The sequence below is a fragment of the Curtobacterium flaccumfaciens genome (assembly GCF_004361695.1).
GTDB classification, from domain to species: Bacteria; Actinomycetota; Actinomycetes; order Actinomycetales; family Microbacteriaceae; genus Curtobacterium; species Curtobacterium flaccumfaciens_B.
This window is the reverse complement of sequence record NZ_SNVW01000001.1, coordinates 288358-342875: the sequence shown is the minus strand read 5'-3', so window position 1 is coordinate 342875 and position 54518 is coordinate 288358. Positions and strand designations below refer to the sequence as shown.

The window sequence follows — 54518 nt, the reverse complement described above, 5'->3', positions numbered from 1 at the left end:
GCCGGTCGTCCTGCAGCACCGGCAGCACGTAGTAGCCGAACACCCGCTTCGGCGCGGGCGTGTAGATCTCGATCCGGTAGTGGAAGCCGAACATCCGCTCGGCCCGGCGGCGGAACCACACGACGGGGTCGAACGGGCTGAGGACGGCGTCGGCCGACACCCGCCGGGGGACCCGGGCGTCGGCGTGCAGCCATGCCTGCTCACCCCAGCCCTCGACCCGCACCGGCAGGAGCTCACCCGCGGCGGTCAACTCGGTGATCGCCACCGCCGTGTCGTCGGAGCGCAGCCGGAAGTAGTCGGCGATGTCCGCACGCGTCCCGACCCCGAGCGCACGGGTGGCGTGCCGGACGAGGCGGAGCACCGCTGCCGGTCGTGCCGGGGCGGTCTCGAGGGTGCCGGCCGGCAGCACCTGTTCCGGCAGGGCGTAGACGCGCTCGAAGCCGGCGCGGCCCGCGGTCACGACGTCGCCCCAGCGGAACATCTGCTCGAGCCCGAGCTTGACGTCGCTCCAGCCCCACCACGGGCCGCGGCGGACGTTCGACTCGTGCTCGACGGCACTGGCGGGCATCGGTCCCTCGGCACGCAGCAGGGCCTGCAGCTCGCGCCGGACCCCCTCGGTGCGGGTGACCGAGTCGATCCGGGTCGGCCCGGCGTCGCGGGCGCGCAGGGCGTCCATCCGCCAGCGGAAGAGCGGGAGGTCGTCGCGGTCGATGAACGCGGCCTCGTGCGCCCAGTACTCGGTCCAGGGGCCGCGGGCCGACAGGGTGCGGCGGTCGAGGGTCGTCTTGTCGTACGCGCCGAGCCGGGCGAACAGCGGCAGGTAGTGGCTGCGCTCGAAGACGTTGACCGAGTCGATCTGCAGGAGCCCGAGCCGCGCGAACCCGGCCGTGAGCGCCCGCGTCGAGACGGCGTCGGTCGGTGCCTGCCCGAACCCCTGGGCGGCCAGTGCCACCCGGCGGGCCTCGGCGGCGGAGAGCGTGGTCCTGACCATGCCTCCGACGCTACCGATCCCCGCCGACACCGCGTACCCCGGAACGTATGCCGCATCTGGTACCTGTCAGGAGGCACATCGGTACACTCGCGGCATGGCATGGGGCAAGAAGCAGCAACCGACGCACCCCGACCCGGTGGTCGAGGACAGCGTCCCGACGGGTGTGCGCATCGCCGGAGCGTGGTCGTGGCGGATCCTCGTGGTCATCGGCGTCATCGCGGTCTTCATCTGGCTGATGTCGATCTTCAGCCAGATCCTCATCCCGTTCCTCGTCGGCATCGTGATCTCGGCGCTGCTCGTCCCGCTCTCGAACTGGATGCAGCGGCACCACGTCCCGAAGTGGGCGGCCGTCGTGATCAGCCTGCTCGGCGGTCTCGCGGCGCTCGGCGGCCTGATCTGGCTCGTCGTCGACCAGATCATCGCGTCGTACCCGTCGCTCCGTGACCGCACGGTCGACCAGTACGCCAACATCAAGGACCTCGTCCTCAACTCCGGCCTCGGCATCACCCAGGGCGACGTCAACGGCTGGCTCGACGACGGCACGAAGTGGCTGCAGGACAACTCGGCGTCGATCCTCTCCGGGGTCGCGAGTGCCGGATCCGGTGCCACGCACGTGTTCGAGGCGCTCTTCATCATCCTGTTCACGACGATCTTCCTGCTCATCGACGGCAAGAACGTCTGGCGCTGGACCGTGCGGCTCTTCCCGCGGAAGGCCCGCGCCGCCGTCGACGGGGCCGGGGTCGCCGGGTGGATCACCCTGACGAGCTTCATCCGCGTGCAGATCTTCGTGGCGTTCGTGGACGCGGTCGGCATCGGCCTCGGCGCCTGGATCGTCGGGCTCTTCTTCGGCGGCATGCCGCTCGTCATCCCGATCGCGGCCTTCGTGTTCCTCGGCGCGTTCATCCCGGTCGTCGGTGCGATCGTCACCGGGTTCCTCGCCGTGTTCGTCGCGCTCATCTTCAACGGGCCGCTCGCCGCCGTGCTCGTGCTCGGCGTCGTCCTGCTCGTGCAGCAGATCGAGGGGCACATCCTGCAGCCGCTCGTGATGGGCAACGCGGTCAAGGTGCACCCCCTCGCGGTGGTGCTCGGCGTCACCGCGGCCTCCGGGCTCGCGGGCATCGCCGGTGCGTTCTTCGCCGTGCCGCTGATCGCCACCCTGAACGCCATGGTCACGACGATCGCCTCCGGCCGCTGGCGGGGACTCGACTCCGACCACGTGCTCGAGGCGACCCCGAAGCACGGCCAGCACGGGCAGCTGCAGCTGATGCGGCGCCGTCGGCACAAGGTGGGCGACGACGTCCCGCCGCCCGGCACGAAGCCCGAACCGACGGCGGTCGACGGCACCGCCAGCACGAACTGAACGTCACGGAATCGTCAGGAGCCCCTCTGACCGACGATGATGGGATCGTGACCGACACCACTGCGACGCTGATCCCCACACTCGACGACATCGAGCGGGCGCGCGAGACGATCGCCGGGGTCGCACGCGTCACGCCGATGGAGACCTCGCAGTTCCTCGCCGAGGTGCTCGGCTCGCCCGTGCACCTCAAGTGCGAGAACCTGCAGCGGACCGGCGCGTACAAGGTCCGGGGCGCGTACAACCGCCTCGTCGCCCTGACGCCGGAGCAGCGTGCTGCCGGGGTCGTCGCCGCCAGCGCGGGCAACCACGCGCAGGGGGTCGCCCTCGCGGCCCGCGAGCTCGGCATCCCCGCGACGATCTTCACGCCCGTCGGGGTCGCCCTGCCGAAGCTGCAGGCCACGCGCCACTACGGTGCCGAGGTGGTGCTCCGCGGCCACTCGGTGGAAGAGGCCCTCAGCGCCGCGAAGGACTTCGCCCACCGCACCGGGGCCGTCTTCATCCCGCCGTTCGACCACCCCGCGGTGATCGCTGGCCAGGGCACGCTCGGCCTCGAGATCCTCGACCAGGTGCCGGACGCCGACACCGTCGTGGTGCCGATCGGCGGCGGTGGCGTCATCGCCGGCATCGCCCTCGCCGTGAAGGGCATGGCCGAGCGCCTCGGCCGGACCATCCGGGTCGTCGGGGTGCAGGCCGAGAACGCCGCGGCGTACCCGAGCTCGATCGAGGCCGGCGAGCCCGTCACCGTCACGACGAAGCCGACGATCGCCGACGGCATCGCGGTGGCCCGGCCCGGCGACCTGAACTTCCCGATCATCCGCGACCTGGTCGACCAGATCGTCACCGTCTCCGACGACGACGTCGCCCGTGCGCTGCTGGTGCTGCTCGAGCGCGCCAAGCTCGTCGTCGAGCCGGCGGGCGCCGTCGGCGTCGCGGCGATCATGTCCGGCGCCGTCCGCGACACCGGCCGCACCGTCGTGCTGCTGAGCGGCGGCAACATCGACCCGCTCATGATGGAGCGCGTGATCACCCGCGGCCTCGTCGCCGCGTCCCGCTACATCGGCATCCGGATCATGCTGCCGGACCGTCCGGGTCAGCTCGCGCGGGTCTCGCAGGTCATCTCGGACGCCGGCGCGAACGTCGTCGAGGTGCTGCACACTCGCCACGGCCAGGGGCTCGTCATCAACGAGGTCGCCCTCGACCTGTCGATCGAGGCGCGCGGCCCCGAGCACGCACAAGAGGTCATCCACCGCCTGCGCGAGGTGGGCTTCCGGCCGGAGCTGCTGGAGCACTGAGGGCCGGCCACAGACGGACAGGAGGCGCGGTGCCAGCTGGCACCGCGCCTCCTGTCCGTCTGCCGGTCGCCCCCAGGGCGCCCGACTACGGCTCGTAGCGCTCGACCTTCGTCACCTCGACGGCGATCTCCTTGCCGTTCGGTGCCGTGTACGTGGCCTTCTCGCCGGCGCGCAGGCCGACGATGGCCGCGCCCACCGGGCTGACCGGGCTGTAGACCGTCAGGTCCGAGCCGTCGGCCACGATCTCGCGGTTGCCGACGAGGAAGGTCGACTCGTCGCCGGCGATGACCGCCGTGACGACCGTGCCGGGCTCGACGGTGCCGTCGAAGTCCGCTTCGCCCACGGTGGCGTGCTTGAGCAGCTCGGTGAGCTGACGGATGCGGGCCTCGATCTTGCCCTGCTCGTCCTTCGCGGCGTGGTAGCCGCCGTTCTCCTTGAGGTCGCCCTCTTCACGAGCGGCCTCGATGCGGTTCGCGATCTCCTGACGAGCGGGGCCGGACAGCTGCGCCAGCTCCGCCGTGAGGCGGTCGTGGGCCTCTTGCGTCAGCCAGGTGACCTGCGTGTCGTTGCTCATCGTGCATCCCTTCAGCAAGGAACGAGACCGGCCGGTGTGGCCGGTCTCGTCCGCGAATCAGGGCAGTCTAGGGAACCCAGCAGTCGTGGATCAAGCCGGTGACGCCGCGGGACACCGTCTTCACAGCAGTGTTGAGGCTGCGGGTGCGCTGATCGGACGCCGGCACCGGGACCTCTTTCCAGCCGACGATCGTGTACGACTTGTCGAGGACCTGGACGGCGCACCTGGCGGTGGTGCCCGGGTCGACGGAGACCTGGCTGTGCACGACCGTCTCGTGGTCCGACACGACCTGGTACCCGATGTCGTCCGAGTCGAGGCCGTGGCTGGTCTGCCCGGGGCCCGCCCAGATCACCCAGACGAGGAACACCAGGGCGACGGCGGCCGCTGCCACGACGCCGATGAACCGCGTCCGACGGGCGCGGCCGGGCGTGCGGCCGTAGCGGTCGTCGAGCGTCGCCGTGGTGCTGGCGGACGGCTGAGGTGCCGATGGGTGCTGCGGTTCGGACAGTTCGGGGCTCCCGGGGTGATTATCCTGATCCCAGGGTAGTTCACGCGTCGCTGTGTGCTGCCCGCGTCCACCGCACGACCAGTGAGGAACCCCACGTGCCGTACCGCCTGATGGCCGTCCACGCCCACCCCGACGACGAGTCGAGCAAGGGGGCGGCGACGGCGGCGAAGTACGCGGCCGAGGGGAACCAGGTCCTGGTGGTCTCGTGCACCGGCGGCGAGGCCGGCGACATCCTCAACGAGCAGCTCGGCGAACCCGCCACCAGCCGCGCCCACCGCGACATGGCCGGGTACCGCCGCACCGAGATGGCCGCGGCGCAGGCGGCGCTCGGCATCGACCACGTCTGGCTCGGCTACCACGACTCCGGCCTGCCGGACGCCGAGAAGGGCGAGACCGTGCGCCCCGGCACGTTCTCGACGGTGCCGCTCGAGTACTCGACCGAGGCACTCGTGCGCGTGATCCGCCGGTTCCGCCCGCACGTGCTCGTCACGTACGACGAGAACGGCGGCTACCCGCACCCCGACCACATCCGCACGCACGAGGTCTCCGTCGCCGCCTGGCGCGACGCGGCGGACCCGACGAAGTACCCGGACGCCGGGCCGGCCTGGTCGGTCTCGAAGCTCTACTACGAGCGCACCATGAACCCCCGCCGGTTCCGGACGATCTTCGAGGCCCTGCAGGAACGCGACCCGGACAGCCCCGCGATCGAGCAGCTCCGCGAGTGGGTCGAACGGTTCGCCGACCGACCCGACCTCGCCACCACGCACGTCGACGTGCACGAGTACTTCGACGCCCGCGACGCCGCACTCCGCGCCCACGCCAGCCAGGTGCCGCCGGACAGCGCCTTCTTCTACTGGCCGAACGACCTCCTCGCGACGGTGTGGCCGACCGAGGACTACCAGCTCGTCGAGGCCCGCGTGCCCACCGAGCTCCCCGAGTCCGACCTGTTCGCGGGGATCCCAGTCGACAAGGACACCACCGAGTGAGCACCATCGCGGCGGCACTCGCCGCCACCCCCAGCCCGAGCCCGACCTCGACCGTCCCCGACGTCGACGTGACGCCCGGGGTCGCCGGCTTCATCGCGATCGCGGTCGTGGCGATCGTGACGATCCTGCTCGTCATCGACATGACCCGTCGCATCCGCCGGACCCGCTACCGCGCCGAGATCCGGGAGCGCCTGGAGGCCGAGGCGAACGGCACCGAGGTGGACGCCGACGGTGTCGCGACCGACGAGCCGGAGCGGCGCGCGGCCGAGGACGGCCGGGCCGACGTCGGCGACGACACCGAGCGCGGCTGACGCGACCCGGTGACGGCCTGGAGGCGCGTGGCGGGCCCGCCACGCGCCTCCAGGCCGTCGTCCGGTCGCGACCGGACCGCGCTCAGCGCACCGGGTGCAGCGCCACGATGAGGACACCCGCCCACTGCGCGGCGAAGGCCACGACCGTCAGGGCGTGGAAGACCTCGTGGAAGCCGAACAGCGTCGGCGACGGGTTCGGGCGCTTGAAGGCGTACACGAGGGCGCCGACGATGTACGCGACACCGCCGGACAGGATGAGGACCGTCATCGGGACGCTCGCGGCGAAGAACTGCGGCAGCAGCCCCAGCGCGGCGCAGCCGAGCACGAGGTAGATCGGCACGTACAGCCACCGCGGGGCGTTGATCCACAGCACCCGGAACGCGATGCCGAGCGCCGCTCCGGACCACATCACCCAGAGCACCACGACCATGAGCGTGTGCGGCAGGGCGCAGATCGCGACCGGCGTGTACGTGCCGGCGATGAGCAGCAGGATGTTCGTGTGGTCGATGCGCTTCAGCACGCGCTTGACCGTCGGACCCCACGGGAAGCGGTGGTACGTCGCCGAGACGCCGAACATCGCGAGCGACGTCGCCATGAACACCGCACTGCCGACCTTCGCCGCCGGGGAGCCGGCGAGGCTGATGAGCACGATGCCCATCGCGATGGCGAACGGGAAGGCCCCGAGGTGGATCCAGCCGCGCCACGCCGGGCGGGTCTCGGTGCTGTCGGCCGCTGCGCTGCCCGCCGCGGCGTCGTCGGCCGCGGTGCTCGCGGCCTCTTCGGTGAAGGGGACGTGGGGGAGCGTCCCGGTGTCGTGCTCGGCTTGCATGGTCCGACCGTATGGGTGGCAGCCGAGCAACAGCCGAACATCCGGTGACCAGCTCGCTCCCCAGGGGCGGTGCACTATGTTCGTCCCGTGAGCGGCAAGGTCGGGTGGGCAGGACGAGGGATCCTCTACCGCGCCTACCAGAGCCGCATCCGGCGCCAGATCGACGACGCGGCCAAGCCGAAGCACGTCGCCATGATCGTGGACGGCAACCGCCGCTGGGCGAAGCAGCTCGGGCTCGAGTCCGCCGCACACGGCCACCGCGCCGGCGCCGCGAAGATCCCCGAGTTCCTGACCTGGTGCGACGACCTCGGGATCGAGGTCGTGACGCTCTACCTGCTGTCCTCCGACAACCTCACCGGACGCGGCGGCGAAGAACTCGAGCAGCTCGTCGGCATCATCGCGGACCTGGCCGGCACGCTCGCCGACCACCGCGACTGGCGCGTCCAGCACGTCGGCGCGAACGAGGGTCTGCCGCCGGCGCTCGTCGCCGCGCTCGAGCAGGCCGAACAGCGGACGGCCGACCACACCGGGCTGCACGTCAACCTGGCGGTCGGGTACGGCGGCCGGCGGGAGATCGCGGACGCCATGCGGAGCATCGTGCGGGCGCACGGCGAGGGCGGTGGAACGCTCGACACCCTCGCCGAGGTCCTCACGCCGGAGCTCATCGGCGACCACCTCTACACGCAGGGGCAGCCCGACCCGGACCTGGTGATCCGGACCTCGGGGGAGCAGCGGCTGTCCGACTTCATGCTGTGGCAGAGCGCGCACAGCGAGTTCTACTTCGTCGAGGCGTTCTACCCGGACCTGCGCGAGGTCGACTTCCTCCGTGCGGTCCGTGACTTCGGGCTGCGGTCGCGGCGGTTCGGCGGCTGAGGTCGCGCGGCTGAGGCTGCGCGGCTGACGCTGCGCGGCTGACGATGCGCGGCTGGCGTGCGTCGTGCTGGCTCCGCGTTCGCTGCGCAGAACGGCCTGGGTTCGCCCGCCGTCGGCCATCCCAGTAGACTCACAGGGTTTTCGTCCCACGGAAGGTTGCACCTGTGAACATCGCCGAGTACGCCGCTGGCTTCGCCGAAGAGCCCGGCTACCTCGACCACGCCGCGTTCGGTCCGGTGCAGACCGCCGTCCTCGAGGAGCAGCGCGTGCTCGGGACGATCCAGGAGCACATGCGCTTCGGCGCCATGGAGACCCTCGACGAGCAGGACGCCCGGGTACGCACCGTCGCCGCCCGACTCGTCGGCCGCCGCGAGGACCAGGTCGTCTCGCAGACCGCCACCACGCCGGGGCTCCTGCACACCGCGTTCGGCCTGACCGGAGGCGTCCTCGTGTCCGCCGACGAGTACCCGTCGCTGCCGCTCGCGCTCGCCAGCGCCGCCTCGGCCACCGGCGGCCGCGTGCAGCCCGTCGTCATCGAGTCGGGAGCCGGCTGGATGACACCGTCCCTCATCGAGTCGCGCCTGACCGACGAGGTCACCGCCGTCGCCGTGTCCCTCGTCGACTGGCAGACCGGATACCTCGCCGACCTCGCCGCCATCCGCGAGGTCATCGGCGACCGCCTGCTCATCGTCGACGCCATCCAGGGCTTCGGCGTCGTGGACGCCCCCTACGAGATCGCCGACGTCGTCGCCACCGGCGGCCAGAAGTGGCTGCACGCCGGCTGGGGCACCGGCTTCACCGCGTTCAGCGACCGCGCGCTGAACCGGCTCCGCCCGGCGCTGTCCGGCCCGCACGGCACGACCGGCTGGCCGACCGGGGTACCCGCCGTCCGCACCGGTGCCGCCGGGTTCCAGATGACGCGCATCGACCCCGTCGCCCAGGCCCGGATGGCCGTGTCGCTCGACCGCCTGACCGCCGTCGGCGTGGCCGCCGTGCAGGAGCGGGTCACCGACCGCGTCGAGCGCGTGTTCGACATCGCCGACGAGTTCGGCCTCTCCGTGGAGTCCAGCCGTGACCCGCGCGAGCGTGCGGGCATCGTCGTCCTCCGTCCGCCGCAGGGGCGCCTGACCGCGCTGTCGGCGGCCTTCCACAACCACGGGGTCACCGCGACGACGCGGCTCGGGGTCGCGCGGGTGTCGGTGTTCGCCTCCACGACGGACGAGACGCTCGACATGTTCCGCGACGCCTGCCTGTCCTACGCCACGATGCAGTAGCGCTGGGCGCTGCGCTGCGCTGCGCGGTCGCGGTCGCGGTCGCGGTCGCGACAGCGACAGATGGCCGCGGGCCATCCGCGGGTTCCTGTCGCTTCGGCGACCGGCGGTGTGGACGGCGCCGTGACGGACGGGAGGCGCGGGGCGGGCTGGCACCGTGCCTCCAGGCCCGCAGGTGGGGCGTTTCGGGCGCGACGCGACTCGCGTGGCACGGTCGCGTTGTTCACGTGACCGTAACGCGCGGAACAGCGTGTCGCTGGCGCCGTGTCGGGGGTCGGACGTAGCTTTGCGACATCGGGCACCGCGCCCGATCGAAGCGGCCACAGTCGGTGCTTCGGGACCGCTCCAGTGGCCGCGTTCGAGGACATGGACCGGGCCGATCGCGGCCCGGGGATGGAGTGGTCGTGACCTCTCAGAACGTCTCTCGCGGAACCCAGCAGCACCCCACCGCGGACTCGTCCACATCGGTCGCCCAGCGCACGTACGTGCTCGACACCTCGGTGCTCCTCAGCGATCCGCGGGCACTGTTCCGCTTCGCGGAGCACGCGGTCGTCCTGCCCGTCGTGGTCGTCAGTGAACTGGAGTCCAAGCGCAACGACCCGGAGATCGGGTACTTCGCCCGGCAGGCCCTCCGGCTGCTCGACGAACTGCGGATCGAACACGAACGGCTCGACTTCCCGATCGCGATCGGCGACGGCGGCTCGTTCCGGGTCGAGCTGAACCACTCCAACCAGTCCGTCCTGCCCTCCGGGCTGCAGCTCGGTGACAACGACTCGCGGATCCTCGCGGTCGCCTCGAACCTCAAGAACGACGGACTCGACGTCGTCGTGGTCTCGAAGGACCTGCCGTTGCGGGTCAAGGCGTCCTCGATCGGCATGGCCGCCGAGGAGTACCGCGCCGAACTCGCGGTCGACAGCGGGTACACCGGTGTCGCCGACCTGCAGGTGTCCGGCGAGCAGATGTCCGACCTGTACGAGAAAGAGGAGATCCGGTCCGCCTCGCTCGAGGGCGTACCGGTCAACACCGGCGTCGTGATCCACTCGGAGCGCGGCTCGGCGCTCGGCCGCGTGATCCCCGGCGGCTCGGTGGCACTCGTCCGCGGCGACCGCGAGGTGTTCGGCCTCCGGGGCCGGTCCGCCGAGCAGCGGCTCGCGATCGACGCGCTGCTCGACCCGGAGATCGGCATCGTGTCCCTCGGCGGCAGCGCCGGCACGGGCAAGTCGGCGCTCGCGCTCTGCGCCGGACTCGAGGCCGTGCTCGAACGGCAGCAGCACAAGAAGATCATGGTGTTCCGGCCGCTCTACGCGGTCGGCGGCCAGGAGCTCGGCTACCTGCCCGGGGACGCATCCGAGAAGATGAACCCATGGGCGCAGGCCGTGTACGACACGCTCGGGGCTCTGGTGTCGGACAACGTCCTCGACGAGGTCGTCGAGCGCGGCATGCTCGAGGTGCTGCCGCTCACGCACATCCGGGGCCGCTCGCTGCACGACGCGTTCGTGATCGTGGACGAGGCCCAGTCGCTCGAACGGAACGTGCTCCTCACGATGCTGTCCCGCATCGGGCAGAACTCCCGCGTGGTGCTCACGCACGACGTCGCGCAGCGCGACAACCTCCGGGTGGGGCGGCACGACGGGGTCGCCTCGGTCATCGAGCGGCTCAAGGGGCACCCGCTGTTCGCGCACGTGACGCTGACCCGGTCCGAGCGGTCGGCGATCGCGGCGCTCGTGACCGAGATGCTGGACTCGCCGGACCTCGTGTAGCGGCGCGCGGGCGCCGGGCGCGCGGGCGCCGGGGCCGCGCGGGCGCCGGGGCCGCCGGGTGCGCTTCGCACAATCAAAAGCACCCCGAGCCGGGGGATCCTCGGGCTCGGGGTGCTTTTGGTTGTGCGACGGTGCAGGTCGCGGTCGCGGCTCAGTTCGGGTGCGTCATGCTCAGGACGTCGAGGGCACTGTCGAGCTGCTCCTCGGTGACCTCGCCGCGCTCGACGTGGCCGAGCGCGATCACTGCCTCGCGCACCGTGACGCCCTCGGCGACGGCGAACTTCGCGACCTTCGCGGCGGCCTCGTAGCCGATGACCCGGTTGAGCGGCGTCACGATCGACGGCGACGACTCGGCGAACGACCGGGCGCGGTCGAGGTTCGCCTCGAGCCCGTCGACGGTCTTGTCGGCGAGCACACGCGAGCTGTTCGCCAGCAGGCGGATCGACTCGAGGAGCGCCGTGCCCATCACCGGGATCGCGACGTTGAGCTCGAACGCTCCGGAGGCACCGGCCCACGCGATGGTGGCGTCGTTGCCGATCACCCGCGCGGCGACCATGAGCGTCGCCTCGGGGATGACCGGGTTGACCTTGCCGGGCATGATCGACGAACCCGGCTGCAGGTCCGGGATGTGCAGCTCGCCGAGCCCGGTGTTCGGGCCGGAGCCCATCCAGCGGAGGTCGTTGTTGATCTTCGTCAGGCTGACCGCGATGACCTTGAGCGCGCCGGACGCCTCGACGAGGGCGTCACGTGCGCCCTGCGCCTCGAAGTGGTCGAGCGCCTCGGTGATCGGCAGGCCGGTGTCCTCGGCGAGCTGGGCGATCACGCGCTGCGGGAACCCCTTCGGCGTGTTGATGCCCGTGCCGACGGCGGTGCCGCCGAGCGGGACCTCGGCCACGCGGGGGAGCGTCGCGTTGACGCGTTCGATCCCGAGACGGACCTGGCGCGCGTAGCCGCCGAACTCCTGCCCGAGCGTCACCGGAGTGGCGTCCATGAGGTGCGTGCGCCCGGACTTCACGGCGTCGGCCCACAGCGTCGCCTTCGCCTCGAGCGCTTCGGCCAGGTGCTCGAGCGCCGGCACGAGCGAGCGGATGAGTGCCTCGGTCACGGCGACGTGCACCGACGTCGGGAACACGTCGTTCGAGGACTGCGAGGCGTTCACGTGGTCGTTCGGGTGCACCGGCGTGCCGGCGATCTCGGTCGCCAGGGTCGCCAGGACCTCGTTCATGTTCATGTTCGACGAGGTACCGCTGCCGGTCTGGTAGACGTCGACGGGGAACTGGTCGTGGTGCTCACCGGCGATGATCACGTCGGCGGCCTTCGCGACGGCGTCCGCCAGGGCGGGGTCGACGATGCCGAGCTCCCCGTTGACGATCGCCGCAGCCCGCTTGATCCTGGCGAGGGCCACGATCTGCGCCGACTCGAGCCCGCTGCCCGAGATCGGGAAGTTCTCCACCGCGCGCTGCGTCTGCGCGCGGTAGAGCGCCGACTTCGGCACCCGGACCTCGCCCATCGTGTCGTGCTCGATGCGGTAGTCGCCGTCGGTCGCGGTGCTCGTGGTGGTGTCGGTCACGTCGTCGTGGTCCTTCCTGGGGTGCTCGCCGGCCGCGGTCGCGCCGGCTGGTGGGTGTCCCGGTGGCGGGGTGGCCGCCGGTGTCCGGGACGGTCGTCGTGTCGGCCGGTCAGGCCTGGCCCACGACGGTGTCGATGGCGACCTCGCCCGTGGTGAGGTCGTAGGTCGCGCCGACGACGGCCAATCTACCCTCGGCGATCGCGTCGGAGACCGCGCCGGAGCGCTCGATCACCTGGCGCAGCGTGGCCTCGAGGTGGGCGGCGCCGACGGCTTCCTGCGGGACCTCGGCGTCGGTGGCGCGGACGCGCTCGACGCTCGGGGCGATCGCGTCGACGAGGGCCTGCAGGTGCGGGGCCGGGACCGGCTCGCCGGAACGTGCGGCAGCCACTGCGCCGCAGCGGGTGTGGCGGAGCACCACGACGAGCGGGGTGCCGAGCGCGACCACGGCGAACTCGATCGAGCCGAGCACGACGTCGTCGACGATCTGGCCGGCGTTGCGGATGGCGAACAGGTCGCCGATGCCGGCGTCGAAGACGTGCTCGAACGGCACGCGGGAGTCGGAGCAGCCGAGGACGGTGGCGAACGGCGCCTGGGAGCCGGTCAGCTCGGTCCGGCGGTCGGGGTCGATGCGGCCGGTGCGGCGCTTGTCCGAGGCGAAGCGTGCGTTGCCCTCGACGAGGAGACGGAGTGCGTCGGACGGGGTGGAGGCGGCGCGGTCGGGCATGGGGCTCCTCGGGACTTCGGGTTCGGGGTAGGGCTGCTGCGGGTGCCGGTCAGTCGGCGAACTGCTTGCTGACCGCCGTCGCGACGGTGCGGAACGACGACCCGTTCGCGGTGCCGGACAGGACGACGGTGCTCGTGCCGAACGTCGAGACGAGGGAGTACGCCTGGTTGCCGGCGTCGTCGCCCTCGGCACGGCGGTCGTACACGGTCCACTTCGTGCCGGCGATGGTGCGGGTGCCGGTGGCGGCGTGCTGGTCGAGCTGGTTGGACACCCACGTGTCGTTCGCCTTGATGCCCTGCTGCAGCCCGATGTACTGCTTGTCGGGCGTGATGAGGCCGACGGTCCAGACGCTCACGCCGTCGCTGGTCTTGTCCTTGAAGTCGGCGCGGTTCGACGAGTAGCCGTCGGGCAGCACGGGGGCGGCGAGGGTCACGCCGGGCACCTTCGCCTGCGACGCGACCTGGCGGTAGTCCACCGCGCGGTCGACGACGGTGGTGTCGGGGCGGACGACGACGGCGACCAGGAACAGCACGATGCCGAGCGACGCGATGAGCGCAATGACGAGGTTGAACGCCGTCTGGTGCTGCCGCCGGGCGGTGCGAGCGGCGTCCTTCCGGGCCCAGGTCTCCTCAGCGGTCTCGGGGCGCCCGAGCTCGGCGACGATCGGGCGGCCGTCGGGGTCGGTCATCGGGCAGCGCCGTCCTCGGACTCGGAGGCGGCACGGGCGGCGTCGAGCCGGGCACGTGCGCCGACCAGCCACTCCTCGCACCGCGCGGCCAGGGACTCGCCCCGCTCCCACAGCGACAGGGAGCGTTCGAGCGTCGCGGAACCCTGCTCGAGCTCGGCGACGACGCGCACGAGTTCGTCGCGCGCGGCTTCGTAGCTCAGCGACCGGACGTCGGGCTGCTCGGGTTCCTGCTGGGATGACACCCCTCGATCCTACCGAGCGCCCACCGACCTGCGGGCCCGCCCGGGAACCTGTGCACAACCGGGTCCCGTCGTCGCGTGACCCGGGCCGCGTCAGACCCCGTCCGGCGGCCCGGGCCGGGTCAGACCCCGTCCGGCCCCGGCCCGTCCGGCTCGAGCGTGCCCGTCGCCGTCCCCGCGCCGAGCGTCACGTGCACCGGCGTCGCCCCGGCCAGGTCCTCCGCGCTGCGGACGACCCCGCCGTCCGTCGTCTGCACGATGGCGTACCCACGCCGCAGGGTGTCCCGCGGCGACAGCGACCGCAGCCGCGCGGTGAGGTTGCCGACGTCGGAGTGGGAGCGCTCGAGGCGCCGGTCGAGGAGCTCGCGGGCGCGGGACAGGTCCCGCGCGACTTCCTCGGCACGGGTGTCGACGAGCCACGCGGTCGAGGCGAGAGCGGGACGGGAGCGCAGTGCCGCGATCCGGTCCGCCTCGACCGAGAGCGTGTGCGACAGCCGCTGGCCGATGCGAGCACGCGCGGCCCGGACGTTCGCGAGTTCCTCGGCGACGTCGGGGACGACCCGCTTCGCCGCGTCGGTCGGGGTCGAGGCGCGGAGGTCCGCGACCTCGTCGAGGATCGGCCGGTCGGCCTCGTGTCCGATGGCCGAGACGATCGGCGTCGACGCGCCCGCCGCGGCACGGACGAGTCCCTCGTCGCTGAAGCCGAGGAGGTTCTGGAAGTCGCCGCCGCCGCGCGCGACGATGATGACGTCGACGTCCGGGTCGGCGTCGAGTTCGAGGATGGCGGCCGTGACCTCGCCGACGGTCCGTTCGCCCTGCACCGCCGTGTGGATCGTCCGGAACTCGACCTGCGGCCACCGGAGCTGGGCGTTCCGCTTGACGTCCTTCTCGGCGTCGGAGTCCTTGCCGGTGATCAGGCCGATGCGGTGCGGCAGGAACGGCAGGCGCTTCTTCCGGCCGGGGTCGAACAGCCCTTCTTCGCCGAGGGTCCGCCGGAGCCGTTCGAGTCGTTCGAGCAGGTCGCCGAGGCCGACGTGCTTCATCTCGACGACCTGCATCGTCAGCGAGCCGCCCTTGACCCAGTAGTTCGGCTTGACGGCGGCGACGACCCGGTCGCCCTGCTTGATGTCCGCTGGCACCCGGGAACGGACGCTCGACCAGATCGAGAACGACACCGTCGCGTCGACCTCGACGTCCTTGAGCTTGCCGTAGACGTTGCCGCCGGCGACGTTCCACTGGGTGATCTCGCCCTCGACCCAGGCCGTGCCGAGCCGGTCGATCCAGTCCCGCAGCTTCGCGCCGAGCAGCGCGACCGGCCACGGGTTGTCGGCCGTCGGTGGTCCCTGTTCGATCGCCATGTGCTCCTCCTGGTGGTGCGGTCCGATCCTGCCTCAAGCCGGCGACACCGGCCCGGATGCGCGGCCGGCCGGCGCCCGCACGCGCGCCCAGCCCGCGTGCGATCCGCTCACCTATCATCGGGGACGTGACGATCACCAACGGCCACACGGTCCCGCTCGCCCCGCCGCGGGTCCTCGCGGCGCGCGGACGACTGCGCGACGAACCGGTCGCCGGCACGAAGAAGGTCCTGCTCGCTGCCCCACGCGGGTACTGCGCCGGCGTGGACCGTGCCGTCGTCGCCGTCGAGAAGGCGCTCGAGCAGTACGGCGAGCCGGTGTACGTCCGCAAGCAGATCGTGCACAACGTCCACGTGGTGTCGACGCTCGAGCAGCGGGGTGCGGTCTTCGTCGACGACGTCGCCGAGGTCCCGCGCGGCTCCCACGTCGTCTTCAGCGCGCACGGCGTCTCGCCGGCCGTGGTCGCCGGCGCGGCGGACCGCGACCTGCACGCCATCGACGCGACCTGCCCGCTCGTCACGAAGGTCCACCGCGAGGCCACGCGCTTCGCGAAGGCCGAGCGAACGATCATCCTCATCGGTCACGCCGGTCACGAGGAGGTCGAGGGCACGATGGGCCACGCGCCCGAACGGACGATCCTGGTCAACGGGCCGGCGGACGTCGCCGCGCTCGAGGTGCCGGACCCGGACAACCTCGTCTGGCTGTCGCAGACCACGCTGAGCGTCGACGAGACGATGGAGACCGTCCGCCTGCTCCGCGAGAAGTTCCCCGCGATCGAGAACCCGCCGTCGGACGACATCTGCTACGCCACCCAGAACCGTCAGGTGGCGATCAAGAAGGTCGCCCCGTCCGCCGACCTGGTGATCGTCGTCGGTTCCGCGAACTCGTCGAACAGCGTCCGCCTGGTCGAGGTCGCGCTGGAGCACGGCGCACGTGCCGCCCACCGCGTCGACTACGCCTCGGAGATCCAGCAGGAGTGGCTCGACGGTGTGCGCACGGTCGGCGTCACGAGCGGCGCCTCCGTGCCGGAGGACCTGGTCGCCGAGGTCCTCGAGCAGCTCGCCGACGCCGGCTACGGCACGGTCGAGGAGATCGTCACCGCGCACGAAGACCTCATGTTCTCGCTCCCCAAGGAGCTCCGCACCGACGCGTCCGGCAACCCGACGCGCGGGCTGGGCGGGCGGCACCGATGAGCGACGAACGTCCGGACGGCTGGTCCTCGGTGCCGGCTCGCGAGCCGGGTCACGTCGCGGACGGGGCGGACGGCCTGGAGGCGCGGCGCACCCCCGACGGGTCGGCCGACGCTCCGGCTCCGGGTCGCGTCCACGGCCGCCCCGCACCGCAGTACGGCGAGTACGCGCCCGAGGGCTGGGTGAACCCGGTGCTCGTCGAGCAGGAGCGCCGCGAGCAGGAAGAGCGTTCGCGGGCGCTCCGGCAGCAGGCCGCGCAGGACGCCGTGCGTGACCGCCGCGGTGGCCCCGGTGCCGTCCGGCAGGGCGCGGCGAACGGCAGGCCCGACGCTGGCCCTGGGGCACCGACCGGGCGCGACGACGGCGCCGCCGATCCTCGTCCGGACGGTCGACCCGCTCCGCTCGCGGCGCGGTTCGGTCGTTCACCGATCGACTTCGTACTGACCGTCGGCTTCCTCGCCATCGGCTTGTGGACCGTCGTCCAGGCCATGTCCGTGGGGCGGTTCGCGTCGGCGATCCGGCTCACCGTCGAACGCCAGTTCACCGATCTGGCCGATCCTGGAGCACTGTCCCAGGCGGCTGCCGTGCGTGCCGTCGTGATGGCGATCGTGTTCGTGCTCGTTGCCTGGTGGTCGATCCGACGACTCCGTGCTCGTCGCCGGACGTTCTGGGTCCCGCTGCTCGGCGGCGTCGCCGGGCTCCTGTTGGGGGTGGTCCCGTTCGTGGTCGTCGTCATCAACGACCCCGCGGTCGCCGCGTACCTGCACCGCATGGCCGGGAGCTAGCCCAGGACCTCACGGGTCCGTGCGAGCACGGCGTCGAGGTGCGTGGTCAGCGGCGCGCTCGTGTCGTCGTCGAGCCAGGCCTCGAGCGCCGTCTGGAACCACTCGACCGTCACGCCGGCGAGCACCCGGGCGGTCAGTGGGTCTTCACCCCGGCCCAGGAGCCCCTGTTCGACCGCGTCGCGGAGATCCGCCTGTTTCCGGAGGTCCCGTTCGCGGAGCGCCGGTTCCGCGTCGATGACCAAGCGGGCCGAGCGCATCCGGTCGCGCTGCGGTTCGAAGCGTTCGACGGCCAGGGTCCGGAGGCCCTCGGACACGAGCGTGAGCGGCGGCACGTGGGCGGGCGTGGTCGCGAGCAGGCGACGGGCGATCGCCGGGATCTCGTCGTCGCCGAAGAACACCTCGCGCTTGTCGCTGAAGTGCCGGAAGAAGGTCCGCTTCGTCAGGCCGGCGCGCGCGACGATGTCCGGCACGGTCGTCGCGGTGAAGCCCTGCTCGTCGAAGAGCTCGAGCGCCGCGGCGCGCAGTCGTTCCCGGGTGTCGGGCGCCCATCTCGCCATGTCGCCAGCATAGGTGATGACACTCGGTGTCGTCATGCCGTACGGTGAGGGCACCAAGTGTCATCACTCCTGCAGAAGGGCACACCCGTGTCGCAGCACTCCGCCGCCGTCCTCCGCGCCGCCCGCGCACCACTCGTCGTCGAGTCCGTCACCACGCCCGTGCCGCGTGCCGACGAGGTCCTGGTGCGCGTCCGGGCCGTCGCCGTGAACCCCGTCGACTGGGTCGTGCAGGGGACCGGATCGGTCACGTACCGGTGGCTGCACCACCCGGCCGTCCTCGGGTCCGACGTCGCCGGCGAGGTCGTCGCGATCGGCTCGGACGTCACCCGCTTCCGCGTCGGCGACCGCGTGTTCGGCCTGGCCACCGGCACCGACCGCGAACGGGACCCGATGCGCGAGGGTGCGTTCCAGCAGTCCACCGCACTGCTCGAACGCCTCACCGCGCCGACGCCGCAGGGGATGAGCGACACCGAGGCCGCAGTGCTGCCCCTCGGCGCCAGCACTGCCGCGTGCGCGCTCTTCCAGCCCGCACACCTCGGTCTGACCATGCCGGGAGACGAGCCGGTCCCGACGGGCAGTCGTGGCGTGGTCGTCGTCTGGGGTGGTTCGACGAGCGTCGGCATGAACGCCGTGCAGCTGGCGCGGGCCGCGGGCTACGACGTCGTCAGCACCGCGTCGCCCCGGAACGCCGAACTCGTCCGGTCACTCGGCGCCGACGTCGTCGTGGACCACCACGGCGACCGCGCGGTCGACGAGCTGGTCGCGGGCATCGCCGGACGTCGGGTCGTGGGTGCGGTCGCCCTCGGGACGACCTCGGCCGGCCCGTGCATCGAGGTGCTGCGGCGGACCGGCGGCACCGCACTCGCCCTGGCCAGCACCCCGGTGTCCCTCGACGGGCTCGCCGGACGCCGTCGCCTGTTCCCCGCGATGCTCCCGGTCTTCGGTCGCATCGGTCTCACGATGGCCGGGCTGATGACACGAGCCCGGCGGAACGGGATCCGCGCCGCGTTCGTCTGGGGGAGCAGCCTCCGCGACGACGAGGTCGGCCGTCGACTGTGGGCCGAGGTGCTGCCGACCGGACTCGCCGACGGCAGCCTCCGAGCGCTGCCCGAACCCCTCGTGGTCGGATCCGGCCTGGGCGCCGTGCAGGGCGCGCTCGACCGCCAGCGAGCCGGGGTCTCCGCGCAGAAGGTCGTCGTGACGCTCTAGGACGCCAGGAACGCGGCCACGGCACCGTGCAGCGCCGCGAGGTCGTCGACGTGCACGAGTTCGCGGACGGAGTGCATCGAGAGCAGTCCGACGCCGATGTCGATCGTCGGGATCCCGAGCCGGGTCGCCGCGATCGGTCCGATGGTCGAGCCGCCCGGGATCGTGTTCACGTTGACGAACGGCTGCCACGGCACGCCCGCGGAGTCGCACGCGGCGGCCCAGACGGCCTCGCCCTTCGCCTCGGTCATGTAGCGCTGGTTCGCGCTGATCTTGAGCAGTGGGCCCGCACCCGGGCGCGGCCGGTTCGTCGGGTCGTGCTTCTCCGGCTGGTTCGGGTGCACCAGGTGGCCGGCGTCGCTCGACAGCAGCCACGAGGCGCGGAAGGCCCGTGCTGCCTCGGACCGGGTGGCGCCGAGGCCCTCCTGCACGCGGCCGAGCACGTCCTCCAGGAAGGGGCCGCCGGCGCCGGACGGGGTCGACGAGCCGATCTCCTCGTGGTCGAACGCCGCGAACACCGGGATGTGGTCGCCGTCGGCCGGGGCGTCGACGATGCCGCGGAGTCCGGCGTGCACGCTCGTCAGGTTGTCCATCCGGCCCGACGCCAGGAACTCGCGGTCGATGCCGAGCCGCGCGGGGGCCTGCGTGTCCGCGAGGAAGAGGTCCCACGACACGGCGTCGTCTCCGAGGCGTGCGCGCAGCCACTCCACGACCGAGGTCCCGCCCGCGTCGCCGTCCACGCCGACGATCGGCAGGGTGTGCCGCTGGCGGTCGATCTCCTTGCCGTCGTTCACCCCGCGGTCCAGGTGGATCGCCAGGTTCGGGATCCGGGCCACGGCGTCGGTCGACACCAGGCGCACGCTGCCGTCGGCGTCGACCACGCGGCCGGCGATCCGCAGGTCGCGGTCGAACCAGGTCGAGAGGAGCGCACCGCCGTAGACCTCGACGTTCAGCTGCTCCCATCCACCCGTGCGCACGCCCGGGTTCGGCTTGATGCGGAAGCCGGGGGAGTCCGTGTGCGCGCCGAGGATGCGGAACGGTGTCGTGGGGACGGCGCCGTCCGGCAGGCGCCAGGCGATCACCGCGCCGTCGCGGACGACCACGTAGGCACCGGCCTCGGTCGGCCAGGCGTCGAGCTCGGAGAGCTCGGTGAACCCCGCCGCGACGAGCCGGTCCCGGGCGGCCGCGGCCGCGTGGAACGCGGTCGGCGACTCGGTGACGAACTGGGCGAACTCGGAGGCGATGGCGTCGACGGTCACCCGCCCATCGTGGCATGCAGGGGAGGCGACCGGACGCAGAACGGGGCGCGTCCGTCGGACGCGCCCCGTGCCTCCAGGCTGTGGAGTGGGTCTCAGCCCTGGGTGTGACCGGCCGAGCCGAGCACCTTCGCGGCCTCGCCCACGCGAGCCGCCATGGCGGTCTCGGCGACCTTGCCCCAGGCGCGCGGGTCGTACTGCTTCTTGTTGCCGACCTCGCCGTCGATCTTCAGCACGCCCTCGTAGTTCCGGAACATCGAGTCGGCGATCGAGCGCGTGAACGCGTACTGCGTGTCCGTGTCGATGTTCATCTTGATGACGCCGTTGCGCACGGCCTCGTGGATCTCGTCGTCGGTCGAGCCGGAGCCGCCGTGGAAGACGAGGTCGAGCGGGTTCTCACCGGTGCCGTGCTTGGCGGCGACCGCTGCCTGGATCTCGCCGAGGAGCTCGGGGCGGAGCTTCACGTTGCCCGGCTTGTACACGCCGTGCACGTTGCCGAAGGTGAGCGCCGCGATCCAGCGGCCCTTGTCGCCGAGGCCGAGCGCGTCCACGACCTTCTCGACGTCGTTCGGGGTCGTGTAGAGCGCGTCGTTCGTGCCCTCGTGCTCGACACCGTCCTCTTCGCCGCCGACGACGCCGATCTCGACCTCGAGGATCGCGTTGATGTTCCGCGTCTTCGACAGCATGGTCTTGGCGATCTCGATGTTCTCGTCGAGCGGCACGGCCGAGCCGTCCCACATGTGCGACTGGAAGATCGGGTTGCGCCCCGCACGGACCTCTTCCTCGCTCGCCGCGATGAGCGGCAGGACGAAGCCGTCGAGGGCGTCCTTCGGGCAGTGGTCGGTGTGCAGCGCCACCGTGATGTCGTAGTTCTTCGCGACCTCGTGCGCGAACTTCGCCATCGCCAGGGCGCCGGCAGCGCGGTTCTTCACGGTGTGCCCGGCGAAGTAGTCGGCACCACCCGTGGTCACCTGGAGGATGCCGTCCGAGCCGGCCTCGGCGAGGCCCTGCAGGACCGCGTTGATGGTCTGGGACGAGGACACGTTCACGGCGGGGTACGCGAACTTGCCGGCCTTCGCTCGTTCGATCATCTCGGCGTACTGTTCCGGCGTTGCGATGGGCACGTGGATCTCCTTCGACTTCGGTGGTGTCCCCGCCGATCGTAGTCAGACCCACTGGAGGCGCGGTGCGGGTTACGCGCGCCCGTTCCGCGGGGCAGTGCACATGCGTTCACGGGCGTCCGGTCCGGACGGTCGCTCGGCCGGCTGTCGGTAGGCTCAGGGTGTGACTCCGACGACTGAGACCGGCTCCTTGTTCCTGCAGCCCGACCGCAACCTCGCGCTCGAGCTGGTGCGTGCGACCGAGGCCGCCGCGATCCGGGCGCAGCCGTGGGTCGGCCGGGGTGAGAAGAACCTCGCGGACGGTGCCGCCGTCGACGCGATGCGGAAGTTCCTCGGCACCGTGAACTTCGACGGCGTGGTCGTCATCGGCGAGGGCGAGAAGGACAACGCCCCGATGCTCTACAACGGCGAGCACGTCGGCAACGGGCACGGCCCGGCCTGCGACATCGCGGTCGACCCGATCGACGGCACCTCGCTCACCGCCGCCGGCCGCCAGAACGCCATCTCCGTGATGGCCGTCTCCGACCGCGGCTCGATGTACGACCCGTCCGCCGTGTTCTACATGGACAAGATCGCCGCCGGGCCCGAAGGCCGCGGGGTCCTCGACCTCGAGAAGCCGATCGGCGACAACATCCGCGCGCTGGCGAAGGCGAAGGGCAAGGACCTCGAGGACATGGTCGTCGCCGTCCTCGACCGTCCCCGCCACGACGAACTCATCCGCGCGATCCGTGCCACGGGCGCCGGCACCCGGCTGCTGCTCGACGGTGACGTCGCCGGTGGCATCGCCGCAGCCCTTCCCGGGTCGACCATCGACATGTGCGTCGGCGTCGGTGGCACCCCGGAGGGCATCATCACGGCGTGCGCGATCAAGGCGCTCGGCGGTGTGATCCTCGGCAAGCTCCAGCCGAAGGACGACGAGGAGCGCGAGCGCGCCGTCGCCGCCGGCCACGACCTCGACAAGGTCCTCGACCAGGACGACCTCGTCACGGGCGACAACACGTTCTTCGTCGCGACCGGTGTCACCGACGGTGTGCTCGTGGACGGTGTCCGTCGTTCGCGCGGCGTCATCCACACGGACTCGCTCGTGTTGCGCTCCCGCTCGAACACGATCCGCCGGATCCAGGCGGACCACCGCGCCGAGAAGTGGTTCTAGGCCGCTGACGCGTCCGGGCCGGCCGCGGTTCGGACGCCGGCGCGGCCGGCGGCGCCGGCGCGGCCAGCGCGGGGCCGCGGTTCGGACTGACTCCGCACAACCAAAAGCCGCCCGAACCACGCAAACGCGTGGTTCGGGCGGCTTTTGGTTGTGCCGGGCGGTGGTCGCGAGCGCGCGGCTCGCGCGGCTCGCGCGGCTCGCGCGGCTCGCGCGGCTCGCGCGGCGAGCGCGGCGAGCGCGGCGCTCACGCCGCGCCCCGCGGCGGGCGCCGCGGGGCGCGGCGGGCGCACCGAACCACGAATCCGACATCGAACCGGCCTGCGAGGCTGGTTCCACGTCCGATTCGTGGTTCGAAGCGACGCGGCGGCCGCGCGCGGCGCGGGCGGCGCGGCGCGGGCGCCGCGGCCGCGGGCGGCGGCGGCGCGGGCGAGCGCGGCGCGGGGCGCCGCGGAGGCGAGCGCGGCGAACCGCGGGGCTCGCGCCGCGGGCGGCGGCTCGCGCGGCTCCCGGGTCAGTCGGGGTCGTGGGCGTCGGAGGCGCCGACGAGCTCCGGCGCGGTGAGCAGCCGCGGCTCGTCCTCGATCGAGGCCGGGTCGGCGATGACCTTCGACTCGTCGAGCAGCGACAGGCGTCGGGCGCTCGGGAGCACCTGCCGCTCGAGCGACCCCACGAAGCGGTTGTAGTCGACGACGGACCCGCGGATCGAGCGCCCGAGCTTGTCCACGTGCCCGGCCATCGTCGACAGGCGGCCGTAGAGCTCGCGCGAGACCCGGAACAGCTCGTGCGCTTCTTGCGAGACGACGTCCTGCTGCCACGAGAAGGCGACGGTCTTGAGCACCGACCAGAGCGTCACGGGCGAGGCCAGTGCGATCCGCTTCCGGAACGCGTGGTCGAGCAGCCCCGGGTCGGCGGCGAGGGCGCTCGACACGAGCGACTCCGACGGGATGAACGCCACGGTCAGCTCGGGGGAGGCGTCGTACCCGGTCCAGTACTCGCGCGCGGCCAGGGCATCGACGTGCGCCCGGAGTGCCTTGACGTGCTGCGCCATCAACTGGTCACGCCGAGCGCCCTCGGCACCGGTGGCGGTGGCGGGGATCTCGGCGGCCTGAAGGTAAGCGGTGAACGGGACCTTCGCGTCGACGGCGATGGTCTTGCCGCCGGGCAGGTGCACCACCATGTCGGGTCGTGCGACACCGACGGACGTGGTCACCGAGGACTGCACGTCGAAGTCGACCCGTTCGAGGAGCCCAGCGGCCTCGACCACGTTGCGGAGCTGCGTCTCGCCCCAGACGCCCCGCGTGCTGTTCGACGACAGCGCGCTCGCCAGGGTGTCCGCGGTGGCACGCAGGCGCTCTTCCGACTCGGCGGCCGACCGCAGCTGTGCCGACAGCGCGCCGTACTGCTCGCTGCGGGACTGCTCGAGCTCGGCGATCTTGGCGCGCATGGTGTCGAGCGTCTGGGCGACGGGACTGAGCGCCGAGAGCACCTTGGACTCGTTCTGCGACCGAGCGGCGTCGGCGCCGTGCATGCGCTGGACGAGGTGCTCGAGTTCGGCGGACCGGCGCTCGAGGGAGTCCACCTGTCGGCGGTACTGGGCGTCCTGCGCGTCGAGCCGTTCCTCGGCGTCGCGGCGGGCCGCGTCGAGCTGGCCGCGCAGCGCCTCGGCGGTGGCGCGGGCGGAGGCCGCGTCGATGCCCGCGCGCGACCGCGCGAGCGACCAGGCGAGGACCGCACCGACGGCGACGCCGATCACGAGACCGATGACCAGGGCGAGGATCTGCATGTCGTGACCTTGGCAGGACCCACCGACACCGCGCCTCCAGGCCTGGTCGATCCATGTCATGACATTAGGGCAAACAAGGTGTACAGTCGTGATCGTCCGCCGATGAAGCCGCACGGAAGGTCCACCACGTCGCATGACGAACCGAGCTCCCCACGCCTACGACGTGATCACCATGGGTCGCGTGAGCGTCGACATCTACCCCCAGCAGACGGGCCCGCTCGAGGACGTGTCGACCTTCTCGAAGTCCGTCGGCGGCAGCGCCACGAACGTCGCGATCGCCGCGGCCCGCCACGGAGCGGACGCCGCCGTCATCACCCGTACGGGCAACGACCCCTTCGGTCGCTACATCGCCCGCACCCTGCCGGAGTTCGGCGTCGCGAACGAGTTCGTCGCCACGGTCGACGGGCTCAACACCCCCGTCGCGTTCTGCGAGATCTTCCCGCCGGACGACTTCCCGCTGTACTTCTACCGGGCCCCGAAGGCGCCGGACCTGATGATCACGGCGAAGTCCCTGCCGCTGCACGAGATCGAGCGGGCGAAGGTCTTCTGGACGACGGTGACCGGGCTCAGCGAAGAGCCGAGCCGGCAGGCCCACCACGTCGCGTACGAGGCCCGGAGCGCCGCGCAGAACTCCACGAAGCAGCACACCGTGCTCGACCTGGACTACCGGTCGATGTTCTGGTCGTCACCGGAAGCCGCCACCCGCGAGGTCGCCGTCGCCCTCGAGCACGCCACCGTCGCGGTCGGGAACCGCGAGGAGTGCGAGGTCGCCGTCGGCGAGACCGATCCGGTGCGAGCGGCCGACGCCCTGCTCGAGCGCGGCGTCGAGATCGCCGTCGTGAAGCAGGGGCCGAAGGGCGTGCTGGCGAAGACCCGCGACGCGTTCGTCGAGTTCCGGCCGCACCACATCGACGTCGTGAACGGGCTCGGCTCGGGCGACGGGTTCGGCGGGGCACTCACCCACGGACTGCTGCAGGGCTGGGACCTCGAGCGGATCCTCGCCTTCGCGAACGCCGCCGGCGCCATCGTGGCCACGCGGTTCGAGTGCTCGACCGCGATGCCGACCAGTGACGAGATCGACGCCTTCATCGCCGACAACCCGGCCGAGGGCACGAACCACACGAGCGCCGAGGAGAAGACCCATGCCTGAGCTCAGCCCCGCTGACTTCCAGCGCCTCCGGGACGTCCGCGCGAGCCAGCCCGGTCTCGTGAAGCGGACGCTCGACGCCCGCCGCAAGCGCGAGCTGCTCGCCGACGACGGCAAGCTCTTCATCGTCGCGGCCGACCACCCGGCCCGCGGGGCCCTGGCCGTGCGGGACGACGAGTCCGCGATGGCCGACCGCTACGACCTGCTCGAGCGGCTCGTCACCGCGCTCGGTCGTCCCGGTGTCGACGGTGTCCTCGGGACCCCGGACATCCTCGAGGACCTCGCGCTCCTCGGCGCCCTCGACGACAAGGTCGTGGTCGGCTCGATGAACCGCGGTGGGCTGCGCGGCGCGACGTTCGAGATGGACGACCGGTACACGGCCTACTCGGCCTCGGCCATCAAGGGCGCGGGGCTCGACTTCGCCAAGCTGCTCGTCCGGGTCGCCCTCGCCGACGCCGGCACCGCTCCCACGCTCGAGGCCACGGCGAAGGCGGTCAGCGAGGCCGCCGCGCTCGAGCTGCCGATCATGCTCGAGCCGTTCATGTCCGAGTGGCGTGACGGCCGCGTCGTGAACGACCTCAGCGCGGACGCCGTCATCACGTCGATGGCGATCGCCGCCGGCCTGGGGGAGTCGAGCGCGTACAGCTGGCTGAAGATCCCCGTGGTCGACGACATGGAGCGGGTGATGGCGGCGACGACGCTGCCGACCCTGCTGCTCGGCGGCGACCCGTCGAGCAACCCGCTCGAGACCTACGCCAAGTGGGCCGACGCACTCGCGCTCCCCGGCGTCCGGGGACTCGTCGTCGGCCGCACCCTGCTCTACCCGGCGGACGGGGACGTCGCCACGGCGGTGGACGTCGCCGCCGGACTCGTCCACACCGGTGCCCCCAGCGGCCGGTTCTCCACAGCATCGAACCACAGCGCCACGGACCTCGACGGTTCCGCGACGATGGACCAGCACGTCTCGGAAGGAAGCAACGCATGACACTCTCGGACACCGCCCTCACCACGATCGGCCACTGGATCGACGGCGCTCGCGTCGACTCGACGTCGGGCAACACGGCGCCCGTGTACGACCCGGCGCTCGGCGTCGCGACGAAGCAGGTCGCCCTCGCGAACGAGGACGAGATCCAGGCCGCGATCGCGAGTGCCAAGGCAGCGTTCCCGGCGTGGTCGAACCTGTCGCTCGCCAAGCGCCAGCAGATCCTCTTCGCCTTCCGCGAGGTCCTGAACCGCGACAAGGCGGAGCTCGCCGAGATCATCACGTCGGAGCACGGCAAGGTCATCGACGACGCGCTGGGCGAGATCGCCCGCGGGCAAGAGGTCGTCGAGCTCGCGACGAACATCCCGAGCCTCATGAAGGGCGAGTTCTCCGACCAGGTCTCGACCGGCATCGACGTCTACTCGATCCGGCAGCCGCTCGGTGTCGTCGGCATCATCAGCCCCTTCAACTTCCCGGCCATGGTGCCGCTCTGGTTCCTGCCGATCGCCATCGCCGCCGGCAACACCGTCGTGCTGAAGCCGAGCGAGAAGGACCCGTCGGCAGCCATCTGGCTCGCCGAGAAGTTCAAGGAGGCCGGGCTGCCCGACGGCGTCTTCACCGTCCTGAACGGCGACAAGGCGGCCGTCGACGGGCTGCTCACGAGCCCCGACGTCGAGTCGATCTCGTTCGTCGGCTCCACCCCGATCGCGCAGTACGTCTACGAGACCGGCACGAAGCACGGCAAGCGCGTGCAGGCCCTCGGTGGTGCGAAGAACCACATGCTCGTCCTGCCGGACGCCGACCTCGACCTGGTGGCCGACAACGCGATCAACGCGGGCTTCGGGTCCGCCGGCGAGCGCTGCATGGCGATCTCGGTCGTCGTCGCGGTCGAGCCGGTCGCCGACGAGCTCATCCAGAAGATCACGGAGCGCGCGGCGACCCTGCGCATCGGCGACGGCCGTCGCGGGTGCGACATGGGGCCGCTCGTCACGAAGCAGCACCGTGACAAGGTCGCCTCGTACATCGAGGTCGCAGAGCAGGACGGTGCGGTCGTCGTGGTGGACGGTCGCACCGTCCGTCCCGACGGCGACGAGAACGGCTTCTGGCTGGGCCCGACCCTCATCGACCAGGTCCCCACCACGAGCCGCGTCTACACCGAGGAGATCTTCGGCCCGGTGCTGAGCGTCGTCCGCGTCGCCACCTACGAAGAGGGCCTCGAACTCATCAACTCCGGCGCGTACGGCAACGGCACCGCCATCTTCACCAACGACGGCGGCGCCGCCCGCCGCTTCCAGCGGGACGTCCAGGTCGGCATGATCGGCATCAACGTGCCGATCCCGGTGCCGGTCGCGTACTACTCGTTCGGCGGCTGGAAGAACTCGCTGTTCGGCGACCACAAGGCGTACGGCGCCGACGGCGTGAGCTTCTTCACACGCCAGAAGGCGATCACGAGCCGCTGGCTGGACCCCTCGCACGGCGGCATCAACCTCGGCTTCCCGTCGAACGGCTGACCCGGGCATGACGAACGGCAACTGGTTCATCCCGGCCGGCTCGCGCCCCGAGGCGGGCTGGACCGACGTGGTGGACGGACGCATCGAGGGGTGGGCGCACACCGGTCTCCGGACCGGCAGCCTGACCGACGGGGGCGAGCTGCGCCTCCGGGCCGACGCCGTGGAGCGCATCGTCGTGCCGCTGGCAGGGTCGTTCCACGTCGCCTACCAGGGCGCCGCCGGTGACGGCGAGCAGGACCTGGAGGGGCGCGCGAGCGTCTTCGACGGACCGACCGACGTGCTGTACCTCGGCTCGGGCACCGCGGCGACGATCACCGGTGCCGGTCGGTTCGCCGTCGCCGAAGCGCCCACGGACACCGTCAAGCCGACCACCCACGTGGCCCGGCGGGACGTCCCCGTGGAGCTCCGCGGCGCCGGGCAGTCGAGCCGCCAGGTGCACAACTTCGGCACCCCGGCGGCACTCGACGCCGTCAAGTTCATCGTGTGCGAGGTGATCACGCCGGCCGGCAACTGGTCGTCGTACCCGCCGCACAAGCACGACACGAACGTGCCCGGTGCGGAGTCGAACCTCGAGGAGATCTACTACTACGAGGCAGCGGTCTCCCGCGGGCTCGACGGGATCGCTCCCGACGCCGCTGACCCGTTCGCGCTCCACCGCACTTACGCCTCGGACGATCGGGCGATCGACGAGTTCCGCCAGGTGCGGACCGGCGACGTCGCCCTCGTGCCGTACGGCTGGCACGGTCCCGCCGTCGCGGCACCGGGCTACGACATGTACTACCTCAACGTGATGGCCGGGCCCGACCCGGAACGCGTCTGGAACATCACCGACGACCCCGCCCACGGCTGGGTCCGTCAGGCCTGGGCATCGGAACCGATCGACCCACGGCTGCCCTACGAGAAGGAGTCCTCCCGATGAGCGAGACCCGCCGGATGACCGTCGGCCAGGCACTCGTCGAGTTCCTGGCGAACCAGTGGACCGTCGACGGCGACGTCCGTGAGCGCACGATCCCGGGGATCTTCGGGATCTTCGGGCACGGCAACGTCGCCGGTCTCGGTCAGGCCATCAAGCAGCTCCACGTCGAGCAGCCGGGCCTGCTGCCGTACCACCAGGCGCGCAACGAGCAGGCGATGGTGCACGAGGCCGTCGGCTTCGCCCGGATGCACCGCCGCCGTGCCACGTACGCGGCGACGGCGTCGGTCGGCCCGGGCGCTGCGAACATGCTCACCGGTGCCGCCCTGGCGACGACGAACCGGCTGCCTGCGCTCCTGCTGCCGTCCGACACCTTCGCCACGCGCACGACCGACCCGGTGCTGCAGCAGATCGAGATGCCGCACGACACCTCGCTGCAGGTGACCGACGCGTTCCGTCCGCTGTCCCGGTTCTTCGACCGTGTCGAGCGGCCCGAGCAGCTGTTCTCCATCGCGCTCGCCGCGATGCGCGTGCTCACGGACCCGGCCGAGACGGGTGCGGTCACGATCGCGCTGCCCGAGGACGTGCAGGCCGAGGAGCTCGAGGTGCCCGTCGCCTTCCTGCAGCCCCGCGAGTGGCACATCCGTCGTCCGCTGCCCGAGCACGGTCCGCTCGCGCGTGCCGTGGCCGCGATCCGCGCCGGCGAGCGTCCGGTGATCGTCGCTGGCGGCGGGGTCCTCTACTCCGACGCCGCCGACGAGCTCCGCGCCTTCGTCGAGGCCACCGGGATCCCGGTCGGCACCTCGCAGGCCGGTGGCGGCTCGCTCGTCTGGGACCACCCGCAGTACCTCGGCGGCATCGGTGCCACGGGCACCGCCGCGGCGAACGCGATCGCGGCGCAGGCCGACGTCGTGATCGGCATCGGCACCCGGTACAGCGACTTCACGACGGCGTCGCGCACCGCGTTCCAGAACCCCGACGTCACGTTCGTGAACGTCAACGTCGCGCCGTTCGACGCGTACAAGCACGGCACGCAGCTGCCGCTCGTCGCGGACGCCCGGGAGGCACTGGTCGCGTTGCGCGCGGCGCTCGCCGCCGACACGGCGTACGTCGTGGGCCCCTCCTACGCTGACGAGATCGCCTCGCTGAAGGCGACGTGGGACGCGGCGGTCGACGGCGCGTTCGCGCCGACGGGCAACGCGCTGCCGGGCCAGCCGGAGATCATCGGCGCCGTGCAGTCGGTCTCCGACCCGCGCGACGTCGTCATCCAGGCGGCCGGCTCACTGCCCGGCGACCTGCACAAGCTCTGGCGGGTGCGCGACGAGCTCGGGTACCACGTCGAGTACGCCTTCTCGTGCATGGGCTACGAGATCGCCGGCGGCATCGGCGTGCGCCGGGGTGCCCCGGACCGCGACGCCATCGTCATGGTCGGCGACGGCTCCTACCTGATGCTCCACACCGAGCTCGTGACCGCGGTGGCCGAGGGCATCAAGATCATCGTCGTGCTCATCCAGAACCACGGGTACGCGTCGATCGGGCACCTGTCCGAGACCGTCGGGTCGGAGCGCTACGGCACCCGGTACCGCTACCTCGACGAGACGCAGTCGTTCGACAACGGCGACCCGCTGCCCGTCGACCTGGCGGCGAACGCCCGCTCGTACGGCGTCGACGTGATCGAGGTGCAGCCCGGGCCCGACAGCATCGAGGACCTCAAGGCCGCGGTGCGCCAGGCGAAGGCGAACGACCACACCACCCTCGTGCACATCAACTCGGACCCGCTCGTCTACGCCCCGGAGGGCGACGGCTGGTGGGACGTGCCGGTCGCGCAGACCTCCACGCTCGAGAGCACGCGGGCCGCCCGCGCCGAGTACGAGCAGCAGGTCGCGGCGCAGCGGCCCCTGCTCGGTTGAGCACCCTCCCCACCACCACACCGGGGCCGCGCCCCAGAAAGCGACAGCGACGTCATGACCGACACCGCCACCCCCACCGGCAGCCCGTCCACCGACGCGGCACCGGCCTCGATCCGCATCGGCACCGCACCGGACTCGTGGGGCGTCTGGTTCCCCGACGACCCGAAGCAGGTCCCGTGGCAGCGCTTCCTCGACGAGGCGTCCGCCGCCGGGTACGAGTGGATCGAGCTCGGCCCCTACGGGTACCTGCCGACCGACCCCGCACAGCTGTCGGACGAGCTCGACTCCCGTGGGCTCAAGCTGTCCGCCGGCACGGTCTTCACCGGGTTCCACAAGGGTGAGGACCAGTTCCAGCGTGCGTGGGACCAGGCGGTCGCCGTGGCGGGCCTCGCCGCGAAGCTCGGCGCCGAGCACCTGGTCACGATCCCCGACCTCTGGCGCTCGGACGCCACTGAAGAGGTCCTCGAGTCCCGCACGCTGACGGACGAGCAGTGGGGGCGCCTCGGCAAGGGGCACGACCAGCTCGGCAAGGCGCTGCTCGAGGAGTTCGGCGTCCACCAGCAGTTCCACACGCACGCCGACAGCCACGTCGGCACGTACAAGGAGACCGTGCGCTTCCTCGAGGTCACGAACCCCGAGTACACGAACCTCTGCCTCGACACCGGACACTTCGCGTACTACGGCGGCGACAACCTCAAGCTCATCGCCGAGCACCCGGAGCGGATCGGCTACCTGCACCTCAAGCAGGTCGACACCGACCTGCTGTTCGACGTCCTGAAGAACGACGTGCCGTTCGCCACCGCCGTCTCGCAGGGCATCATGACCGAGCCGCCGCACGGCACGCCCGCGCTTGCCCCGATCATCGAGGCCGTCGCCGCGATCAACCCGGACGTGTTCGGCATCGTCGAGCAGGACATGTACGGCTGCTCGGTCGACGCTCCCGGCCCGATCGCCGAGCGCACGTTCCAGCACATCTTCGGTTCCACGTCCGCCGCCCGCGCGTCCTGACGCAGCCCGCGTCCGCAGCGTCACCCACCACAGGAGAGCCACCATGAGCACCACTGACAACCTCCGCGTCGCCGTCGTCGGCGCGGGCGCGATGGGCAGCGACCACATCCGTCGCATCACGTCGACCATCGCCGGCGCCGACGTCGTCGCGATCGTCGACCCCGACACCGGGCGCGCCACGGCCGCTGCCGAGAAGGCGCCCGGTGCGATCACCGCCGCGTCGTTCGAGGAGGCGCTCGAGCGCACCCCGATCGACGCGGTCATCGTCGCGACGCCGGGGTTCCTGCACGAGCCGGTGCTCGTGCCGGCGATCGAGCGCGGACTCGCCGTCCTGTGCGAGAAGCCGCTGACGACCTCCGCCGAGGACTCGCTGCGCATCGTCGAGCTCGAACAGTCGAAGTCCGACCGTCCGAAGATCCAAGTCGGGTTCATGCGCCGGTTCGACAAGGGCTACCAGGAGCTCCGCGCCCTCCGCGAGTCCGGGTCGAACGGCGCCCTGCTCGCGCTGCACCACGCGCACCGGAACCCGACCACCCCGCCGAACTTCAGCGAGTCGATGCTCATCCACGACTCGGTGATCCACGAGATCGACATCATCCCGTTCATCACGGGCGAGGCGATCACGAGCGTCGAGGTCAAGAAGCCGCGCAGGAACTCGCTGGCGCCCGCCGACCTGCCCGAGCCCCAGTTCGTGCTGTTCACCACCGAGTCCGGCACCATGGCGATCGTCGAGATCAACGTGAACGCCCAGTTCGGGTACCAGGTCACGACCGACGCCGTGTTCGAGTCGGGCGTCGCCTACATCGGCCGCGAGACGTCGCTCACCCTCGTGTCGCAGGGCGTTTCCGGTCAGGGCGTCACGCCGTCGTTCGTGGAGCGCTTCGGCGCCGCCTACGACGAAGAGGTCCAGCGCTGGGTCGACGCGGCGAAGCAGGGCGGGATCGACGGCCCGAGTGCCTGGGACGGCTACACGGCGTCCGTCGTCGCCGAGGTCGCGGTCCGCGCGCAGCAGTCCGGTGCGCTCGAGCAGGTGACCTACGCCACCGCGAAGCCGGCCTTCTACGAGGCCGGGTCCACCACGCTGGCCCCGGCCGGTGCCGGCGCGTCGGCCGGAGCCGGCGCCTCGGCTGTCGCGGGGGCCTGATGCCGAAGATCGCCCTCGACCCCACCCCGTTCCACCACGACCTGTCCCTGCTGGAGTTCCCGCAGAAGGTCGCCGACCTCGGGTACGAGTACCTGCAGCTCACCCCGCACGCGGACTTCATCCCGTTCTACCGGCACCCGAAGGCCGACGACGACCTCGTCGACGCGTTCGCCGCCGCCTGTTCCGCCGCCGGCGTGCAGGTGGCGAGCGTCCTCCCCGTGCTCCGCTGGTCCGGCCCGGACCGCGACGCCCGCGAGGCCGCGGTGCGGAAGTGGAAGCGGGTCATCGAGATCACGAAGCGCCTCGGCGTCGACACGATCAACACGGAGTTCTCCGGTCGTCCGGAGCACCCCGAGGAGTCCGAGGACGCCTTCTACCGGTCGATGGAGGAACTGCTGCCGATCATCGAGGACGCCGGCATCCGCGTGCTCATCGACCCGCACCCCGACGACTTCGTCGAGGACGGGCTCGAGGCGCTGCGCGTGATCCGGGGCCTGAACTCGAAGCACGTCGGGTTCGTCTACGTCGCGTGCCACACCTTCCACTACGGCGGCAACATGGACGAGGTCATCGACGCCGCGGGTGACTCGCTCCAGCTGGTGCACGTCGCCGACGCGTACGACCACCGCCGGTCGCACGGCCTCCGCTACATCACGAACCCTCCCGGCAACGCGGTGCGCGTGCACCAGCACCTGCCCGTCGGCCAGGCGGACGTCGACTTCGACGCGTTCTGGGACGCCCTCGACCGCGTCGGCTTCACGGCGCGCGAGGACACCGTCGCCGTGTCGAGCGTCTTCGCCGAGGACGAGAACGCCGACGAGGTCTCCCGCTTCCAGCTCGACACGATCAAGAAGGGACTCCACCGATGACCGACACCCTCGCCGCACCGGCGTCCACGGACACCGACACCCGTCCGGTCACGCTGCAGGCAGCGTCGCAGACGGTGACCGCGCTCTGGAACGACTCGGCGGACCCGCGCGAGCTGTCCACGGCCATCAACGAGTACGGCGCCGTCGGCGCGACCTGCAACCCGGTGATCGCGTACACGTGCATCCAGCAGGACCCGGCGACGTGGGAGCCCCGGATCCAGCAGATCGCCGAGGAACACCCGACGGCGGGGGAGTCCTGGATCGGCTGGAAGGCCGTCGAGGAGCTCTCCATCGCGGCCGCCGCACAGCTCCTGCCGGCGTTCGAGGCGTCGGGTGGGCGCAACGGCCGTCTGTCGATGCAGACCGACCCCCGCCTGCACCGCGACGCCGACGCGCTCGTCGAGCAGGCCGTGCGGTTCTCGGGTCTGGCACCGAACATCATCGTGAAGATCCCCGCCACCAAGGTCGGCATCGCCGCGATCGAGGAGGCCGCGTACCGCGGTGTCTCGATCAACGCGACCGTGTCGTTCACGGTGCCGCAGGTCGTCGCCGTGGGCGAGGCCATCGAGCGGGCCCTTGCCCGTCGCGCCGCCGACGGACTGCCCGAGCAGGAGTTCGGGCACGTCGTGACGCTCATGGCGGGCCGCTTCGACGACTGGCTGAAGACCGTCGTCAAGCGCGACCACGTCATGATCGACCCGGGGTACCTCGAGTGGGCCGGCGTCGCCGCGGTGAAGAACGCGTACCGCGTCTTCCAGGAGCGCGGGTTCCACTCGCGCGTGCTCGTCGCCGCCTTCCGGAACGCGCTGCAGTGGTCGGAGTTCCAGGGCGGTGACCTCGTGGTCTCGCCGCCGTTCCAGTGGTCGAAGGACATCAACGACAACGCGTTCCCGTTCCGTCCGGACGCGATCGACGACGAGGTGCCCGCACACGTCCTCGACGCGCTCCGTGCCGCGACGCCGGAGTTCGCCCGCGGGTACGACGTCGACGGGATGACCATCGACGAGTTCGACCGCTTCGGGGCGACGGTCACGACCCTCCGGCAGTTCCTCGACGCGGACGCCAAGCTCGACGCCCTCGTGCGCGACATCCTCGTCCCCGCCGCATGACCGGCATGGACACCATCGGCGTCGGCCTCGTCTCCGTCGGCTGGATGGGACGCCTGCACTCGCGGGCCTACCGTGCCCTGCCCGACCACTTCCCCGAGCTCGGCGTCCAGCCCCGGCTGGTCGTCGCCGCCGACCCGATCGAGGCGGCGCGTGAACAGGCCGTCACGCGCCTGGGCTACGAGCGCGCCGTCGCCGACTACCACGAGGTCCTCGCCGACCCGGCCGTCGACGTCGTCTCGATCTGCTCGCCGAACTTCCTGCACCGCGAGATGGCCGTCGCCGCAGCCGCAGCGGGCAAGCCGTTCTGGATCGAGAAGCCGATGGGCCGGTACGCCAGCGACTCCCGCGAGATCCACGAGGCGGTGCAGCGCGCCGGCGTCATCACGAGCGTCGGCTTCAACTACCGCCACGCGCCCGCGATCGAACGGGCACGGGAACTCGTCCGGAGCGGCCGCCTCGGTCGGATCACGAACGTCCGTGGATCGCTCCTCGCCGACTACTCGTCCGACCCCGCCGCACCCCTGACCTGGCGCTTCGAGCGTGAGCGTGCGGGTTCCGGCGTCCTCGGCGACCTGCTGTCGCACGGCCTCGACCTGGCGCAGTACGTGGTCGGACGGATCGCCAGCGTGACTGCGCTCGCCGAGACGGTCATCGCCGAGCGTCCGCGCCCGGCAGCGGGGATCGTCGACCGCAGCGCTGCCGCCACGGGCGAGCTCGGACCGGTCGAGAACGAGGACTACGCCGCACTGCTGTTCCGCTTCGACGACGGCGCGGTCGGCACCATGGACTCCAGCCGGGTGATGCGCGGTCCGCACGCCGAGTACACCTTCGAGGTCTACGGCACGAAGGGCTCCGTGCGGTGGGACTTCCAGCGCCTCAACGAGCTCGAGGTGTACCTCGACGGGCAGGAGGTCGACGGGTACGCGACCCACTACGTCGCGCCGGGGGACGGCGAGTTCGCCCGGTTCCAGCCGGGTGCCGGCACTGCCATGGGGTACGACGACCTCAAGACGATCGAGGCCGCGCAGTTCATCGCCAGCGTCCGTCGTGGTGAGCAGCTGGCGCCGTCGGTCGCGGACGGGCTGGCGGCCGCGTCGATCGTGGAAGCGGCCGAGGCGTCGCTCGCCGACGGGGCGTGGCACGACGTCGCGCGCGTCGACGGACCGCTCACCTACGCGGCGGCGACACCCGTGCTCTAGACGGTCGCCCCACACGGACTGGAGGCGCGGTGCCAGCTGGCACCGCGCCTCCAGTCCGTCTGGTCACCACCGCACCATCCATGTTAGTTTGTCAGGACAAAGTCCCGAACTGCAGGAGGCACCATGCCGCTCGTCCGTATCGACCTCGCCACCGGGCGCACCCCGGAAGCCGTCCGCGCCATCGCCGACGCAATCCACACGGCCATCGTCGACGTGTACGGGATCCCGCTGCGCGACCGCTTCCAGATCGTCACGGAGCACCCGGCGGGTCAGATCATCGCGGAGGACGCGGGGCTCGGCTTCGAGCGCACCGACGGCGTCGTCATGATCCAGGTCTTCACGCAGCGCGGCCGGACCGACGATGCGAAGACGACGCTCTACGCGGCGATCCACGACGCGTTGGCGGCCGTCGGCGTCGCGTCCGAGGACGTCTTCATCGGCTACGTCGAGAACGGGCCGCAGGACTGGTCGTTCGGGTTCGGGCGCGCGCAGTACGTGACGGGCGAGCTCGGGGTGCCGTCGCCGGCCTGACGGGCCTACTTGTCGACGAGGGTGACCTCGAACGAGTAGCGGTCGGGGCGGTAGCAGTGCACGCCGTACTCGACCGCGCGACCCGAGGCGTCGTACGCCGTCCGGCTCATCGTGAGCACCGGGTCGCCGTCCTCGATCTCGAGCAGGCTCGCCTCGTCGTCGGTCACCGCGCGGGCGCCGATCCGCTGCTTCGCGACGCGCATGGTGACGCCACGGCTGCGGAGGAGCTGGTACAGCCCGTGGGACTGCAGGTCCTCGTCGGTGATCTCGAGGAACTCCGGGGGCAGGTAGTTCTCGAGGATGGCCATCGGGACGTCCTCGGCGAAGCGGACCCGGCGGATGTGCGCGACCGTGGTGCCGGGCTCCACACCGAGCGCCTCGGCCACGACGTCGGACGCCGGCACGTCGTTCCGTTCCAGCAGCGTCGTCGCCGGTCCCTGCGATCCCTGCGCGAGGTCGTCGTAGAGGCTCGTCAGCTCGACCTTGCGGGTAACCGGGCCGTGCACGACCTGCGTGCCGATGCCGCGACGGCGGACCAGCAGTCCCTTGTCGACGAGGTCCTGGATCGCCCGACGGATCGTCGGCCGGGACAGCCCGAGCCGCTCGCCGAGCGCGATCTCGTTCTCGAGCCGTGCGCCGGGGGGCATCGCGCCGGAGCGGATCGACTCCTCGATGCGCGAGGCGACCTGGAAGTAGAGGGGCATCGGACCCGACCGGTCCAGGTCCATGAACAGGTCGGACGGCAGCTGGCCATCGTTGGTCATCGCGGTCCTTCGGGAAGTGCGGGTTGCGGCGCCGTGCGTTCGGCAGCGGTGCCGAGGGAATGTCGTGACAATACCACCGGGGGTCGTGCGCCCCGACGAGCCACTCCCGTCAGCGCTCCACTGCCGCCCGGAGCTTCGCGAGTCCCTTCTCGAAGTCGCCGCCGATGAGCTTGTCCATGTCGATGAACACCCCCATCACGCGCGATGCGAGGTTCTGCGGGCTCGTCATCGACCACACCACGCGAGTCCGGCCCGCGTTCGCGTCCGTGTGCTCGTTCGCGTTCTCGGTGAGTCGGAACGTGCAGGTGCTCGAGGACTTGAAGGGTGCCGTGAAGCGGAGGTCGAGGCCGACCTCTGTTGGGGCGATCCGCGTGACGGTCATGTCGCCCGCACCTGCCTTGCGGTTGCCCTTCCACGCGTACGTCGAGCCGACCGATCCGGGCTCGCCGCCGTAGGTTCGCTGCAGGTTCGGGTCCTGCCCCTCCCACGGTGACCACTCGACCCACCGGTGCAGGTTCGCGAGGAGGGGCGTGATCGCGTCTGCCGGTGCCGCGATGACGGTCGACCGTTCGATCGTCGAGGTCTTGTCTGCCATGTGGCGACAGTAGTGCGGCGGGGCCCATCCGGCACCGGTTCGGCGTCGATCAGGACGCTAGCCAGCGGCCAGCGGCCGGCAGACGGCTGCCGTCAGTCGGCGAAGATCATCGGGCGGTTCGACAGCCGGGGCTGCGCCGCCGAACGCGGCTTCTCGGCGCGGACCCGGACCGGAGCGATCGTGACGCGGGTCGCCGCGCCGAGCGCCTCGACCGTGTCGGCCCCGTGGTACCCGGCGGCGTGCACGACGATCGCGGCGCACGCCTCGGCGTCGGCCGCTGCGTCGTGGTGCTGGAAGCCCTCGTAGCCCGCGGCCCGCGCCGCCATCGGCAGCCGGTACGAGTCGAGCGTGTAGGTCTTGCGGGCGACCTGCAGCGAGCACATCGAGTGGTGCTCCCCGAGGGCGATGCCGGTCGCCGAGCAGCCACCGGCGATGACGCCCATGTCGAAGCGGGCGTTGTGCGCGACCAGGACGTCACCCTCGGCGAAGGCGACGATGTCCGGGTACTGCTGCTCCCACGACTTCGCGTGCACCACGTCCGAGGCGACGATGCCGTGGATCCGGGTGTTCCACTCGAGGAAGGCGTCGTGCCCGAGCGGTGGACGGATGAACCACGACGCCCGTTCGACGACCTTGCCGGAGCGGACCTTGACGAGTCCGACCGAGCAGGCGCTGGCGGGCGAGCTGTTCGCGGTCTCGAAGTCGATCGCGGTGAAGTTCAACGGCACGTTCCCGATGGTCGCACGCAGCGCCGACATCGCCGGAACCCGCCCCGGCGTTGCGCGCGCTCCTCAGCGACGGAGAACCGGGCCCGCTCCTCAGCGACGGCGGACGCGGCGGGAGCCCCGCTGTCGGCGTGCGGTCAGGCGCCAGGTCGCGCTCCGCCGGGCACGCTGCTCCGCCCAGTACGGCGCGAGGACCGTCCCGACCAGCTCGAACGCGAGCGCGGCCGCATCGAGCCGCCAGCGCTTCGGGAGTGCCTCGACGTGGGCGGTGACGGCGGACAGGAACGCCTCGGCCGTGTCCGCGGTGATCGGGGGGAAGGCGACGTCGGACGGCGGGAAGACCATCCGGAAGTCGTCCTCGGCGCCGTGGTCGATCGAGTCGTCCTCCGGGTCGTAGTCGACGAGGACGTCGGCCTCGAGTTCGGCGAGTGCGTCGTGCAGGGTCTCGAGCTCGGTCGGCGGGAGCTCCTCGAGCGCCGCGATCGTCTCCGCGGTGAAGTACCGCCGTTGGCCACGAGCGTCCATGCCCATCGAGTGCACACCGCGCCGGTCACGTTCGAACCACATCGACGTCCTCCATCCGTGTCGTCCCGACCACGCTGCCACGTCCCGGGGTCGCGTGTGCCCCGGACGCGGCAGTTCCCTCGCTCCGGCCACCGCCGTACGCTGCGGTCATGGGCGAACCGCGGGACCTCGACGAGCTGCTCACCGGCGCCCAGGTCGTCGACGCACCCGCGCACACGGCGCGACGGGCGGTCGGCCTCGGCATCGGGTTGGTCACCCTCGGCGCCGCCGTCGCGGTCGCGGTCACCACCGGCGGCTTCGCTGCGCTCGCCACCGTCGTGCGAGCAGCCATGGCGAGCTGGGCGGACCAGTTCTGAACGAGCGGGCCTGGAGGCACGGGTCGGCCCCGACAGGCGGCCGCCGGTAGGCTGTCCTCCCGTGGCACTCACCATCGGAATCGTCGGTCTCCCGAACGTCGGCAAGTCGACCCTGTTCAACGCCCTGACCAAGAACCAGGTCCTCGCCGCGAACTACCCGTTCGCGACGATCGAGCCGAACGTGGGCGTGGTGAACCTGCCCGACCCCCGCCTGGACCAGCTCGCCGAGCTCTTCCGCTCGGAGAAGACCGTGCCCGCGCCGGTGTCGTTCGTCGACATCGCCGGCATCGTCAAGGGCGCCAGCGAGGGCGAGGGCCTCGGCAACAAGTTCCTCGCGAACATCCGCGAAGCCGACGCCATCGCGCAGGTCGTCCGCGGGTTCACCGACGACGACGTCGTGCACGTCGCGAACAAGGTCTCCCCGAAGGACGACCTCGAGGTCATCAACACCGAGCTGATCCTCGCCGACCTCGAGACCATCGAGAAGGCGCTGCCCCGCTACGAGAAGACGGTGAAGCTCAAGCAGGCCGAGCCGATCGTGCTCGAGACCGCGAACGAGGCGAAGGCAGAGCTCGAGAAGGGCACGCTGCTCTCCGCGACCTCGATCGACCTGTCACCGATCGCCGAGCTCGGGCTGCTCTCCGCCAAGCCGTTCATCTTCGTCTTCAACGTCGACGAGGCGATCCTCACCGACGAGGCCCGCAAGGCCGAGCTGGCCGCGCTCGTCGCCCCCGCCCAGGCCGTCTTCCTCGACGCCCAGGTCGAGTCCGAGCTCATCGACCTCGACCCGGCGGACGCCGCGGAACTCCTCGAGTCGACTGGCCAGACCGAGTCCGGCCTCGACCAGCTCGCTCGCATCGGCTTCGACACCCTCGGCCTGCAGACGTACCTCACGGCCGGCCCGAAGGAGTCGCGTGCGTGGACGATCGGCAAGGGATGGAAGGCGCCCCAGGCTGCCGGTGTGATCCACACCGACTTCGAGAAGGGCTTCATCAAGGCCGAGGTCATCTCGTTCCAGGACCTCATGGAAGCCGGCTCCATCGCCGAGGCCCGTGCGCACGGCAAGGCCCGCATCGAGGGCAAGGACTACGTCATGCAGGACGGCGACGTGGTGGAGTTCCGCTTCAACAACTAGCCCGAACGGCACGGCCCTGGCACTAGGTTGGCGCTGAGCCGCACAACCAGGAGGCCTCCATGTCGTACGTCGTCGACTTCGAGAACGTGTCCACCGTGGGGGTCGAGTCCTCGCCGGTCGCGGACGCACTCGCGGGACTCCGGGCCAACGAGGCGCGGTACTTCAAGAACAAGTTCGACCACCGCTTCACGACGCACCCCGCCGCCGATGTCCCCGACCTGGTCGACTACGTCGCGCGGGTGCTCGATGACGAACGCGACATCGTCATCGCGTCGAAGCCGCTCGAAGCCACTGAAGTGCTCGTCGACGGCGTGCGGTGGACCTACGTGTTCTGCGAGTCGGGCCTCGCCGTGAACGTGCTCTACACGCTCGACCCGGGCGGGAAGCGGGCCGTCGGCTTCAAGCTGTCGGACGGCATGGACGTGCCCAGTGAGCTCGACGCCTTCAAGTTCGCGCGGCAGAAGTCGAAGCTCGCCGGCACGATCCGCGGCTCGTACTTCGTCGTCAAGGGCGACTACTGAACCTGGTGGAGGTACAACATGTTTGGCGCTGCCCTCCCGATCGACCACGCTTGTCCGACCATCAAGACGATCGGCAGGACCTGGGCTATGACGGTGACGACGTTGACGAAGAACACGATGCACGGCCTGTTCGTCGGGCTGACCGGGGACGCGTCGCGTGCCCGGGCCATGCGGATCCTCCTTCAGGCGAAGCGTGCGACTGCAGCGGAGGCGAGGGCACAGGCCCAGGGGCAGGGGCAGGCGGCAGTGACCAGAAGGTCTTCGCGTACGCACTGAGTGGGTGTTCGCAGGTCATCAGCGCCACGCGGCGCGGGACGTAGCTGGAGCTCGACGGATCGTTCCCAGCTCCACATGCGGTCGTAGTCCGATCAGAGTCGCACCGCGTCGTCGAGGACGTGCCCGAAGTTCGGATCGTGCGCGAGGTCGTCGTCCTCGACGAGCAGGTCGACGGGGAACCCGGTGAGCTGTTCGACCTCGTGAGCGAATCCTCCGAGGTCGAAGAGCGTCGCGCCGGGGGCAAGGGAGACGAGGAGGTCGATGTCGCTGCGTTCCGTGTCGCGGCCGTGCGCCGCCGACCCGAAGACCCGCACATCGGTCAGGCGGTAGCGCTCTGCCAGCGCGAGGATGCTCCGAGCGTGCAGTGCGAGCGGGATGCTCGGGCGCAGTCTCGCGGCAGTGAGCATCAGCGCGAGCACCTGCGGTGACGGGCACGCGACGTCTTCCTCGTACTGCCGCACGGCTTCGGTGGTGATGCCGACGCCGACGGCCAGGTCCTCGAGCGACATCGCGATGTCGTCTCGTGCAGCGCGGATCAGGCTGCCAGGTGAGACCGGGGTCATGATCGGACCGTAGCGCGGGTTCTGGCCGTTGCACGCACATGTTGAGTGCACGCGCACCCGCCGCACCTACCGTCAGGCGCGGGAGGCATCGTGAAGTACATCAACTACGACGGCAGCATGATCTTGACGGGTGACGCGATCGCCGACGCGGTCCTCGACTACGCGGCGATCCTCGGCGCCAACAGCAGGACGGACACGGTGGCGATCCCGGCGGTCGCCGACGACGGCTCGGTGACCCGGACCACCGTGTTGCTCGGGCCGGCGAGCGAACTGACGCTCAGTGCCGCTCCGGACGACGAACTCGAGCCCGAGGACTCGGCGTTCATCCGCCACCTGCGGGACGCCGCCCAGCGTGTGGGCGACGAGCTCCCGGTCGACGCTGACGGGGGCCATCGGTTCCGCGGCGCCGACGGCCCGGACGACGGCGGCCCACGCGGCGGCGAACCGGCCAGCCGCGGCGGCGAACCAGCCCGCGGCGGCGAACCAGCCCCCGGCGGCGAACCAGTCCCCGGCGGCGAACCGGCCGGCGGCGGAGACGACCGCACCCGCTGAGACGACGGAAGCCGCCGAGCGCTGCTCGGCGGCTTCCGTGGTGTGGAGCGTGTGGCTCAGGCGGCGAGGGCCAGCTCGCCGGCGCGGACGCGCTGCGCCTGCACGAGCGTGCGGCTCGCCTCACCGCGCCACGAGCGGCCCGGCACGGTCCAGCCGGCCTCGCCGTCGATGTCCACGCGGGCACCACGGGTGATGAAGAGACCGAGGTCGTCGGCCGGGATGCGGACGAGGTACTCGCGCTGCGAGCGCTCGTCGCGCACACCGAACTCGGCGATGCGGTCGGGGGAGACGGACGGCGCCGCGAGTGCGGTGCCGGTGATGGTGATTCGTTCGTTGCTGGTCATGGTGTTGCGGTACTTCCTGGTCGTTCGGCGCCAGGGCGACTCGGTGTCGGCGGACGTCTGAGTCCGGCGCGACGCATCGAGTGCGGGGCGCGCACGTCGAGTTTCAACGTGCAGCTCGTCCGTTCGGATCGAGCGGGGGTCTCGCGGGAATGCGACTCGGGTGAGTCGGCTTCGAGACGGGTCGGTGTGCGCGAGTCAGATGGGTTCGCTGCAATGCACCAAACGACCACTATACGGCGTCGACCGCGCTGTGTCCAGGCCGGATGTCGGATCACCCGCGAACGGGGGAATCCGGTCGCCGTGCCGTGCTCGGTACAGTCGATGCGCGCAACGGGCCAGGGGGACGGCCGCCCGGCGCGGTGATCGTGGCCGCCCCTGACAGGACCGTCATGGCGATCAGACGCCTCACCCCCACCGTTGCGCTCATCGCCGCGGTCGCTGCCGCGCTCGTCACGGTGACCGCGGTCGAACCAGCGGTCGCCGTCCCGAGCACCGGCACGGTGTCCGGCGTGGTGACGTCGTCCGGCCGACCGGTCGCCGGCGCACACGTGACGCTCGTCCGCTCGGGCCGGGCCACGCACTTCTGCTCCCTGGCGTGCAGCACGACGGGCGAGGACGTCCGGACGGACCGTGCTGGTCGGTACACGCTGCGGTCCGTGCCGAACGGCGCCTACGCCGTGCAGGCCGACACGTTCGAGGCCGGCGATGCGACCTCGTACTCCGGCGGGGCGTCCTCGTTCGAGTCGGCTCGCCAGGTGACGGTCGCCGGACGGACCGTCGCGGGCATCGACGTGCAGATCGCTGCGGAGGCGACGGTCTCCGGCGACGTCGTCGCGGCCGATGCGAACGCCACGCGCGGGTCGGTCCGTGCACGGTTGTGGGCGCAGTACCGCGGGCACTGGCACGTCATGCGCGACGCCTCGTACGACCCCGGGTCGCACGCGCCCGCCCTGCCGCAGACGCAGACGGTGTCGCCGTTCACCGTCGGACGGGTCGCTGCCGGAACGTACCGGCTGCAGCTCGTCCCGGAGGACTCCGACACGACCGGCACCGTCGCGGGCTGGTGGGGCGGGACGAGCCTCGCCACCGCGAAGTCGTTCACGGTCGCGGCCGGCCAGCACCTCGACCGGATGGACGTCACCGTCGGCTCCACGACCTCGGCGCCTGCCGATGCGTCGACGCTCATCGCCGGCAAGGACCTCTGGTCCACGAGCGTGGGGATCGTGCAGCGTGGGGTCGCCGACGGCGTGTACGCGCAGCACGGCACCGTGTTCGTGGTCTCCGGGCAGTACCCGACGGACGGGCTGTCGGTCGTCCCGGCCGCGGCACGGCACCACTTCCCGATGCTCCTGACGCCGGCCGCCGCACTGCCGTCGGCGACTCGGGCCGAACTCGTCGCGCTCGCCCCGGCGAAGGTCGTCCTGGTGGGCGGGACCGCTTCGGTCTCCGCGAACGTCCTGCGGCAGGTGCACTCGGCCGTGCCGCGCGCAGCGGTCTCCAGGATCGAGGGGCGCGACCGGTACGAGGTGAACCGGCGGGTGAACGACGCCTTCTTCCCGGGGACCCAGGCCGTCGCGACCTTCGTGGTCGGCACCGGGACCACCGACCTGCTCGCCGCCGTGCCCGCAGCCGGCACCGACGCGCAGCCCGTCGTCCTGCTCCGCCCCGGCACGCACCCGGACGCCGCGACACGCACGTTCCTCCGGGCGCACCACGTCGACCACGCCACGCTCGTCGGCTCGCAGAAGGGGACGTCGCCCGACTACCTGGCCGACCTCGACACCGCCGGGGTCAGCACGATCGACACGGTGCTCGGACCGGAGCCGGGAGCGGTGTCCGCGGGCGCGGCGACGAAGCTGACGGGGACGGCCGACACGGCGTACCTCGTCTCCGCGAAGAGCCTGCCGGACGGGCTCGCCGCGGCCGCGCTCGCCGGCAGCGAGGGTGCCGCCGTCCTCCAGTCGTCGCCGACGTGCCTCCAGCCGTCGGTCGCGCAGACGATCGGTTCACTCGGCGTGCACCACGTGGTGCGGATCGGCGGTCCGTCGTCGCTCAGCGCTGGCATGGCGACGCTGCCGCGCTGCCGCTGACGTCGCCACGTGCGGACGGGAGGCGCGGGTTCAGGACCCGAGGAACTCGTCCCACCGCGCGCCACCGGCAGCGACGTTCCCCGAGCCGTCCAGACGAGCAGCGGACGACGACGGCTTCCGTTCGGCCTGCTCGTGGATCAGGCCGTCGAAGGTCGCCGAGAAGTCGAGTCGGGGGACCGCCGCGGTGACGGTTCGCAGGGCAGCCGCGTCCCACCGGTCGAACCCCGCCCCGGAGACGTCGAGCGAGGTCGCGACCTCGAGCAGGTGCCCCTCAGCGTCCAGCGCAGGGTCGACGGACGTCCACATGTGTCGCTCGACGATCTCACCGACGCGACGGGCACGTCCGGCGTCCCAGCCAGCGCCGAGCGCGAACACGGAGCCGACGGCGCCGCCGGCGTCCTCGAACGGCACCGCGTGGGCGTCGAAGGACGGCGTCACGCCGAGGTCGTGCAGCATCGTCGCGACGAACAGCAGCTCACGGTCCGGGTCGAGCCCGATGCTCGGGGCGAGCAGGGACGCCCACGCCCACGAGCGCAGGCAGTGGTTCACGAGCGCCGGCGACGACCAACCGCGCACCACGTCGAGCGCACGCGCCGCGACGGGAGAGGGCGGGGTCAGCAGCGAATCGACGTCCAGGCTCATGGCACGACAGTAGCGGCCAGCAACCGCCGGACGGCCTGGAGGCGCGGTGCCAGCTGGCACCGCGCCTCCAGGCCCAGGGCGGTTCAGTTCAGGGTCGGGGTGTCCTCCGGCACGACGCCACCGCCGTACAGGTCGGTCGCCAGGTCGCGGAGCGCGCGCAGCGCGACGCGCTGCGTCAGCGGCCCGTAGGAGATGCGGGCGACTCCGAGTGCCTCGTACTCGGCGGCGGGGAGCGCTCCCGGCAGCCCGATGACGGACAGCTTGCCGCGGCCGAGGCCCTCGACGAGCCGTTCCACCACGGAGCGCTCGATCGCGCCCGGCACGAACACCAGGGCGGCGCCGTTGTCGAGGAAGGCCTTGCCGCGGGCGATCGCGTCGGCGATGCTCTCGTCGATCGGACGGTCGCCACCACGGGCGATCGCGTCGGTGCGGGCGTTCAGCTGGAAGTCGATGCCCTCGGCCTGCGCGGCAGCGGTGATGGCTGCGACGCGGGCGACCGCCTCGTCGAAGGGGCGGAGGCGGTCCTCGACGTTCGCGCCGACGATCCCGGCGCCGATCGCGCGACGGATCGTCTCGGCGGGGTCCTTGTAGCCATCGTCCAGGTCGGCGGTGACGGGCAGGTCGGTGGCGGCGGCGACGGTGGCCGCGCCGGCGAGGGCCAGGTCGAGGGGCATGCCGCCGTCCTCGTAGCCGTACGAGGCGGCGATCGAGTGTCCGGCGGTCGCGATCGCCTTCGTCTCGGGCAGGTCGCTGACGACCTTGGCGCTGATCGCGTCCCAGACGTTGACGACCCGGAGGATCTCCGGGGCTTCGTGCAGGTGCTTGAGGGTGACGGCCTTGTCGGCGGTGCTCGTGCTCATGCAGCCGACAGTAGGCCGACGGGGCGGCCCCCGGTCCAGCGGACATTTCGTTCATCGGCCGCTCTGGGCCGGGTAGCGCGGACTTCGACGATCGCTCGCGTCATGAGGCGGTTGAAGTTTCACTCTTGGATAGGCTCCTTCTGTCGACGGCAGGGAGAGGTCCAGAAGTGGCACGAAAGCGCGGATTCTTCGCGGAGATCCAACATCAGCAGCGAGTAGCGCAAGCCCACGCCGCTCGTGTTCAACGACAGCAGGTGGCGGCCGTGCGCCAGCAGGCGGCTGCAGTCGCTGCCGTTGAGCGAGCACGGGCGCAAGCAGAACGCGCGAATGCTGCTGCGGCTCGTGCCACGGACGCGGAACGGAAGCGGCTGGAGCGAGAAGCACAGGTGGCCTACGGGGAGGCCCGCAAGGCCGAGGCTGAGGAGATGAACGCTCGCATCCAGGAAGTCAATGACGACATTGCGGGACTGCTCGCCGCCACGCTCGACGTTGACGATCATGTCGACCTCGAGGAGCTCAAGCGCACGGTGGCTCACCCCCGTTCCCGCACCCCGATCTCGAAGTGCCGAGGCCTCGCCCGCTTCCTCTGGTTCTCCCTCCGCAGCCGATTTGGCAGGAGCCTCCGGTTCCGAAGGGAGTGTTCGGCAAGAAGAAGAAGCACGAACAGGTGAAACAGGAGTGGTGGGCAGGGTTCCAGCCGCTTCGGCAGAGTGGGAGGCTCTTCGCTCCTCGCTCCCGGAGCGGCAGGCGGAAGCCAACCGGCAGCATGACGCCGTCGAGCAGCGTCGGGTGGAACTCCTCCGAGCGGAACGTGAGCGCTACGACGCGGAGTGCAGACTCCGTGAAGCCGAGGTCGCCGAGCACAACGGCGAAATCGACGCGCTCATCGCAGGTCTGGGCTACGGCGTGACCGAAGCTGTCGAGGAGTACGTCGACATCGTGCTCGCCAACTCGGTGTACCCGGACACCTTCGAAGTGACCCATCAGGCTGAGTTCGACGCGAGCACTTCGGAGGTGTTGCTCCGAGCCATCGTCCCTGCACCCGACGCGGTGCCCGGTGTCAAGAGCTATCGCTGGGTGAAGGCGACCGACGACATCGTCGGGAGCCCTGCAACCAAGAAGGACATCAACGAGCGATATGGCGACGCCCTGGCTCAGGTCGCGTTGCGCACTCTCCACGAGGTGTTCGAAGCGGATCGTCGCGGGATCATTCAGACCGTGGGCCTGCAAGTCGGGCCAGCAACGAAGGACCCAGCAACAGGTCTGGATCGCTTCTTCCCGCTTGTCGCTGTCAGCGCTTCGCGAGACCAGTTCACCCAGTTCGATCTCGGGGCCGTCGTGCCAGCCGCAACTCTCGACCTCCTCGGCGCTGCCACATCGAAGAATCCCGCTGCGCTGACCGTCGTTGACCCGAGCGGAGTGCGGCGCTCATGAGCGCCGAACGTCGCTTCAACCCTCCTCCCGGCTGGCCGCCCGTACCGGCGGGCTGGACACCACCCTCCTCGTGGACGCCTCCTGCTGACTGGCCGCCTCTGCCCGATGGATGGCAGCTCTGGCTCGACGGTCCAGAAGGAGAGCCGTTGAACGGGCCGCCGGCGTCCGTCGACGCGAGCAGCGTCGGGACTGATCGAGGGCCTCTTCGCTCCAACGCCCCCGGCGAGCGTCGAGTAGCTCTCGCCGAGTCGTCCGAGATCGACGAGCGTGATGCGACTATCAGGGCGCTCGAACTCACGATACGTGATCTCCGCGAGGCGCTCGGCTCGAATGATGTCGATCAAGATGTCCCACTCGACGACGATCGTGTGCTGCAGGCGGTCGGTATCTACCGCTACCATCATCCGCTTGAAGATGCTGCCGCCTACAAAGAACGCTTGAAGGACATCGAAGGTCGGATCGCCGATCTCGTCCGCTCCGGTCGAGCGATCGAACGGTCAAACATGTTCACGTTTGACAATTCGCTCGCGAAGGGACGCAAGATGTCGGACGACCTTTCAAAGCTGATGCTGCGCGCCTACAACGCCGAAGCCGACAGCTCCGTCCGCTCGCTTCGCGCTGGCAACGTTGAAACGGCCAAGAGACGACTCGAGAAGTCCCGCGACGCGATCGCCAAACTCGGTTCGATGATGGAGATGCGGATCAGCCCGGCTTTTCACGCGCTCCGGGAAGAGGAGGTGGAGCTCACCTCCGACTGGTTGATGAGGAAGCAGGACGAGCGCGAGCGAGAGCGCGAGGAACGTGCCCGGCTGCGAGAAGAGCGCCGTGTGCAGCAGGAACTCGACGCTGAACGTGAGCGGCTCGACAAAGAGCGCGCTCTCATCGAACAGACGATCGCGCAGCTCCGTCTGAACGGTCAAATCGACCCTGATCTGGAGCGACGCCTCCTCGCAATCGATGAGGCAATAACGCAGAACGACTTCCGTACTGCGAACATCAGGGCCGGTTACGTTTACGTCATCTCCAACCGAGGGGCCTTCGGCCCCGACGTGGTGAAGATCGGATTGACCCGTCGCCTCGAGCCGCTGGAGCGGGTGAGTGAGCTGAGTGGCGCGTCGGTGCCGTTCCGCTTCGACGTCCACACGATCTACTTCTCCGAAGACGCCGTCACTCTCGAGACCGAACTCCACCGGCACTTTGCGTCGCGTGCTTTGAACCAAGCGAACTCGCGAAAGGAGTTCTTCTTCGCGACGCCTGCTGAGGTCCGGGACGTCCTGATGCAAAAGGTCGGTGCGCTCCTGGAATTCCGCGAGGACGCTGAGGCCCTTGAGTACCTGCAGTCGGTCGGCTCCTGGCCGCGACGCAGTGAAACTGCGCTCACGTAGCGAGCAGAAGTCATCGAGTGGGTCGCGATCAGTCGACCATCCGTCGTCCAGCGCAGGTAGGCCGACGGGGCGGCCCCCGGCCGCAGCCGGACCCGCAGACGACGCGGGATGACGTCCGGACTCGCGCCGCGCCTCCAGTCCGATGCATGCTGGGACGCATGGCGAGCGACGAGCAGGACCCGGTCGGCACGCTCCGCGGGGTCCGGACGAGCATCAAGTGGACGCGCTACGCGCCGGACGTGCTGCCCCTGTTCGTCGCCGAGATGGACCACGAGGTCGCCCCGGCGATCCGGCAGGCCCTCATCGAACGGGTGCAGCAGTCGGACCTCGGGTACCTCGACGGCCCCGGACCGCTCGCGCCGGCCTTCGCCGCGTTCGCGAAGGACCGATGGGACTGGGACGTCGATCCGGCTCGCGTGTACCTGGCCACGGACGTCAGCGTGGGCATCGTCGAATCGCTCCGGCTCGCGCTCCCCGAGGGCGGCCGTGTCGCGATCACGCCGCCGGTGTACCCGCCGTTCTTCGAGCTCGTCGAAGAGGCCCGATGTCAGGTCGAGGAGGTCCCGCTGCTCGAACAGTGGGGGCAGTACCGGCTCGACCTCGAGGGCCTCGAGCGCGCCTTCGCGGACGGGGTCGGCGTGTTCCTGCTCTGCAACCCGCACAACCCCGTCGGACTCGTGCACGACCGCGCAGACCTCGTCGCGATCGCCGAGCTGGCGGCGAAGTACGACGTCCTCGTCATCAGCGACGAGATCCACGCACCCCTGACGCACCCCGGAGTCGCGTTCACGCCCTTCGCAGCGGTGGCCGAGCCGGCCGGAGCGCGGAGCGTCTGCGTGACGAGCGCGAGCAAGGGCTGGAACCTCGCCGGCGTGAAGTGCTCGATCATCGTCGCGGGTGACCCCCGCACGGCAGCCCTGCTCGACACCCTGTGGGAGGAAGTGGCCTGCCGCACGAGCATCCTCGGGCTGCACGCGAACCTCGCGGCGTTCACGGTGGCGACGGACTGGCTGGACGACGTGGTCGCCCGGATCGTCGCGAACGAACGACTGCTCGCCAAGCTGCTGGCGGAGCACCTGCCCGGTGTCGTCTACACGCGCCCGCGCGCCGGGTACCTCGCGTGGCTGGACTTCCGGGGCATCGGGCTCGGGGACGACCCCGCCGTGCCGCTGCGCGAGCACGCCTACGTGGCGCTGAACTCCGGGCTCGGGTTCGGGTCGCAGGGGCGCGGCTTCGCGCGGCTCAACCTCGCGTGCTCGCCGGACACCCTGCGCGAGGCGGTGCTGCGGATCGCGGCGGCCTACCCGTCGAGCGCGCAGGAGGGGCTGGTCTGGCACGTCGCGTAGCGACGCGGGTTGCCCGTCGGCCGGTCGGGTGTCGGCTCGGCCGGCTGTCGGCCCGTCGGGTGTCGGCCTGGAGGCGCGGGGCGGCTACTCGGGTCGGCGCGCCTCGATCAGGTGGCGGGCCGAGTACGCCACGAACGGCCCGTCGCGCTGGATCAGCTCGTGCAGGTCGCGCAGCCGATCGCGGTAGCGCTCGACGCTGAAGTCCGGCACCCACCAGATCACCTTGCGCAGCAGGTAGACCACCGCGGCGACGTCGTGGATCTCGATCCGCGTGCGGGCGGTGCGGAGGTCGACGATCTCGAGCCCTGCGGCACGTGCGGCGGCAGCCTCGTCATCGTGGTGGCGCCCGCGACGCTCGACGGGCTTCGGACCGAGGAAGAACTCGATCAGTTCGAACGCGCTCGCCGGTCCCACGTGCTGCGCGAGGTAGCTGCCGCCCGGACGGAGCACGCGCGCGATCTCGTCCCAGTGGATCGCGGCCGGGTGCCGGCTCGTCACGAGGTCGAACGCGGCGTCGGCGAAGGGCAGGGGCGGCTCGTCCGGATCGGCGACGACGACCACGCCACGCGGGTGCAGGTGAACGGTGGCAGCCGCGATGTTCGGCGGCCAGGACTCGGTCGCGACGGCGGTCGTCGGGTACGCCGGGGCCTCGGCGAGCCGCGCCAGGCGTTCGCCGAGCAGTCGGGCGTAGCCCCACGGCGGACGTTCCTCGGTCGCGCGGCCGTCGAGCCACGAGAAGTCCCAGCCGGTGACGTCGGCGGCCTCGCCGATCGCCAGGAGGTCGTCGAACGTGTCGGTGGTGCGCATGCTCCCCATGGTGATCGAACCGGTGGCTGGCAGCCAACTCGTTCCTCCACAGCCGTGTCATCGAGTGCGCTGATCCACAGACCTGTCCGCTCGTTCTTCGCCACGGCAGCCCGTCAGGCACCGTCGGCACATGACCACTCCACGACCCGTTGTGTCTCGTCGCGGTAGGCAAGCTTGCCTAGTTCCGATTGGACACGTACGGTGAAGCGGGTCGACCTGTTGGACCGGCTCGCACGACTTGCCGCACGAGACGGAGTCGAGTTCGTGTTCTCGCGCCATGGAGGGCGCCATGACCTCTTCCGGTTCGGGGATCGTCTGGTTGTCGTCCCACGGCACCGCGAGCTGCGGGAGCGGACGGCGCAATCCATCGTCAGGGAATGTGAACGAGAGAGAGGGACTCGGGAATGAGTCGACACGTCATCCGTGCGGAGCGCGACGGGAAGTGGTGGGTCATCTCGATCGACGGAGTGGTACGCACCCAAGCGCGGCGCGAGCGGGACATCGAGCTCACGGCCCGCGATTGGCTCGCACTGATGCACGACCGTGACGCCGGATCGTTCGAGCTCGACGTCGAGCTCGCCATGCCCGAGGCTGCCCGTGCGCACCTCGATCGTGCTCGGGTCTTGCGGGAAGCCTCTGAACGTGCTCGGGTGGAAGCCGCGCGGGAGACCGCGGCCGCGGCGCTCGTGCTGCACGAGTCCGGCCTGACGGTCCGGGAGATCGGCCCGCTGCTCCACGTCTCACACCAGCGCGCGCAGCAGCTCGTCGCAGCCGCGCGCTGAGCCGGCGCGGGGTCAGTCGTCGGCAGGGTCAGTCGTCGACGTACTGGTTGCGACCGACGACGCGGATGCGCAGGTCGTCGGTGCGGTCCATCGCGAGGAACTCACGGGACACGAACCCGACGGACGGCCACCGCGTGACCTCGGTCACCAGGATCCCGTCGATGAACACCTGCCACGCGCCGCGCTCTCGCACGGCCTGGACCTCGTACGTCGCCATGCCGCGAGCGTACCGGCTCAGCCCACGCGCTTCGCGTAGTACCGCACGGTGGGGACCTCGCCGGACGGGGTGCACCAGTCGGCGGGTCCGCGGCCGGTGAGGCACCAGCCACGACGCTCGTAGAGCCGCCACGCAGTCGGCGACTCCTCCGTCACGTCGAGGCGGACGTGGGTCCCGGGGGCGCCCCGTTCGGCGGCGTCGAGCAGGGCGTCGGCGATGCCCTTGCCACGGTGGGCCGGGTCGACGAACAGCCGTGTCACCTCGGGCATGCGACCGGGCGCGGGCACTGCGACACCGACGTGTCCGACCACCTGGTCGTCGTCGATCGCGACCCAGGCGCCGAAGAGGCCCTCGGGGGAGATCCAGTCGCGCGGGGCCTCGGGCCAGTCGGTCGGGTACCCGACGCCGTACGCGCGCCGGAGCACCTCGACCAGTGGGTCGAGATCGGTCTCGGCGCGCTCGTGGATCCGCATCTCGTCGGACGCTATCGGTCGGCGGTCGCCGATGGTCAGTTTCCGGCGAGATCCGCGGTCAGAGTTCCAGCGCCATGTGCACGTCCGCGCGGACGTAGGGGCTCGGCGCGACCTCGTCGTGGCCGAGGTGCCGGAAGCCGAACGCCTCGTAGAGGTGCACCGCGCTCGCGAGCTGCGCGTTGCTCTCGAGCACGACCCGGTGCGCGCCGAGTGCCCGAGCCCGGTCGAGCGCGACGGCGATGAGCTTCCGGCCGGTGCCGTGGCCCTGGTGGTCGGGCGAGACCGCCATCTTGACGAGCTCGAACACCCCGGGGCCGACGGGTGCGATCCCGATGCAGCCGATGACCGGGCCGTCCTCGCCGAGACGGGCGACGAATGCGGCGCCGCCGGGTTCGACGATCTGCCCGACCGGGTCGCCGAGGAGCTTGCGGTCCTCGTCCTCCAGCGCGAAGAACTGGCTGATCCAGGCTTCGTTGAGGACTCGGAAGGCCTCGGCGTCGGCGGTCGAGGCGATGTCGGTGATGGTGAGGGCGTCGGCGGTGGTCGCATCGGGCATGCATCCATCCTCGACTGCCCGTCGAGCGGCGTCCAATACTCGTTCGCGCTGATCGATACGCTGTGTGCATGGATCGGACGCCAGATGTCGACCTCCGCCAGCTGCGGGCATTCCTCGCCGTGGCCGACGAACTGCACTTCGGACGGGCCGCCGCACGCCTCCGGATCGCCCAGCCCGCACTGTCGCAGCAGATCCGACGCACCGAACGCGACCTCGGCGTCGACCTGTTCGCCCGCACGAGTCGCAGTGTGGCGCTCACCCCGGCGGGACGCGTGCTGCAGGGGCGGGCGCGATCGCTGCTGGAGCAGGCCCGCCGCGACCTCGACGAGACCGTGCGCGTCGGTCGGGGTGAGGCCGGTCGGCTCGACGTCGGGTTCGTCGTGTCAGCGCTGCCGCTCGGTCCGATCGAACGCGTGCAGGTGTTCCGGGAGCGCTACCCGCGCGTGCGCGTTGAACTCACCGAGGGGTACTCGTCCACGCTGCTGGCGCGGATCGTCCGCGGCGAGCTCGACCTGGCGATCGTGCGGGACCCCGATCCGGACCCGGCCGTGCGCTTCCTGCCGTTCCGCAGCGAGCGGTTCGTGGCCGCCGTGCCACGGGGTCACCGGCTCGCTCACCGCGCGTCGATCCACGGTGCGGAGCTCCTCGACGACCCGTTCGTGTTCTTCCCGGCGGAGGCCGGTTCGGTCGCGACGGAGCGGAACCTCGCTCCGGTCGTCTCCGGAGCACGCCGTCCCACCGTCGTGCAGGAGGCCACGACCTGGGCGACCGTCCTGCACCTCGTCGGCGCGGGCCTCGGGGTGACGGTCGCGCCGGAGAGCGCCACGCTGGCGGCGCCGGCCTCGGTCGTCCTGCTGCCGCTCGA

At 71.1% G+C, this 54518-nt stretch carries 58 protein-coding genes (2 of these 58 only partly in view); 32 read left to right on the top strand and 26 right to left on the bottom strand.

The features are described from left to right. On the bottom strand, positions 1 to 991 hold the 5' portion of the coding sequence (locus EDF64_RS01580) for a winged helix-turn-helix domain-containing protein (protein WP_133518341.1). 269 nt of this gene lie to the left of the window's left edge; the window shows 991 of its 1260 coding nt (coding positions 1-991); its start codon is at positions 989 to 991; its stop codon lies beyond the left edge, outside the window. A gap of 94 nt (positions 992 to 1085) precedes the next feature. On the opposite strand from EDF64_RS01580, the gene EDF64_RS01575 reads away from it, so the two are divergent. Together EDF64_RS01575 and ilvA are read left to right on the top strand one after the other, a co-directional pair. Continuing rightward, positions 1086 to 2351: an AI-2E family transporter gene (locus EDF64_RS01575; protein WP_243736196.1), complete on the top strand. Its 1266-nt coding sequence runs from the start codon at positions 1086 to 1088 to the stop codon at positions 2349 to 2351. Between the two features lie 47 nt (positions 2352 to 2398). Further along, positions 2399 to 3643 (top strand): threonine ammonia-lyase, encoded by a 1245-nt coding sequence (gene ilvA, locus EDF64_RS01570; RefSeq protein ID WP_133518340.1) that lies wholly within the window; start codon positions 2399 to 2401, stop codon positions 3641 to 3643. Between the two features lie 85 nt (positions 3644 to 3728). Here the strand turns inward: ilvA and greA are convergent, their stop codons facing one another. Next, complete coding sequence (gene greA, locus EDF64_RS01565) at positions 3729 to 4217, bottom strand: transcription elongation factor GreA (protein WP_071292646.1); 489 nt, start codon at positions 4215 to 4217, stop codon at positions 3729 to 3731. Between the two features lie 67 nt (positions 4218 to 4284). Next, entirely contained in the window at positions 4285 to 4617 is a 333-nt protein-coding gene (locus EDF64_RS01560) for a DUF4307 domain-containing protein (RefSeq protein WP_432207008.1), read from the bottom strand. A gap of 203 nt (positions 4618 to 4820) precedes the next feature. On the opposite strand from EDF64_RS01560, the gene mca reads away from it, so the two are divergent. Then, on the top strand, positions 4821 to 5711 hold the full coding sequence (gene mca, locus EDF64_RS01555) for a mycothiol conjugate amidase Mca (RefSeq protein WP_133518338.1): 891 nt from the start codon (positions 4821 to 4823) through the stop codon (positions 5709 to 5711). Then, positions 5708 to 6022 (top strand): hypothetical protein, encoded by a 315-nt coding sequence (locus tag EDF64_RS01550; RefSeq protein ID WP_133518337.1) that lies wholly within the window; start codon positions 5708 to 5710, stop codon positions 6020 to 6022. The genes mca and EDF64_RS01550 overlap by 4 nt, the downstream gene beginning before the upstream one ends. Positions 6023 to 6104: 82 nt before the next feature. Here EDF64_RS01550 and trhA read toward each other — a convergent pair whose 3' ends face one another. Beyond that, the gene (gene trhA, locus EDF64_RS01545; RefSeq protein WP_133518336.1) at positions 6105 to 6851 is read right to left on the bottom strand and encodes a PAQR family membrane homeostasis protein TrhA; all 747 of its coding nucleotides are present in this window, start codon (positions 6849 to 6851) and stop codon (positions 6105 to 6107) included. An 87-nt stretch (positions 6852 to 6938) separates the two neighbouring features. On the opposite strand from trhA, the gene EDF64_RS01540 reads away from it, so the two are divergent. The 3 genes from EDF64_RS01540 to EDF64_RS01530 all read left to right on the top strand — a co-directional run bounded on the left by EDF64_RS01540 (position 6939) and on the right by EDF64_RS01530 (position 10755). Further along, positions 6939 to 7724, top strand: coding sequence for an isoprenyl transferase (locus tag EDF64_RS01540; protein WP_133518335.1), 786 nt, complete (start codon positions 6939 to 6941; stop codon positions 7722 to 7724). A 164-nt stretch (positions 7725 to 7888) separates the two neighbouring features. Further along, positions 7889 to 8998 carry an aminotransferase class V-fold PLP-dependent enzyme gene (locus EDF64_RS01535; protein WP_133518334.1) on the top strand — a complete coding sequence of 370 codons (1110 nt, stop codon included), beginning with the start codon at positions 7889 to 7891 and terminating at the stop codon, positions 8996 to 8998. Positions 8999 to 9393: 395 nt separating this feature from the next. Continuing rightward, complete coding sequence (locus tag EDF64_RS01530; protein ID WP_208108797.1) at positions 9394 to 10755, top strand: PhoH family protein; 1362 nt, start codon at positions 9394 to 9396, stop codon at positions 10753 to 10755. 151 nt (positions 10756 to 10906) lie between these two features. On the opposite strand, the gene EDF64_RS01525 is transcribed toward EDF64_RS01530, so the two are convergent. The 5 genes from EDF64_RS01525 to xseA form a co-directional block, all read right to left on the bottom strand. Then, a complete protein-coding gene (locus EDF64_RS01525) occupies positions 10907 to 12325 on the bottom strand; it encodes a class II fumarate hydratase (protein WP_133518333.1) in 1419 nt (472 codons plus the stop codon). Between the two features lie 109 nt (positions 12326 to 12434). Continuing rightward, positions 12435 to 13049, bottom strand: a complete 615-nt coding sequence (locus EDF64_RS01520; RefSeq protein WP_133518332.1) for a carbonic anhydrase — start codon at positions 13047 to 13049, stop codon at positions 12435 to 12437. A 49-nt stretch (positions 13050 to 13098) separates the two neighbouring features. Then, positions 13099 to 13737: a DUF4245 domain-containing protein gene (locus tag EDF64_RS01515; protein ID WP_133518331.1), complete on the bottom strand. Its 639-nt coding sequence runs from the start codon at positions 13735 to 13737 to the stop codon at positions 13099 to 13101. After that, complete coding sequence (locus EDF64_RS01510; protein WP_022906010.1) at positions 13734 to 13979, bottom strand: exodeoxyribonuclease VII small subunit; 246 nt, start codon at positions 13977 to 13979, stop codon at positions 13734 to 13736. Before EDF64_RS01510 ends, EDF64_RS01515 begins: the two co-directional genes overlap by 4 nt. 119 nt (positions 13980 to 14098) lie before the next feature. Continuing rightward, entirely contained in the window at positions 14099 to 15334 is a 1236-nt protein-coding gene (xseA, locus tag EDF64_RS01505) for an exodeoxyribonuclease VII large subunit (protein WP_133518330.1), read from the bottom strand. A 125-nt stretch (positions 15335 to 15459) separates the two neighbouring features. On the opposite strand from xseA, the gene EDF64_RS01500 reads away from it, so the two are divergent. After that, on the top strand, positions 15460 to 16524 hold the full coding sequence (locus EDF64_RS01500; protein ID WP_243736195.1) for a 4-hydroxy-3-methylbut-2-enyl diphosphate reductase: 1065 nt from the start codon (positions 15460 to 15462) through the stop codon (positions 16522 to 16524). After that, complete coding sequence (locus EDF64_RS01495; protein WP_133518329.1) at positions 16521 to 17306, top strand: DUF6264 family protein; 786 nt, start codon at positions 16521 to 16523, stop codon at positions 17304 to 17306. The genes EDF64_RS01500 and EDF64_RS01495 overlap by 4 nt, the downstream gene beginning before the upstream one ends. Here EDF64_RS01495 and EDF64_RS01490 read toward each other — a convergent pair. After that, positions 17303 to 17863: a TetR/AcrR family transcriptional regulator gene (locus EDF64_RS01490; RefSeq protein ID WP_133518328.1), complete on the bottom strand. Its 561-nt coding sequence runs from the start codon at positions 17861 to 17863 to the stop codon at positions 17303 to 17305. The two genes, EDF64_RS01495 and EDF64_RS01490, sit on opposite strands and share 4 nt — an antisense overlap. Positions 17864 to 17920: 57 nt before the next feature. Here EDF64_RS01490 and EDF64_RS01485 point away from each other — a divergent pair, with 57 nt between their 5' ends. Continuing rightward, a complete protein-coding gene (locus EDF64_RS01485) occupies positions 17921 to 19072 on the top strand; it encodes a zinc-binding alcohol dehydrogenase family protein (RefSeq protein ID WP_243736194.1) in 1152 nt (383 codons plus the stop codon). Here the strand turns inward: EDF64_RS01485 and EDF64_RS01480 are convergent. Continuing rightward, the gene (locus tag EDF64_RS01480; RefSeq protein WP_133518327.1) at positions 19069 to 20328 is read right to left on the bottom strand and encodes a M18 family aminopeptidase; all 1260 of its coding nucleotides are present in this window, start codon (positions 20326 to 20328) and stop codon (positions 19069 to 19071) included. The genes EDF64_RS01485 and EDF64_RS01480 overlap by 4 nt on opposite strands. Positions 20329 to 20420: 92 nt before the next feature. Beyond that, the gene (gene fbaA / locus EDF64_RS01475) at positions 20421 to 21449 is read right to left on the bottom strand and encodes a class II fructose-bisphosphate aldolase (protein WP_133518326.1); all 1029 of its coding nucleotides are present in this window, start codon (positions 21447 to 21449) and stop codon (positions 20421 to 20423) included. Positions 21450 to 21609: 160 nt separating this feature from the next. Between fbaA and glpX the strand changes: the two genes are divergently transcribed. After that, on the top strand, positions 21610 to 22599 hold the full coding sequence (glpX, locus tag EDF64_RS01470) for a class II fructose-bisphosphatase (RefSeq protein WP_133518325.1): 990 nt from the start codon (positions 21610 to 21612) through the stop codon (positions 22597 to 22599). A 511-nt stretch (positions 22600 to 23110) separates the two neighbouring features. Here glpX and EDF64_RS01465 read toward each other — a convergent pair. Continuing rightward, entirely contained in the window at positions 23111 to 24382 is a 1272-nt protein-coding gene (locus EDF64_RS01465; RefSeq protein WP_133518324.1) for a DNA recombination protein RmuC, read from the bottom strand. Positions 24383 to 24515: 133 nt separating this feature from the next. Between EDF64_RS01465 and iolC the strand changes: the two genes are divergently transcribed. The 11 genes from iolC (at position 24516) to EDF64_RS01410 (ending at position 36705) form a co-directional block, all read left to right on the top strand. Further along, positions 24516 to 25532: a 5-dehydro-2-deoxygluconokinase gene (gene iolC, locus EDF64_RS01460; RefSeq protein ID WP_133518323.1), complete on the top strand. Its 1017-nt coding sequence runs from the start codon at positions 24516 to 24518 to the stop codon at positions 25530 to 25532. After that, a complete protein-coding gene (locus tag EDF64_RS01455) occupies positions 25525 to 26514 on the top strand; it encodes a class I fructose-bisphosphate aldolase (protein WP_133518322.1) in 990 nt (329 codons plus the stop codon). Before iolC ends, EDF64_RS01455 begins: the two co-directional genes overlap by 8 nt. Then, positions 26511 to 28022 (top strand): CoA-acylating methylmalonate-semialdehyde dehydrogenase, encoded by a 1512-nt coding sequence (locus EDF64_RS01450; protein WP_133518321.1) that lies wholly within the window; start codon positions 26511 to 26513, stop codon positions 28020 to 28022. The genes EDF64_RS01455 and EDF64_RS01450 overlap by 4 nt, the downstream gene beginning before the upstream one ends. 7 nt (positions 28023 to 28029) lie before the next feature. After that, positions 28030 to 28941, top strand: a complete 912-nt coding sequence (gene iolB, locus EDF64_RS01445) for a 5-deoxy-glucuronate isomerase (protein ID WP_133518320.1) — start codon at positions 28030 to 28032, stop codon at positions 28939 to 28941. Next, positions 28938 to 30845 carry a 3D-(3,5/4)-trihydroxycyclohexane-1,2-dione acylhydrolase (decyclizing) gene (gene iolD, locus EDF64_RS01440; protein ID WP_133518319.1) on the top strand — a complete coding sequence of 636 codons (1908 nt, stop codon included), beginning with the start codon at positions 28938 to 28940 and terminating at the stop codon, positions 30843 to 30845. The genes iolB and iolD overlap by 4 nt, the downstream gene beginning before the upstream one ends. Before the next feature lie 54 nt (positions 30846 to 30899). Beyond that, entirely contained in the window at positions 30900 to 31853 is a 954-nt protein-coding gene (locus EDF64_RS01435) for a sugar phosphate isomerase/epimerase family protein (protein ID WP_133518318.1), read from the top strand. Between the two features lie 43 nt (positions 31854 to 31896). Next, positions 31897 to 32997 carry a Gfo/Idh/MocA family protein gene (locus tag EDF64_RS01430; RefSeq protein WP_133518317.1) on the top strand — a complete coding sequence of 367 codons (1101 nt, stop codon included), beginning with the start codon at positions 31897 to 31899 and terminating at the stop codon, positions 32995 to 32997. Further along, on the top strand, positions 32997 to 33866 hold the full coding sequence (locus EDF64_RS01425; RefSeq protein ID WP_133518316.1) for a sugar phosphate isomerase/epimerase family protein: 870 nt from the start codon (positions 32997 to 32999) through the stop codon (positions 33864 to 33866). Before EDF64_RS01430 ends, EDF64_RS01425 begins: the two co-directional genes overlap by 1 nt. Beyond that, entirely contained in the window at positions 33863 to 34975 is a 1113-nt protein-coding gene (locus EDF64_RS01420) for a transaldolase family protein (RefSeq protein WP_133518315.1), read from the top strand. Before EDF64_RS01425 ends, EDF64_RS01420 begins: the two co-directional genes overlap by 4 nt. Before the next feature lie 5 nt (positions 34976 to 34980). Beyond that, entirely contained in the window at positions 34981 to 36174 is a 1194-nt protein-coding gene (locus EDF64_RS01415) for a Gfo/Idh/MocA family protein (protein ID WP_133518551.1), read from the top strand. Positions 36175 to 36297: 123 nt separating this feature from the next. Next, a complete protein-coding gene (locus EDF64_RS01410; protein ID WP_133518314.1) occupies positions 36298 to 36705 on the top strand; it encodes a tautomerase family protein in 408 nt (135 codons plus the stop codon). Positions 36706 to 36710: 5 nt separating this feature from the next. Here the strand turns inward: EDF64_RS01410 and EDF64_RS01405 are convergent, their stop codons facing one another. From EDF64_RS01405 to EDF64_RS01390, 4 genes are all read right to left on the bottom strand, one after another. Further along, positions 36711 to 37469 (bottom strand): GntR family transcriptional regulator, encoded by a 759-nt coding sequence (locus EDF64_RS01405; protein ID WP_133518313.1) that lies wholly within the window; start codon positions 37467 to 37469, stop codon positions 36711 to 36713. Positions 37470 to 37578: 109 nt separating this feature from the next. Further along, complete coding sequence (locus EDF64_RS01400) at positions 37579 to 38064, bottom strand: SRPBCC family protein (protein ID WP_133518312.1); 486 nt, start codon at positions 38062 to 38064, stop codon at positions 37579 to 37581. Between the two features lie 92 nt (positions 38065 to 38156). Next, on the bottom strand, positions 38157 to 38792 hold the full coding sequence (locus EDF64_RS01395) for an exonuclease domain-containing protein (RefSeq protein ID WP_133518311.1): 636 nt from the start codon (positions 38790 to 38792) through the stop codon (positions 38157 to 38159). A 90-nt stretch (positions 38793 to 38882) separates the two neighbouring features. Further along, positions 38883 to 39356, bottom strand: a complete 474-nt coding sequence (locus EDF64_RS01390) for a hypothetical protein (protein WP_133518310.1) — start codon at positions 39354 to 39356, stop codon at positions 38883 to 38885. 107 nt (positions 39357 to 39463) lie between these two features. Here EDF64_RS01390 and EDF64_RS01385 point away from each other — a divergent pair, with 107 nt between their 5' ends. The 3 genes from EDF64_RS01385 to EDF64_RS01375 all read left to right on the top strand — a co-directional run bounded on the left by EDF64_RS01385 (position 39464) and on the right by EDF64_RS01375 (position 41326). Then, positions 39464 to 39670 carry a hypothetical protein gene (locus tag EDF64_RS01385; RefSeq protein WP_133518309.1) on the top strand — a complete coding sequence of 69 codons (207 nt, stop codon included), beginning with the start codon at positions 39464 to 39466 and terminating at the stop codon, positions 39668 to 39670. A 61-nt stretch (positions 39671 to 39731) separates the two neighbouring features. Further along, positions 39732 to 40805, top strand: coding sequence for a redox-regulated ATPase YchF (ychF, locus tag EDF64_RS01380; protein WP_133518308.1), 1074 nt, complete (start codon positions 39732 to 39734; stop codon positions 40803 to 40805). A gap of 59 nt (positions 40806 to 40864) precedes the next feature. Next, positions 40865 to 41326, top strand: coding sequence for a phage tail protein (locus tag EDF64_RS01375; protein ID WP_133518307.1), 462 nt, complete (start codon positions 40865 to 40867; stop codon positions 41324 to 41326). A 368-nt stretch (positions 41327 to 41694) separates the two neighbouring features. Here the strand turns inward: EDF64_RS01375 and EDF64_RS01370 are convergent, their stop codons facing one another. Next, on the bottom strand, positions 41695 to 42165 hold the full coding sequence (locus tag EDF64_RS01370) for a nucleotidyltransferase domain-containing protein (RefSeq protein ID WP_133518306.1): 471 nt from the start codon (positions 42163 to 42165) through the stop codon (positions 41695 to 41697). A 90-nt stretch (positions 42166 to 42255) separates the two neighbouring features. Here EDF64_RS01370 and EDF64_RS01365 point away from each other — a divergent pair, with 90 nt between their 5' ends. Further along, positions 42256 to 42717: a hypothetical protein gene (locus EDF64_RS01365; protein ID WP_133518305.1), complete on the top strand. Its 462-nt coding sequence runs from the start codon at positions 42256 to 42258 to the stop codon at positions 42715 to 42717. A gap of 56 nt (positions 42718 to 42773) precedes the next feature. On the opposite strand, the gene EDF64_RS01360 is transcribed toward EDF64_RS01365, so the two are convergent. Continuing rightward, entirely contained in the window at positions 42774 to 43061 is a 288-nt protein-coding gene (locus EDF64_RS01360; RefSeq protein ID WP_133518304.1) for a hypothetical protein, read from the bottom strand. A 389-nt stretch (positions 43062 to 43450) separates the two neighbouring features. On the opposite strand from EDF64_RS01360, the gene EDF64_RS01355 reads away from it, so the two are divergent. Further along, positions 43451 to 45151 carry a cell wall-binding repeat-containing protein gene (locus tag EDF64_RS01355; RefSeq protein WP_166645553.1) on the top strand — a complete coding sequence of 567 codons (1701 nt, stop codon included), beginning with the start codon at positions 43451 to 43453 and terminating at the stop codon, positions 45149 to 45151. A gap of 30 nt (positions 45152 to 45181) precedes the next feature. On the opposite strand, the gene EDF64_RS01350 is transcribed toward EDF64_RS01355, so the two are convergent. The 3 genes from EDF64_RS01350 to EDF64_RS18475 form a co-directional block, all read right to left on the bottom strand. Then, positions 45182 to 45793, bottom strand: a complete 612-nt coding sequence (locus EDF64_RS01350; protein WP_133518302.1) for an HD domain-containing protein — start codon at positions 45791 to 45793, stop codon at positions 45182 to 45184. 83 nt (positions 45794 to 45876) lie between these two features. Next, complete coding sequence (locus tag EDF64_RS01345) at positions 45877 to 46653, bottom strand: isocitrate lyase/PEP mutase family protein (protein ID WP_133518301.1); 777 nt, start codon at positions 46651 to 46653, stop codon at positions 45877 to 45879. Between the two features lie 119 nt (positions 46654 to 46772). Beyond that, complete coding sequence (locus tag EDF64_RS18475; RefSeq protein WP_243736193.1) at positions 46773 to 47153, bottom strand: hypothetical protein; 381 nt, start codon at positions 47151 to 47153, stop codon at positions 46773 to 46775. Between the two features lie 289 nt (positions 47154 to 47442). Between EDF64_RS18475 and EDF64_RS18470 the strand changes: the two genes are divergently transcribed. The 3 genes from EDF64_RS18470 (at position 47443) to EDF64_RS01330 (ending at position 50818) form a co-directional block, all read left to right on the top strand. Continuing rightward, positions 47443 to 48087, top strand: a complete 645-nt coding sequence (locus EDF64_RS18470) for a hypothetical protein (RefSeq protein ID WP_243736192.1) — start codon at positions 47443 to 47445, stop codon at positions 48085 to 48087. Beyond that, positions 48084 to 49472, top strand: a complete 1389-nt coding sequence (locus tag EDF64_RS01335; RefSeq protein ID WP_133518300.1) for a DUF4041 domain-containing protein — start codon at positions 48084 to 48086, stop codon at positions 49470 to 49472. The genes EDF64_RS18470 and EDF64_RS01335 overlap by 4 nt, the downstream gene beginning before the upstream one ends. Before the next feature lie 146 nt (positions 49473 to 49618). Then, complete coding sequence (locus EDF64_RS01330) at positions 49619 to 50818, top strand: MalY/PatB family protein (protein WP_133518299.1); 1200 nt, start codon at positions 49619 to 49621, stop codon at positions 50816 to 50818. 84 nt (positions 50819 to 50902) lie between these two features. Here the strand turns inward: EDF64_RS01330 and EDF64_RS01325 are convergent, their stop codons facing one another. Then, positions 50903 to 51625: a methyltransferase domain-containing protein gene (locus tag EDF64_RS01325; RefSeq protein ID WP_133518298.1), complete on the bottom strand. Its 723-nt coding sequence runs from the start codon at positions 51623 to 51625 to the stop codon at positions 50903 to 50905. Between the two features lie 404 nt (positions 51626 to 52029). Between EDF64_RS01325 and EDF64_RS01315 the strand changes: the two genes are divergently transcribed. After that, positions 52030 to 52407 (top strand): hypothetical protein, encoded by a 378-nt coding sequence (locus tag EDF64_RS01315; RefSeq protein ID WP_133518297.1) that lies wholly within the window; start codon positions 52030 to 52032, stop codon positions 52405 to 52407. Between the two features lie 28 nt (positions 52408 to 52435). Here EDF64_RS01315 and EDF64_RS01310 read toward each other — a convergent pair whose 3' ends face one another. Genes EDF64_RS01310 through EDF64_RS01300 form a run of 3 tightly spaced genes read right to left on the bottom strand, consistent with a single transcriptional unit; the run spans position 52436 to position 53653 of the window. After that, on the bottom strand, positions 52436 to 52624 hold the full coding sequence (locus tag EDF64_RS01310) for a hypothetical protein (RefSeq protein ID WP_079238408.1): 189 nt from the start codon (positions 52622 to 52624) through the stop codon (positions 52436 to 52438). A gap of 17 nt (positions 52625 to 52641) precedes the next feature. Continuing rightward, a complete protein-coding gene (locus EDF64_RS01305) occupies positions 52642 to 53097 on the bottom strand; it encodes a GNAT family N-acetyltransferase (protein WP_133518296.1) in 456 nt (151 codons plus the stop codon). Positions 53098 to 53155: 58 nt separating this feature from the next. After that, the gene (locus tag EDF64_RS01300) at positions 53156 to 53653 is read right to left on the bottom strand and encodes a GNAT family N-acetyltransferase (protein ID WP_133518295.1); all 498 of its coding nucleotides are present in this window, start codon (positions 53651 to 53653) and stop codon (positions 53156 to 53158) included. A 68-nt stretch (positions 53654 to 53721) separates the two neighbouring features. On the opposite strand from EDF64_RS01300, the gene EDF64_RS01295 reads away from it, so the two are divergent. Continuing rightward, positions 53722 to 54518, top strand: the 5' portion of a protein-coding gene (locus EDF64_RS01295; RefSeq protein WP_133518294.1) for a LysR substrate-binding domain-containing protein. 91 nt of this gene lie beyond the right edge of the window; only the first 797 of its 888 coding nucleotides appear in the window; its start codon is at positions 53722 to 53724; its stop codon lies beyond the right edge, outside the window.

Excerpts from the sequence above, each read along its gene's own strand:
- EDF64_RS01410 (WP_133518314.1), top strand. The coding sequence starts at position 36,298 with ATGCCGCTCGTCCGTATCGACCTCGCCACCGGGCGCACCCCGGAAGCC.
- EDF64_RS01400 (WP_133518312.1), bottom strand. The coding sequence starts at position 38,064 with ATGGCAGACAAGACCTCGACGATCGAACGGTCGACCGTCATCGCGGCA.
- EDF64_RS01305 (WP_133518296.1), bottom strand. The coding sequence starts at position 53,097 with ATGCGGATCCACGAGCGCGCCGAGACCGATCTCGACCCACTGGTCGAG.
- EDF64_RS01355 (WP_166645553.1), top strand. The coding sequence starts at position 43,451 with ATGGCGATCAGACGCCTCACCCCCACCGTTGCGCTCATCGCCGCGGTC.
- EDF64_RS01425 (WP_133518316.1), top strand. The coding sequence starts at position 32,997 with ATGCCGAAGATCGCCCTCGACCCCACCCCGTTCCACCACGACCTGTCC.
- EDF64_RS01465 (WP_133518324.1), bottom strand. The coding sequence starts at position 24,382 with ATGCAGATCCTCGCCCTGGTCATCGGTCTCGTGATCGGCGTCGCCGTC.
- EDF64_RS01335 (WP_133518300.1), top strand. The coding sequence starts at position 48,084 with ATGAGCGCCGAACGTCGCTTCAACCCTCCTCCCGGCTGGCCGCCCGTA.
- EDF64_RS01310 (WP_079238408.1), bottom strand. The coding sequence starts at position 52,624 with ATGGCGACGTACGAGGTCCAGGCCGTGCGAGAGCGCGGCGCGTGGCAG.
- EDF64_RS01420 (WP_133518315.1), top strand. The coding sequence starts at position 33,863 with ATGACCGACACCCTCGCCGCACCGGCGTCCACGGACACCGACACCCGT.
- EDF64_RS01455 (WP_133518322.1), top strand. The coding sequence starts at position 25,525 with ATGCCTGAGCTCAGCCCCGCTGACTTCCAGCGCCTCCGGGACGTCCGC.
- EDF64_RS01325 (WP_133518298.1), bottom strand. The coding sequence starts at position 51,625 with ATGCGCACCACCGACACGTTCGACGACCTCCTGGCGATCGGCGAGGCC.
- EDF64_RS01350 (WP_133518302.1), bottom strand. The coding sequence starts at position 45,793 with ATGAGCCTGGACGTCGATTCGCTGCTGACCCCGCCCTCTCCCGTCGCG.
- EDF64_RS01330 (WP_133518299.1), top strand. The coding sequence starts at position 49,619 with ATGCTGGGACGCATGGCGAGCGACGAGCAGGACCCGGTCGGCACGCTC.
- EDF64_RS01360 (WP_133518304.1), bottom strand. The coding sequence starts at position 43,061 with ATGACCAGCAACGAACGAATCACCATCACCGGCACCGCACTCGCGGCG.
- xseA (WP_133518330.1), bottom strand. The coding sequence starts at position 15,334 with ATGGCGATCGAACAGGGACCACCGACGGCCGACAACCCGTGGCCGGTC.
- greA (WP_071292646.1), bottom strand. The coding sequence starts at position 4,217 with ATGAGCAACGACACGCAGGTCACCTGGCTGACGCAAGAGGCCCACGAC.
- EDF64_RS01515 (WP_133518331.1), bottom strand. The coding sequence starts at position 13,737 with ATGACCGACCCCGACGGCCGCCCGATCGTCGCCGAGCTCGGGCGCCCC.
- EDF64_RS01415 (WP_133518551.1), top strand. The coding sequence starts at position 34,981 with ATGGACACCATCGGCGTCGGCCTCGTCTCCGTCGGCTGGATGGGACGC.
- EDF64_RS01520 (WP_133518332.1), bottom strand. The coding sequence starts at position 13,049 with ATGCCCGACCGCGCCGCCTCCACCCCGTCCGACGCACTCCGTCTCCTC.
- EDF64_RS01300 (WP_133518295.1), bottom strand. The coding sequence starts at position 53,653 with ATGCCCGATGCGACCACCGCCGACGCCCTCACCATCACCGACATCGCC.
- EDF64_RS01495 (WP_133518329.1), top strand. The coding sequence starts at position 16,521 with ATGAGCGACGAACGTCCGGACGGCTGGTCCTCGGTGCCGGCTCGCGAG.
- EDF64_RS01405 (WP_133518313.1), bottom strand. The coding sequence starts at position 37,469 with ATGACCAACGATGGCCAGCTGCCGTCCGACCTGTTCATGGACCTGGAC.
- iolB (WP_133518320.1), top strand. The coding sequence starts at position 28,030 with ATGACGAACGGCAACTGGTTCATCCCGGCCGGCTCGCGCCCCGAGGCG.
- EDF64_RS18475 (WP_243736193.1), bottom strand. The coding sequence starts at position 47,153 with ATGATCGTCAACGTCGAGCGTGGCGGCGAGCAGTCCCGCAATGTCGTC.
- iolD (WP_133518319.1), top strand. The coding sequence starts at position 28,938 with ATGAGCGAGACCCGCCGGATGACCGTCGGCCAGGCACTCGTCGAGTTC.
- EDF64_RS01390 (WP_133518310.1), bottom strand. The coding sequence starts at position 39,356 with ATGTGGTTCGAACGTGACCGGCGCGGTGTGCACTCGATGGGCATGGAC.
- EDF64_RS01490 (WP_133518328.1), bottom strand. The coding sequence starts at position 17,863 with ATGGCGAGATGGGCGCCCGACACCCGGGAACGACTGCGCGCCGCGGCG.
- EDF64_RS01575 (WP_243736196.1), top strand. The coding sequence starts at position 1,086 with ATGGCATGGGGCAAGAAGCAGCAACCGACGCACCCCGACCCGGTGGTC.
- EDF64_RS01315 (WP_133518297.1), top strand. The coding sequence starts at position 52,030 with ATGAGTCGACACGTCATCCGTGCGGAGCGCGACGGGAAGTGGTGGGTC.
- EDF64_RS01375 (WP_133518307.1), top strand. The coding sequence starts at position 40,865 with ATGTCGTACGTCGTCGACTTCGAGAACGTGTCCACCGTGGGGGTCGAG.
- EDF64_RS01435 (WP_133518318.1), top strand. The coding sequence starts at position 30,900 with ATGACCGACACCGCCACCCCCACCGGCAGCCCGTCCACCGACGCGGCA.
- EDF64_RS01450 (WP_133518321.1), top strand. The coding sequence starts at position 26,511 with ATGACACTCTCGGACACCGCCCTCACCACGATCGGCCACTGGATCGAC.
- EDF64_RS01370 (WP_133518306.1), bottom strand. The coding sequence starts at position 42,165 with ATGACCCCGGTCTCACCTGGCAGCCTGATCCGCGCTGCACGAGACGAC.
- EDF64_RS01385 (WP_133518309.1), top strand. The coding sequence starts at position 39,464 with ATGGGCGAACCGCGGGACCTCGACGAGCTGCTCACCGGCGCCCAGGTC.
- EDF64_RS01345 (WP_133518301.1), bottom strand. The coding sequence starts at position 46,653 with ATGAGCACGAGCACCGCCGACAAGGCCGTCACCCTCAAGCACCTGCAC.
- iolC (WP_133518323.1), top strand. The coding sequence starts at position 24,516 with ATGACGAACCGAGCTCCCCACGCCTACGACGTGATCACCATGGGTCGC.
- trhA (WP_133518336.1), bottom strand. The coding sequence starts at position 6,851 with ATGCAAGCCGAGCACGACACCGGGACGCTCCCCCACGTCCCCTTCACC.
- EDF64_RS01430 (WP_133518317.1), top strand. The coding sequence starts at position 31,897 with ATGAGCACCACTGACAACCTCCGCGTCGCCGTCGTCGGCGCGGGCGCG.